Origin of the sequence: Pseudoalteromonas sp. NSLLW218 (assembly GCF_015864775.1) — a bacterium.
Lineage (GTDB): Bacteria > Pseudomonadota > Gammaproteobacteria > Enterobacterales > Alteromonadaceae > Pseudoalteromonas.
Genome location: NZ_JADYWO010000011.1, coordinates 1 through 57,671 on the forward strand (window position 1 = coordinate 1; position 57,671 = coordinate 57,671).

Genomic DNA, 57,671 nt, shown 5'->3' on the forward strand with positions numbered 1-57,671 from the left:
GAGCTGGATTCGAACCAGCGAAGGCTGAGCCGTCAGATTTACAGTCTGATCCCTTTGGCCGCTCGGGAACCCCTCCAATGCAACGGCGCTGATAATAGCAAATTACGTATTTAAGTAAAGAAAAAAGCTAAAGAAAATTGAAATAAAGCCGATAAATATCTATCAGTTACCACAATCGGCTAAAGACTATGCAAATAGATGATTTGTTAATCACAGAGAGTCAGTTAAACAGTAGACTCAATAATAGTGTGCATGAAAATCGCCGTGGCGAATTTGCACTATTATTAGCGATGCTGTCACATGACGCACTCGACTTTAGTCAATTTCATTTACCAAAAACTGAAATAGATAATTTAGTTATAGAAGAAGAGGCGTTAAGAAAGCAATTTGGCGCAGGTCCAAAGCAACTTTTAGCCCCTGATGAATATAATATGTTGGTTGGACAATTTAATGCTTCATTAATATCCCAAGAAGGAGAGCGCTGTGGTATGACAAGTATTAAGCTAAGACAATGCTTAAGCCCTGAACCACTTGCGATTAGAAATGATGATAAGCATATTCCACTTAATATAATAGATAACTGTGAGCTTGCTGTCAGAAGAAGAATTAAAAGCGAGCAAACACAACTAGCTAACCCCCCTATAGATGCGGCTGCTTTTTACGACAGCCTCAATAATGATTCATTACATCAACCACTTCACCTTATTGCTGTGTGATATATGATTGTAATAATCATCAGTTAATATATGCTTTATAACGGGTCTGCTTTATATATTTGCTAATAATTGATTTAATGAAAAAAAAGCATCCAAAAATTAAATGCAATTGCTATAATGGCATCAAATGGTATGACATGAAATGCCATTATCATTAAACCAAGGTAATTAGGAACGTAATGAAGAAAACATTCACGCTAAATCACGAGAAAATCAAATACCCTCGTATGGTTGATGCTGCAAAGCACGAAGTGAAAAAATATTTGAAAAGAGAGCGTAATAAAACGCTACCTGAAGATGCTGACTATTGGGCATTTGACTGTAAGTTTGGTAACACAGCTGAAGATGCGCAAGTTGTGCACGTAGCTGAATTAAGTAACCAAATTGGCGAAATTGAAAAGCAAGGTTTGACCTCTTTCTATGTAGAGATTTTAGCTCGACCTGCTCAACGTCAACAGTTAGATTTAGATGATGACGAATAACATTTAATTTAATTAAGTGTTCGAAGTTTTAAAATGAGCCCAAGTGGCTCATTTTTTGTTTTTATGTATTAAAGATTCACCATAAATCATTTTATTAGTAACTAATAAGTAGAGCTTTACTTTATTAACATTTGCATAACAAAATGTAGTGATATAGGGTGTGTTTAATAAAAAAAACAAAACAGTTGTACCATGCCGATAAATTACTCTGACCATCAATTAAAATTAAGCTTAAAGAACTCTAAGGTACTTGTCGTTGACGATCAGCTATTGAGCCTCATAGTATTGAAAAAAATATTATCAGAGCATTTTAGTGTAACAACAACGAGCTGTGGTGAGGATGCGATTGAAATTTGTAAACATAATCCGCCAGATATAATACTACTCGATATTAATATGGAAGGAATGAGTGGTATTGAAACATGTCTGAAATTAAAAAACATATCTGAAACACAAGATATTCCTGTTATTTTTGTTACCTCATCTGAAAATCAAGAAGAAGAGTGCTGGGAGGCCGGGGCTGTAGATTTTATAAAGAAACCAACTAACTCGGAAACTTTATATAGAAGGGTGCGCGCCCATATTACGATGAAACTGCAACATGACCTACTCAATCAAAAAGTATTTCTAGATGATTTAACAAAGGTATTCAATCGTCGTTATTTTGATGCGCATTTTTCTAAAATGGAACGAAGCGCTTTGCGAGAAAAAGTCGACTATGCGCTCTTACTCATCGATATAGATTACTTTAAGCAATACAACGATCTTTATGGTCATGTGCAAGGTGATACGGTTTTAAACCTTGTTGCACAAACTATTACTAATAGTTTGCAAAGACCAACCGACTTTGTTGCGCGTTACGGCGGCGAAGAGTTTGTAGTTGTCCTACCGCATACAAGCATTGATGGTGCAATTTGTGTTGCTGATAAAATTAAACAAAATGTGGTCGATTTAGGAATATTACACAGATATTCAGAATATGACTTTGTGACTATTAGTATTGGCGGTGCAACCCTACAACCATATGTAAATAACAAAAACACGTTGCAGATCGCAGATGAAAAAATGTATGAGTCTAAAATGCAAGGTCGTAATCAAGTGTGTTTTTAAGTTTAGCTAGCTAATAAATCACTCTGCCACTTAAAAACACCTTGTAGGTAATAAATATTAAATAAGATTATTTATTACACGCTATGACATTTTTTGTACTTTTTATTGCTACCACATGGGCAGTCATCATTTCTGCCCACTTTAATATCTTCAACTGGGTATATAGTGCCATCTAAATAACGCCACTTGGAATCTTCTTTAATAAACTGCGACTTTTCGTGAAGCTCACAAAATAAGTTTTGATAAAAATACTGGGCTTTAAATTCTACATTGCCAGTATTGTCATCATGGCTTGATCCAATTACATCAAGATTTATAAATCGACAGCTGTTAGCAAAATCATTGATTTCTTTAACCGGATTTTCAGCTTGTTTTTCTTTTGCGTAGGTTTGATAAACATATTCTGCATTTTTAATTACATAAGCGCTGAATCTTGAGCGCATAAGTTGTTCAGGAGAGTTAGCTTGCTTAACAGATAAGTGAAGTGGCTCGCAGCAATCGGCATAATTGTGCCCATTGCTGCAAAAACATAATGTGGTATTGAGTGAAGTCATAATAATAATAAAAAGTTTAAAACATTAGTTTAACAAGCTTATTGGGCGAGTGATATCTCTGTTGTTTGAGACTTTTTAGTAAAACAGTATAGTTTTGTATTCGTTTTACTTAAATCGAACGATAGATTCATAAGTAATTGGTTATTAACTATATCGGTCCAAGTAATTACCGCTGCAAAGTTTCCGTTATGCAATGCAGAATTTAATACATACTCTAGATTTACTAAGTGCTTTTGTCTAATAACAAGTAATTTACTTGTATCAATAGAGCATGAGTCAAGTAAAGCTTTGCTCGGTACATGATCTGGAGCAATTAATAATGTCCATGCATTAGAGCTATTGTATTGGTGTAATACTTTTAAAAGCTCAAAGGTCGCTGAAATCTCATCTTCAATTTGAATCAAATTCACGCAATCGCTTTGCTCATCTTGTTGGTAACTTTTAACTGTTCTTACGGTAATAGGCTGTAACATAATTTCACTCACTGGGTTTTTATACAGTATTCATATACAGTAGTTTATACAGTGCTTTCGTGCAAGCATTTTATGCTATTTATTTGTACAGTTATTCAGCTTTTGATCATTGTTTTTATTTTTTAATTTATAATTCTTTATTAATCAGCTTGTTATGGAGTTGTTTTTGAAAGGGGATTCTAAAAATAAATTTTTTAGTCGTGTCTTCATTACTGGCTTTTATACTGTATAAGACTATTACTACAACCATATACAGTACTTTAAAACACTGTATACAGTACTTTTTCCATAGTTAGCCTATGTGTTTTCACTCGTGCGAGGGATCATATGAGAAAACTGAAGTTGGTGGATTTGTTCGTACAAACTTGCTGCGTAACATTGAGCATCTTTAAATCGCTTAGTTTCGATATGTTTGCGTATATCTGTAACTGCTGCAGTGGCAGGTGCGTACCCTTGGCTACTTGCTAGGCTTAACCAAGCTACAGCATGAAATACACTTTGTGGTACGCCTTCACCTTTCACAAAAAATAAACCTAAATAAAACTGTGCTCTATGGTTTCCTGCCATTGCAGCAAGGCGCATCCATTTTGCAGCCAATGGAGCTTGATTATTTTTTAAATAATATAGGGCTTTATTTAACGTACTTTGCTCATCTTTTTTATTATCAACGGGCACAGAGGTATTTTCGGGTTGAGTAACAAAACCTAAAATATTATCTAGCTGTTGCTCTAAGTCTTGCTCACAAGGTGTTGTTTTAAGCATATTGGTTCATTTATTATTTTAACTACTTTAACAGTTTAGTATATAGCAAGGTAAAATGTCCTGTAAAAGATAATTTTTATGTTAAAATCTCGCCACTTTTTACTATCACAAGTTTATTATGTTCGAAGCCTTATTTAAACTGAGCGAAAATAATTCAACAGTTAAACGCGAATGCGTTGCTGGCCTAACTACCTTTATAACTATGGTATACATTGTATTTGTAAACCCGGCTATGCTCGCAGAGGCAGGGATGGATCAAGGGGCTGCATTTGTAGCGACATGTATAGCAGCTGCGATAGGCTGTTTCATAATGGGTTTATGGGCTAATTATCCATTAGCATTAGCGCCGGGTATGGGGCTAAATGCCTTTTTTACTTATGGTGTCGTATTAGGGATGGGCTATACCTGGCAAGCCGCGTTAGGGGCTGTATTTATGTCGGGTTGTATATTTTTGTTTTTAAGCTTATTTAAAGTCAGAGAGTGGATTATTAATGCCATACCTCTGGTGCTCAAGCGAGCAATCGCAACGGGAATAGGTGCTTTTTTAGCATTAATTGCCCTTAAAAATGCAGGCATTATTGTCTCAAGCCCGGCAACATTAGTGCAGTTGGGCGATATTACTTCTCCAGGACCGTTATTGGCTATATTAAGCTTTTTTGTAATTGCAGCACTTTTATACCGCGACTTTAAAAGTGGCGTGCTTATTAGTATTTTATTAGTGACTGGCATTGCTCTAAGTTTTGGGCTTGTTGAATATCACGGCGTTATGGCTATGCCACCATCAATAATGCCTACTTTTATGCAGCTAGATTTTGCAGCCGCTTTTGATATATCAATGATGAGTGTTATTTTTGCTTTCTTGTTTGTCGATCTTTTTGATACTTCGGGTACGTTAGTTGCTGTAACTCAAAAAGCAGGTTTAGCTGATGAAAAAGGTAACATGCCTCGTTTAGGGCGCGCACTAAGTGCTGACAGCTCAGCAACAATTGCAGGTGCGATGCTAGGCACCTCTACGACTACATCGTACATAGAATCGGTTGCTGGTGTATCTGTTGGCGGACGTACTGGCTTAACGGCTGTAGTTGTAGGTATTTGCTTTTTACTAATGATGTTTTTTGCACCGCTTGCACAAATGGTACCGGCATATGCAACGGCGGGCGCCATTTTATATGTTGCTGTGCTGATGCTGCAAAACTTAAAGTTTGTAAACTGGGATGATATGACCGATGCAATTCCTGTTACTGTGGTATTACTAATGACACCACTAACGTTTTCGATTGCGCATGGTATTGCACTTGGTTTTATATCTTATACAGCGGTTAAAGTATTGTGCGGTAAGCAAGATCAAGTCAGTATTAGTGTTTGGATATTAACAGCCTTGTTTGTTTTCAAGTTTGCATTTTTGTCTTAATAGTTAACAAAAAATACAAAAAAAGCCTGCATAAATTTTAATTTATGCAGGCTTTTTTAATGCTTATTTTTTAGTATATAAACGCTACCATTTCTTTTTAGGAGCAAACAGTATGTCTAAGTCGTCTTGCTCTTCTTCTGTTTTCTTTTTAAGTGCGCTTGCATTAGAGGCTCTTAGTTCAACACTAATCGCTTCTAAGTAACCTTCAACTTCTTGGCGTTTTGTTGTTACATATTCATCAGAGTAGGTAACTGCACTGAGTGTTGCCTGTGCTTTTTCAAAATACTGTCTTGCAGAACCAACCATACTTGCTGAGCGGGCAGACAAGCCTCGTTTTATTTGGCTTTCAATATTAATACGCAGTTGTAGTTTTTCGAGACGCTTATCTTCTAAAACAAAAACTTGGCTGTCAATACGACCTTTACTGTGTTCAGAACGTAAAATTGAGCGTAATTTTTTAATGCCTTGAATTAGGCCTACAAGCTGTTTGTCATTGCTGGGTAACGTTAATGCTTCACTGCTGTTATCTTGAACTGGATTAGATAAGTGCGTTTTCGCTTCACTTAAGCGGCCTTTAAGTGCTTTAGATGTTTGCGAGTTAGTAACCATTGTATTTAAAGCTTCGTAAATACGGCGTTGTAACGTACGAATTAAATTTTCAGAAAGGGGAATATTAGCACTATTCATTAGCGCTTCTTCTGTTTCTTCTATTATAGCTTTTTGTTTTGTAAGCTCTTTACGGCGTTCAGCCTCTTGTTTTTCTTTATGTTGCTGTACAGCACTTACCCAAAGTGCAATCACAATCAATGCAACTATAAGCACTATTATAATAGAAACGATCATGGCGTAATTCTCGGATGTATAACCTAATTTTTTAATCTTACATTAAATATACGTTAACAGGGTAGCTTTACGCTGATTAACTTAAAATATATACCAAAAATTTATAGGTTAAGCCCTTTACAAACTGTAGTAAGCCTAAGGACTTATAAACTGAAGCTGAATAATCATCGCTACCTCAAGCATATTTATTATGCTAGCCTTGAGTTCTAATCAGATAATTGCATACGTAAAGCCTATATGTGTCATTTTATGTAAATAACACTTGGTTTTAACTAGTATTGCCTTTATAAATAATATGAATAATAACGTTAAAATTTGCAGCCATGAAATTACAACAACTCAGATACATCGTAGAAGTACAAAATCATAAATTAAATGTTTCAGCGACGGCTGAGAGTTTATTTACCTCGCAGCCAGGAATTTCTAAACAAGTACGCATGTTAGAAGATGAGTTAGGTGTGCAAATTTTTGGTCGCAGCGGTAAGCATTTAACGCATGTAACGGGTGCTGGCGAAGATATTATTAATATTTCTCGCGAAATACTCTCTAAAGTAGAAGGTATTAAAGCTGTTGCTAATGAACATACGTTGCCTGACCAAGGTAAGTTAAACATTGCAACTACACATACCCAAGCTCGCTATGCTTTGCCTAATGTTATTCAAGGCTTTATGAAAAAATACCCTGCGGTATCGCTTCATATGCACCAAGGTACACCACAACAAATATCTGATGCTGCAGCACGTGGTGATGCCGATTTTGCTATTGCAACAGAAGCACTGCATTTGTATTCAGATTTAGTGATGTTGCCTTGTTATCATTGGAACCGCAGTATTGTTGTTGCTAAAGATCATCCGTTGGCTAAAAAAGCAAACAGTTTAACTGTGGCTGACATTGCTCAGTATCCACTTATTACCTATGTATTTGGTTTTACGGGGCGCTCAGAGTTAGATAAAGCGTTTAGCGCACACGGGCTTGAACCACACATTGTATTTACTGCAACCGATGCTGACGTTATAAAAACATATGTACGTTTAGGGCTAGGAGTAGGTGTTGTTGCGTCAATGGCGATAGATCAAGTGAGCGACACTGATTTAGTGTGTATTGATGCAAGCCACTTATTTGAGGCTAGCACGACCAAAATTGGTTTTAGAAAGGGCAGCTTTTTACGTACTTACATGTATGATTTTATCGAACGTTTTGCACCGCACTTAACTAAAGAGCGCGTAGAGAGAGCAAGTTTACTACGTAACCAAGATGACGTAGATAAATTATTTGCAGATATAGAGTTACCCGTTAAATAATGTCACTACATTGAACGAATAATAAAAAAGCCGTCTATTTTTAAATAGACGGCTTTTTACTTTTATAAAGAGCTGGTTAACATTCGATAATATTAACTGCTAATCCACCGCGAGCGGTTTCTTTATATTTAGTTTTCATGTCGTTGCCGGTTTCAAGCATGGTCTTAATCACTTTATCAAGTGATACCTTTTGCTCGCCACTGCCACGAATAGCTAAACGTGAGGCATTAATTGCTTTAATTGCGCCCATTGCATTACGTTCAATACACGGCACTTGCACCAAGCCACCAACAGGGTCGCACGTTAGGCCTAAATTATGCTCCATACCAATTTCTGCAGCGTTTTCTACTTGTACAACGTTACCACCAACAATTTCTGTTAATGCGCCTGCAGCCATAGAGCACGCAACGCCAACTTCACCTTGGCAACCTACTTCGGCACCCGATATAGAGGCATTCTTTTTATATAAAATACCAATAGCAGCAGCCGTTAATAAATAACGCGTGGCTATATCGCGGTCTACTTCTTTTACAAATGTGTGATAGTACATAAGCACAGCTGGTAAAATACCCGCAGCACCATTAGTTGGTGCGGTAACTACACGGCCACCAGCAGCATTTTCTTCGTTAACTGCAAGGGCAAATAAATCAACCCAATCCATTGCACGAAGAGGGTCGTTACTTACTTCTATATTTAGTTTTAAGTATAAGCTAGGTGCCCGGCGTTTTACTTTTAAGCCGCCAGGTAAAATACCTTCGGTGCGCATACCACGGTCAATACAAGCCATCATTACTTTCCAAATATGGAACAGTGTGTCTTTTACTTCATCTTCTGTGCGCAGTGTTTTTTCGTTTTTCATCATCAAGCTTGAAACACTAAATCCAGACTCTTTACACATCTCTAGCAGCTCTTTTGCGCTACCAAATGGAAAGGGGGCTGGGTTTTCTTCTCTTATATCGAGTGCCGCCTGTTTTTCGTTTTCAAACTCTTCGTCAGTAACAATAAAGCCACCGCCGATAGAGTAATATACTTTGCTGTAAACTTTTTCGCCGTTGTTTGAGGCAATAATTTCCATTGCATTAGAATGCTTAGGCAGCGTTTTGCGACGATGAAAAACAATAGCACCTTGTTTTGGAAACTTAGCTTTGTGTGTTTGGTTTAAATAAATAACCTGATCTTTTTCGATAGTTGCTAAAATATCGTCTACTAAATCGGCATCAATTGTTTCAGGGTCATAACCGGCTAAACCAAGAATTACGGCTTTACCCGAGCCATGGCCAACACCTGTTTGACCCAAAGAGCCATAAAGCTCTACTTTAATATCGGTAACATTTGCTAATAATTGTTGTTCTTGTAGGTCATTAACAAATAAGCGTGATGCGCGCATTGGGCCAACGGTGTGTGATGACGAAGGGCCAATACCAATGCTAAACATATCAAATGCACTGATCATAATGTGTGTCTCTACTTTGTTTTATCAGCACGAAGCTGCTCTTTGAACGGTCGAGCATGATAACGTGGAATTGTGATTGTGTAACTACTAATAACGAAGATTTAAACTGGTAAGGCGAGTTGTTTTGTAAAGTTTTTTATAATGCTTGCAGTCGCACCCCAAAGTAAACCATGTGGCGTTTTAAAACCTTGCAAAATAACCGTTTTCCCAGAACGTTGAAAAGGTAAGGGTTGCCAGTTAGCTTCGTTATTTAACTCAGTGACAGAGAGCAAAAAGCTCGCTTGTACTTCATTATAGTCATTTTCCCAGGTGGTGTCTTTTTTGAGTAAACCCACATAGGGGCTAATACTAAAACCCGTTAAGGTTGAATACTCAGGTAAGTGACCTAATACATTAACGTTGCTTTGGGCAATATTTAGCTCTTCTTTTAGTTCGCGAAGTGCTGTGGTGCGAAGGGTAATGTCGCTTACTTCAAACTTGCCTCCGGGCAAACAAATCTCCCCAGGGTGATGGTGTAAATAAGTAGGGCGTTTACACAGTAAAATATGTGCATGGTTATCTATATCAATAATTGGCAGCATAACAGCGCTAGCGCGCTTTTTACGTGTGTCTTTTAACTGATTTGGCGCAGCTGTAGGGCTTAACAGAAACCGCGCCATAATGTGTTCACTATTCAAAGCGACCTACTGTTTTAATAAAGGGAGGATTTTATTTACTTTATCGTAAGTTTCTTGATATTCCAATTCGACTTTAGAATCAGCGACTATTCCGCCACCCGCCCAGCAGTAAATTTGCGCTTTGTGGCACACCAAGGTGCGAATAGTGATACTCGTATCCATATTGCCACAGGCACTTAAATAACCAATTGAACCACAGTAAATACTGCGGCGATGCGGCTCTAATTCTTCAATTATTTCCATAGCTCTAATTTTGGGGGCACCGGTTATTGAGCCACCCGGAAAAGCCGCTTTTAGCTGATCGACCGCTGTTTTACCTTCATCAAGTTCTGAGGTTACCGTGCTTACTAAATGATGCACTGCCGGAAAGCTTTCAATAGCAAAAAGGGAAGGTACGTGAACGCTGCCAGGTTTTGCTACTTTGCCTAAGTCGTTACGTAGTAAATCAACAATCATGACATTTTCAGCGCGATCTTTAGCTGATGCTGCGAGTATTTGCGCTTGGCGTTGATCCTCTAGTGCATCTGCTTTTCGCGGTAGCGTGCCTTTAATAGGTTTGGTTTCTACAACGTTATTATTTACAGATATAAAGCGCTCAGGAGAAATTGATAAAATAGCCCCTTGAGGGTGATTTATAAAGCTTGAAAACGGTGCTTTATTTGCTTCACGCAGTTTAATATAAGCAGCCCAAGGGGAGCCTTCAAACTGAGCGTTAAAGCGCTGCGCTAAATTAATTTGGTAACAATCGCCACTTTTTAAATACTCCTCAATTTGAGAAAATTTTGCAGCGTACTCCGTTTCGCTCATATTTGATTGCCAGTCGCTGTTTAGGGCAAAGGACTGCGTATTAACTTGGGAGTTAACGTGTGTATTTAAATATTGCTGATAAAGCGCTAATCGATCGGTACTTGGCTGCGATACATAAAACCAGCTTTGTTGCTGCTTGTCGTAAATAAGGGCATCTAAGTAAAGGCCAATAGCCATTTGGGGAAGATTAATGTCTTCGATAGCACGAGTAGGGATGTTTTCAATTGTACGGCCTAGGTCGTAGCCAAAGTAGCCAAGCCAGCCGCCGTTAAAGGGTAAATCGTAACCGGCTTTTGTTTTATCAAGATGCGAAAGCTCATTATTCATAATTTCAAAGCAGTTATCACTACTTTCTATATTATTTAAAAAGCTTTTATTATTTTTTACTTCAAGGGTACTTTGCGGCTCAATGGCAATAATATCAAAACGGCTGTTTATATGATTACTATTTGCAGAATCTAATAGAATTGCATAAGGCAAGTGTGAAAAATGCGCAAAAACGTCAATGCAGTTTTGTGTTATGCCTAATTTAATACAATTTTTTTTATTGTTTAGCATTTACTGCCCCTTTAAGAACTGGCTCGAAACGGGCTGGGAGGGTATCATAAGTCAAATTTTTTGGCAGCACTAAGCTGCAAAAAACAGTGCAAACCACCGTCACCGGTTTGATTTAGATTACGCGAAAACGCGTAACGGTAACTTAAGGAACCACTATGAGTACAATTTGTCAGCAAGACTTTATTGATAGCATTGAAGATGCATTGCAATATATTTCGTTCTATCACCCACTTGATTTTGTTCAAGCACTTGAAAAAGCTTATAACAAAGAACAAAGTAAAGCGGCTAAAGACGCCATTGCACAAATTTTAATTAACTCACGCATGTCGGCTGAAGGCAAGCGTCCACTTTGCCAAGACACCGGTATTATTACCTGTTTTGTTAAAGTAGGTATGGATGTTAAGTGGGATAAAACAGATTTAACCGTTCAACAAATGGTTGATGAAGGTACTCGTCGTGCATATTTGAATCCAGATAACCCTTTACGTGCATCTATTGTTGCAGACCCTGCTGGCACGCGTAAAAACACTAAAGATAATACGCCTTCGGTTGTGCATATTGATTTAGTAGCGGGTGGAAAAGTAGAAGTAATGGTTGCGGCTAAAGGCGGCGGCTCTGAAAACAAAAGTAAAATGGTTATGTTAAACCCGTCAGATGACGTTGCTGAGTGGGTAGAAAAAACACTACCAACAATGGGTGCTGGTTGGTGTCCGCCAGGCATGCTGGGTATAGGTATTGGTGGTACGGCTGAAAAAGCAGCAGTAATGGCTAAAGAGTCGTTAATGGATCCGGTTGATATCCATGAACTAATGGAGCGCGGCGCAGAGACAACAGAAGAAAAACTGCGTTTAGAAATTTTTGACCGTGCTAATAAATTAGGCATTGGTGCACAAGGCTTAGGCGGTTTAACAACGGTTGTTGACGTTAAAATTAAAACAGCACCAACGCATGCGGCTTCAAAGCCTGTAGTAATGATCCCAAATTGTGCGGCAACTCGCCATGTACATTTTACGCTTGATGGCTCTGGCCCTGCGAATTTAAAAGCGCCTAAACTAGAAGATTGGCCACAAGTAACATTTGAAGTTGGCGAAGGCACACGTCGTGTTGACTTAAATACACTGACCAAAAAAGATGTTCAAGAATGGAAAATGGGTGAAACCGTTTTACTTTCGGGCACTATTTTAACAGGCCGTGATGCAGCGCATAAACGTTTGCAAGATATGATCAATTCAGGTGAAGGTTTACCAAAAGGCGTAGACTTTGATAATAAATTTATTTATTACGTTGGTCCTGTTGATGCGGTACGTGATGAAGCAGTAGGTCCTGCAGGCCCTACAACAGCTACTCGCATGGATAAATTCACCGATATGATGCTAGAAAAAACAGGCATTGTAGGCATGATTGGTAAAGCTGAACGTGGCCCTGCAACAGTTGAATCGATTAAAGAGCATAAATCTGTTTATTTAATGGCAGTAGGCGGCGCAGCTTACTTAGTATCTAAAGCGATCAAAAAAGCACGCGTAGTTGCTTTTGAAGATTTAGGTATGGAAGCTATTTATGAATTTGAAGTAGAAGATATGCCAGTGACCGTTGCAGTAGACAGTGAAGGCGCCAATGCGCATACACAAGGCCCTGCAATCTGGAAAGCTAAAATTGAAGAGCTTGATAGCAAGCTAAAATAACGTACGTTATGTTTTTAAAAAGCGAGCCTAGTGCTCGCTTTTTTGTTTTTTTAAATAGAGTTATTAGTAAGTTTACAGCTCTGACCAGTTAACGAAAAAGCTCACCTTTTACTGAAAACCTATAGGCAGCAGTACGTGGCGGCCAAGTCGCACCTGTATATTAAACTTTACACGCAATAGTGGTATTACGTTCACGTAAACGTAAATTGGTGTGGTTCTTATGTTTATAGTTTTTAAAACTTACAAATAACGATTTTGTGAATTTTTTATCTATACAATAGTTTTAATTTGGTTATTTAATTTAAGCTCGATGTTTTCATTGGTTTTATCTTCTGCGAGTATAGCGAACTCGAATATGAAGTGATAAAGTCTCGGCAATTTCCAGCGCGCATACCCTCTCATGGGTTAACTATTTCGGAGTATTTTAAGTGGCTGTGTTTAATCGAGTTGAATTTGATAACCATGAACAAGTGGTTTTTTGTTCTGATGAAGAGTCGGGTTTAAAAGCAATTATTGCTGTACATAATACTAACCTAGGTCCTGCAGTTGGCGGATGTAGAATGTGGGATTATGCGAACGACGAAGATGCCGTTTATGACGTGCTACGTTTATCAAAGGGCATGACTTATAAAAATGCAGTTGCGCGCTTACCATTTGGTGGCGGTAAATCTGTCATTATTGGTAATGCAAAAGAAATTAAATCTGAGCAGTTATTTCGTGCATTTGGTCGCCAATTAGAGCGATTAAATGGCAGTTATTACTCAGCAGAAGATGTAAACATCACATGTGCTGATGTAGCTATTATGAATAAAGAAACTAATTATGTACTGGGTCTTGAAGGTAAAAGTGGTAACCCATCGCCATTCACTGCATACGGTACTTTTTTAGGAATTAAAGCCGCGTTACAACATCAACGTGGCCATCAAGATTTTGCAGGCGTTAAAGTAGCCGTTCAAGGTTTAGGTGCTGTTGCTTATGGTTTATGTAAACATTTACATGATGCAGGCGCTGAACTGTTTGTAACTGATATTAACCAAGCTGCAATTGACCGTGTGGTTAATGATTTTGGTGCAACTGCAGTTGGTATTGATGAAATTTACGACTTAGATGTTGATGTTTATGCACCCTGTGCATTAGGTGCAACGGTTAACGATTTAACAATACCGCGTTTAAAAGCGACTATTATTGCAGGCTGTGCCAATAATCAGCTGGCAGAGTCTCGCCATGGTGAAGTTATTCGTGAAAAAGGCATTTTATATGCACCTGATTACGTAATTAACGCCGGTGGTATTATTAATGTTTATTACGAAACAGCGCCAGAAGGTTACAGTGCAGCAGCGTCTAATAAACATGTTGAAGGTATTTTTAATACGTTAACTGAAATTTTTTCCCGTAGCGAAAAAGAGCAAAAATCAACGCATTTAATTGCTGATGAATTAGCGCAAGAGATCATTAAAAACGGTCTGTAATCTAAGTCTGAATTTATATAAAGGTGTGCAATTGCACACCTTTTGTTTATCTGTAAGTTAATGCAATTATTATTGAACAGCGGTACACTTTATTTTTAATTTTGTGCGGCAAATTATGACTCCCTCAACTTCTCTCATTCAGCCTATCGATTTAGATAATTGGCCTAGAAAGCAACACTTTGAATTATTTAAAAACTTTTCTCAGCCTTATTTTAACGTGTGTGTGCGTTTAGATGCTCAAGCACTGTACGACTATTGTAAAACCAATCAATATTCTTTTTTTCAAGCGTATGTATATTGCACCTTAAAAGCGTGCCATGAGTACGACTCAATAATGCTACGTATTATAGACAGTAAGCCATGGCTACTTAACAGTGTTCGCGCAAGCGTGGTGGAGCTTGCTGAAAACGATACATTTGTTTTTAGTTATTTTAATAGCACGGGCGAGTTTAAAGAGTTTGCAGAACATGCAAGTGATGTAAGCACAAAAGCGAAATTACAGCCGTTATTTTCTGATGCGTTTGCCCAAACGGAAGGGCAGGCAGACTTAATTCATATTTCTGTTTTGCCGTGGCTGAATTTTAGTGCGTTTTCGCATGCATTTAGTGAAGGTGAGAGTTTAGGTATTCCTAAATTTGTATTTGGTCAGTTTGATAAACACACCGGCACAATGCCTTTAGCTATTGATGTACACCATTCATTAATGGATGGTTTGCACGTAGCAAAGTTTATAAACACATTGCAGAATACATTTGACACCTTTTGCAAAGTTTAATCATAAAAGTCACCATTTTAACGGTAGTGCAAAGCAGTAAGTAATTTATAAGTAGTTTATAGGTCATACAATTCGAATTACTTTATATTTAAATACAAACCTCATATGCTTGAAATACACGTGTGCCGGACATATTTATATACCATACCTTAGCTCAGGAAATCCCCATGATAAATGGACTGTTAATTGTTGTTTTAATTCTTTTTGTGGTGATTTTCTGGCGCTGGCCATCAATTCAAAATAGATTATGGCGCAGTAAATATAAAGACTTTGCTTTAAATTCGCAGCAAAAAGATATTTTACTGCGTTGCATGCCTATCTATAAAAAAATGACCGACGCTGACAGAGATAAATTAGAGCGACATATTACGTGGTTTTTAAACGAAAAACGCTTTGTCGGTTGTGATGGCTTAAGGTTAACGTCTGCAATGAAGCTAATTGTTGCCGCCGATGCGTGTGTATTAGTGCTTAATAAACCGTGGCCGTTATATAGAAATGTAAAAGAAATTTTATTATACCCAAGTGCTTATTACGCTCCGCAATCAACTCGCGATAGTGCAGGACTTGTGAGTTACCATAATACGGTAAGGTTAGGTGAGTCTTGGCCAGGCGGCACGCTTGTACTTAGTTGGCATGACGTGCTTGAGGGGAATCGTTTACCAAGTGATGGACATAACCTGGTATTTCATGAGTTTGCGCATCAACTCGATCAAGAAACAGGTAAAACCACAGGCACACCCATTTTAAAAAGCTCAGCAGATTACAAAGAGTGGGGCCGAGTATTTAGCCGCGCTTTCACCCAGTTAAAAAGTCATGTTGCTTATAGCATGCCGCATGTTATTCACAGCTATGGTGCGACTAACGAAGCTGAGTTTTTTGCTGTACTCACCGAAACCTTTCTCGAAAAGCCTGCAGAGCTTCGCCGATACGATCCTGAAATTTATAGCATGTTGGTGAATTACTATCAATTTGACCCTATTGTTTGGCATTAAACCTACATAAACCGCGCTTTATCATATAACGCTGGCAAGTTGCGTTTGTTTTTGTTGCAATCATGTGAAATAGTTTTTACTGCAACAATAACAAGCGAGAAACGCATGAAAAAAATGCTTCATACAGTATTGGCGCTGTCGGTGTCATTAGCGATAGGGCAGGTAAATGCCGCTGAAAAAGACGAACAAAAATGGCAAGTAGATTCACCTAAAGGACAATTTGTTGACGCTGCAATTAGCGTTGAGCAGGGCACATGGATGAATATAGATATTAGCCCAGATGGTAAAACCGTGGTGTTTGACTTACTTGGCGATATTTATACTATGCCAATGAGTGGCGGTGAAGCTACAAAGCTCACCTCTGATATTGCATGGCAAATGCAACCACGCTTTAGTCCTAACGGCAAAAGTATTGCGTTTACTTCCGATCAAGGGGGTGGCGATAACATTTGGATAATGGACTTAAATGGCGAGAACCAACACGCTGTTACTGACGAAACCTTTAGATTACTAAATAGCCCTGCATGGAGTCCTGATGGCGACTACTTAGTTGCACGTAAACACTTTACAGCTAGCCGCTCATTGGGTGCGGGTGAAGTGTGGTTGTACCATAAAGCCGGTGGCAAGGGCGTGCAGCTTACAAAACGCGAGAACGATCAAAAAGATTTAGGTGAGCCAATGTTTTCACCGGATGGTCGTTATGTATACTTTTCGCATGATGCAACACCGGGTAAAACCTTTCATTATTCAAAGGATTCTGTAGCGGGCATTTATAAAATTAAGCGCTACGACCGTGAAACAGGTGAAATTGAAACCATAATCGATACGATGGGCGGCGCAATTAGGCCTACACCCTCACCAGATGGTAAAAAGCTTGCTTATATAAAGCGTGATGATTTTCAAACAAGCCTCTATTTATATGACTTAACTAGCGGTGAGCACACTAAACTTTACGATAAGCTTGAGCGAGATATGCAAGAAACATGGGCTATTCATGGTGTATACCCAACTATTGCATGGACACCCGATAACGAAGAGTTAGTATTTTGGGCTGGTGGTACAATTCACAAGCTAGATGTTGCAGAAAAATCCGTTAAAACCATTCCTTTTAAAGTGCAAACAAGTAAAAAAATTCAAAAAGCAGTGCGCTTTACACAAAACTTAGATACTGATGAGTTTGACGTAAAAATGCTGCGTAATGTGCAAGTAAGCCCAGATGGCGAAACGGCAATTTTTGAAGCGCTAGGACACATTTATAAACGCGATTTAGAGTCAGGTAAAATTAAGCGTTTAACAAAACAAACTGATCATTACGAATTATTTCCGCAGTATTCCCGCGATGGAAAAAAAATAGTTTACACCACATGGGATGATAACAAACAAGGGTCTGTAAGAGTGGTTTCTGCGCGCAGTGGTCGCGGCGATACAATTACTAAAGAGCCAGGTAAGTATGTAGAGCCTACGTTTAGTCCAGATGGGAAAACGGTTGTTTATCGTAAAGCCACGGGGGGGAGTATTTTAAACCCTAAGTGGTCACTTAATCCGGGGGTTTATAGTGTAAGCGCAAAAGGCGGTAAAAGTGAGCTTATTTCAAAAAGTGGTTATCAACCACAATTTGGAGATGCAAACGATCGCGTTTTTATAATGAGTCCTTGGCCAAAACCAACGCTAAGTGTGGTTGAACTTGAAAGTAAAAAAGTTCGCAAACTATATGAGTCAGAGCATGCTACAGAATTTAGAGTATCGCCAGATGGCAAATACCTAGCTTTTGCTGAGCGATTTAAAGTATTTGTAACGCCGTTTGTACAAAGTGGTAAAACAATTAATATTGGGCCTAAAGACAGCCAATTTCCAATAGAGCAGTTATCGGTACGTGCTGGTGAAAACATTAGTTGGAGCGCTAAGAGCAACACGCTTTATTGGACATTAGGGCCTGAACTTTATCATGCAAGCCTTGATGGGATGTTTGCTATTAACAAAGCCGAAGATGCCGACCTTAAAGTAAAAAGTGGCGATAATATTGGTTTCAGTAAAAAAATGGCTGAGCCTAAAGGTATGATTGCGCTTACTGGTGCAAAAATTATTACTATGGACGGCGAAAAGGTTATTGAAAATGGTGTCATTATTACTGATGGCAAGCATATTAAAGCAATTGGTACAGCCAGTGATATAAGCATCCCTAAAGGTGCTGAGGTTATTGATGTAACAGGCAAAACAATTATGCCTGGTATTGTTGATGCTCATGCACATGGCTCGCAAGCAAGTAACGAAATTATACCTGAGCAAAACTGGAAAAACTTTGCAGGTTTAGCGCTAGGTGTAACTACAATTCACGACCCATCAAACGATACCTCTGAAATATTTACAGCAAGCGAAATGCAAAAGGCAGGCATGATTGTTGGCCCGCGTATTTTCTCAACGGGTACTATTTTATATGGCGCAAATATGCCAGGTTATACGTCGCATATTGACTCGTTAGACGATGCTAAATTTCATTTAGAGCGCCTTAAAAAAGTAGGTGCATTTAGTGTTAAGTCGTACAACCAACCTCGTCGTGAGCAGCGCCAACAAGTTATTGAGGCAGGCCGGATGCTTGAAATGATGGTCGTCCCTGAAGGTGGCTCATTATTACAACATAACTTAAGTATGATTGTAGATGGACACACAGGTATTGAGCATTCAATCCCTGTAGAGAACATATACGACGATATAAAGCAGTTATGGTCGCAAAGTGATGTTGGTTATACACCAACGCTTGTAGTGGCTTATGGTGGTATTTGGGGTGAAAATTACTGGTACGATAAAACTGATGTGTGGAATCATCCGCGTTTAAGTAAGTTTGTGCCTAAAAACCAATTATTACCACGCTCTATGCGCCGCATTAAAGCGCCCGATCATCACTATAATCACTTTAATAACGCACGCGTTGCAGCTGAGCTGCAAGACCTAGGTGTTTTAGTTAACTTAGGTGCTCACGGTCAGCGTGAAGGCTTAGGTGCACACTGGGAGATGTGGATGTTTGCACAAGGCGGAATGACGCCGCTTGAGGCAATACGTGCTTCAACACTCGATCCGGCTAAGTATTTAGGGCTTGATAAAAACGTAGGCTCGCTTGAAGTGGGCAAACTGGCTGATTTAATGGTTATAGATGGCGATCCGCTTAAAAATATTCGAGATTCGGATAAAGTAGATTACACCATGATTAATGGTCGATTATTCAATGCAGAAACGATGAATGAAGTGGGTAAAAAAGAACGCCAACCACTTTACTTCGAAAAGTTATAATTTATTTAGATCTTTTGAAAGCGGCTACATAGCCGCTTTTTTTAGTCTTACTCAACTTATAAGCTTTATTTTTTAGTAAATAACACCCATAAAAAAACCGCTTAACGCGGTTTCTTTTAAAAATCATAAATGTTGATTAAACAACACCGCGCGGTAAGCGACAGTCATGATCTTTACGAGCTAAAATTACAATCCAAAGTTCTTCCGCTGTGTAACCTTCTTCGTTTTCGGTAACAACAGTGAATGGCGCTTTTTTCTGTGCTTTAACCGGCGCAGCTGCTTTTGGTTTTTTCGTTTTAGTTGTTTTACCAGAGTTTAATTTTTTAGTAAGCTCTGCTACGTCAGCTAGGCGTAAATTTTTACCGCCATCAATGCTGTACCAACCAGGTTTAGTTGTGATTTCAGGTTTTTTACCATTGGCAGTTTCGTACGCTGCTTCAAAGGCAGATAACACTTCTGTTTTGTCTAGTTTGCTCATCAGAGACCCTATACGTTGTGAACACAGATAAAGAAGAGGTATTTATACCTATTTTAAAACAGTTTTTCAATTTTTTGCGATTTTCCTTCCATTTTAGGGCTATAAACGCCAAAATTTGCACAAAATTCAGTGCTAAGTAAGGTAAGTTATATGCAACGTAGAGAATTTAACCAACTCCTAAATGACATTTTGAAACCTCATTTAATAAAAGATTTTTGCCCAAATGGCTTACAGGTCGAAGGTAAAAACGAAATTAAAAAAATTGTGACGGGTGTAACCGCAAGTCAAGCTTTAATAGAAGCTGCCATTGAGCAACAAGCAGATGCTATTTTGGTTCATCATGGTTTTTTTTGGAAAGGGGAATCTCAACCAATAACGGGTATGAAAAAGCATCGCATAGGCGCGCTACTAGCAAACGATATTAATTTATTCGGCTATCACTTACCACTCGATATTCATCCAGCAGTTGGCAATAACGCGCAACTTGCAAAGTTATTGGATATTGAAATTGAAACAGGGCTAGAGCCAACTTCAAATAGCGTAGCAATGAAAGGGCGTTTAAAAACACCATTAAGTGGTGAAGATTTTGCAGATAAAATTGCAAAAGTGCTTAATCGAACCCCGCTCACAAGCTTAGTACGCTCAGCTAAAATAGAAACCATTGCACTGTGTACTGGTGGTGGGCAAGGATATATTGACTTAGCAGCAGAGCAAGGCATTGATGCATATTTAACGGGTGAGGCATCGGAGCAAACAATTCATAGTTCTCGTGAGCAAAACATTGATTTTTTTGCTGCAGGGCATCATGCAACAGAGCGCTATGGTGTAAAAGCTCTGGGTGAGTTACTTGCTCAAGAGCATGGTTTTGATGTGACATTTATAGATATAGATAACCCAGTTTAACTAGGCTACCTATTAGTTAACCTGAACTCTACTTGAGGTAGATTTATTATCCAGAGTTCAGGTTAGTTAGACGAAATGAGCTACAGTGCCTCTGGTTCTACCCAGCGGCGCAGACTTATCCAAGTGTTTCCTACTACTTCGTGACTGTATTGCGTAACCACAAGTAAGGCATGAGCATTGGGAATAAACTGTTTGCTCCATGGAAGTGCAGCAAAATTATGATAATCAGTGGCGGCGGTTATTACTTCAATACCTTGAGCATTGAATAAGTTTTTGGCGCGGGGCATGTGCAGCACAGATGTTACTAGCGCGACTTTAAAATCAACTAATTTAGGTGCTAATAATTTAGCTTCTTCTGCGGTATCCATCGCTTTAGGGTTTTGGAGTATACGACTTTTATTAATTCCTAAACTAATTGCTGTTTGATACATAAGCCCGCTATTAGTGGTATTTTTATAACCCCCGCCTGAAACTATAAGCTCTGCATTAGGGTAGTGCTTTGCTAGTTTTACACCTTCTAATAAGCGCGTTAACGCACAATTACCTAATTGATTATTAGCACTGAGTGCAGGATTTGGGTTTATATCGCAACCTAGTACAACTATTTTGTCTATTTTTGGATGCTTTAAAGCATTAAATGCAAGCGACGTAGGTTCATTATTGTGGATAATTAAATTGGCGATAAAGGGTGTGCTCAATGCAAGTAATACAATTAAGCTTGAAGCAGATAAGAAGAGAGCTGATTTGCGGCCTTTAAATGCGAGTAGGAGCATCAGGCACGCAAATAAACCAAATAGAGGCAGTGGCATAAGTAAACCACCAATAATTTTTTTAATAACAAACATAAGAGTTAAACGCTGTAGAGTTAATTACAGCGATATTACTCATTATATTGATGATTATCGACCGTTATTTAACTTACACGTATTTAAAAAGTGACGATAAACAGGGTTGTCTTTCATGTCTTTTTTCATTGCTAAATACATAGGACGAGTAAGGCCAAGAGCACCCAAAGGAATTGACTTTATCAAGCCTTGGCTTTCATAAGGTGTAACTAGCCAATCAGGTAAAGCGGCAACGCCCATGCCGGCACTCACTAACTGAAAAATAAGTAACCCTTGATCAACCGTTTTTAACGTACCGTCAAAACGTGCATTTTGAATGAAATGCTTAAATATATCTTGGCGTTCACGTGGGATTGGGTATGAAATAATAGTTTCGTTTTTTAAATCAAGCGCTGTTACATACGCTTTTTTAGCAAGTTCATGATCCGGTGCCACAATAAGCTTTAATTTAAAATCAAATAAGTGCGCGTATTCTAGTGTGTCGGGTTCACGTATGTCAGATGTTAAAACTAAATCGAGCTCATCGCTTAGTAAGTCAGGAATCGCGTCGTAACTAAAGCCACGCTCGTAATCAATTTTTATATCAGGCCAAAAGTTATTAAATTCTTTAATAGTAGGTAATAACCAATGAAAGCATGCATGGCATTCCACACTTAAACGCAGTTGAGAAATAGGCTGATTTAAGCTTTCTTTCAAACGGCATTTAGTCGCTTCCATTTTTGGCAATATTTCGTGAGCTAACTCAAGTAATAGCATTCCCTGAGGAGTAAAACGGACTGGTTGAGTTTTACGCTCAAATAATTGGCAATCTAATTTGTTCTCTAAATCTTTGATTTGATGAGATAAAGCAGACTGTGTCAAAAATAACTCTCGTGCCGTATTAACCAAAGATCCTGTTTCTTTAAGGGTTGCTATGGTTTTTAAATGTTTAATACCAATCATCTTTAAAAATTCTCATGGGGAAAGTGAGTTCAGCTCAGATTAACCACATACTACGCCTATACAAAAAACGTTTCAACGTCTAGATGGCTAAAAGTTTGCGATTTATTGTGGTTTATTACAGTTTATTGCTATGAATCGCGAAAATATTAGAATTAGTAACGATAAAAGTCATTTAAAAACTGGTTTGATGAGATTCAGATGAGTTTGCCTCATGTTGTATTTTAAGTATATCGATTACAGTGTGCTTTACATGAGCGTAAATTTTGACCATGTTGATAACTGTATGAGGCGGGGCTTGTTGAATGTTTACTTTAGATTGTGGTTTAAAAAATAGAGTCGTTTTACTGTTTTGCTTTAGTTTAGCTCAATGGATGAGTATATACGTAATACCTAAGCCAGCGACCAACTCGCTGGCTCTTTTTATAAGGGTTTATTAATTAGTAATATGGCTTCTTTGGCAGTAACTGGTTTCGACTTTAAAAAGCCTTGGCCGTAATCGCATGCGGTCGATTGTAAAATCGCTAATTGTTCAGATGTTTCTATTCCCTCAGCAACAACTCCAAGCTTTAATGATTGAGCAAGTGATAAAATTGCTTCAACAAGTGGGTTGGTGGAATCTTGTAGGTGGTCAATAAAACTTTTATCTATTTTTAAAATATGAATAGGCAGCTGGTGCAAGTAGCCAAGTGCTGAATAACCCGTTCCAAAATCGTCAAGGCACAATTTTACTTTTAAAGGTGAAAGACCTTCTATTATTTGAGTGGCGAGTTCTAGATTTTCTATTAAGCCTGATTCGGTAATTTCTAAACATAAAGAACCCAGAGGTAATTGGTACTTATTATAAATAGAATGTATTTGCGCTACAAAATCGAGGCTTGCAAAATGTCGTGACGACACATTAACCGTTACTTTCAAAAAGCGATGACCTTGCTGGTGCCAATTGGAAATCTGCTGAGCGGCTAAATCAAGTAAATGTAAATCAAGATTTATAATTTGCCCTGTAGTTTCAGCTATCGGTATAAAGTCATTAGGGGGTACAAATCCTTTTTTAGGGTGATGCCAGCGCACAAGTGCTTCAAAACCAATAACCTCACTTGTGGTAATTGTAAAAATTGGCTGAAAATAGAGTTCAAATTCATTGTGTTCTATACCGTGTTGCAAGTCATTTTCGATATCCGCATGGGTTTTAAGTTTTTTACGCATCGTGTTATTAAAAAACTTAACTTGTCCACGCCCAGTGGATTTTGCTTCATACATAGCAGCATCAGCTTGTTGCAATAATATATAAGCTTTATCGTTTATGTTGTCGGTATAGGCAATACCAATACTAGTAGAGGCTTGAAGTAAGTGGCTATCTACATTTATAGGTTTCGATAATGCGCTTTTAATTCTGTTTAAAGCTTCATTAACTTGGTTTTTATGTGTGATATTTTCCATGAAAATAGCAAATTCATCACCACCTAAACGAGCAAACGTATCAGTGCCTCTTACTGTACTTTTAATTAAGTCGCATATTTTTATAAGAAAATGGTCTCCGACTTCATGCCCCAGCGAATCATTAATACTTTTAAAACGGTCAAAATCTAGATACAACAGGGCATGGCTAGTACTCTTTTTAGCGCGCGTTAAACGTAAAATAGCATGTTTTATTCGCTCAATGAGTAATGAGCGGTTAGCAAGGCCAGTAAGTTCGTCATGTAATGCTTTATGTTCGAGCTCTTGTCGGGCTAATTGCCTATCTAATGCCATACTGATTTGGCGACTGACATAGGTGAGAAGAGCACTGTCGTGCTCGTTATAGTGCAGCGTTTTATCATAGCTTTGTACAACAATAACACCGCTTATTCGATCACTTGTTTTAAATGGAACACCTAACCATGACTCAGATTGTCTTCCCACCATTTTAAAGTCACCGTTATTAATATGACTTTGAAAGGCGTCTTTGTTGAGTAATAAGGTTTGTTCTGTTTGCAGTAGGTAATATGAAGCAGTGTCTTTTAGCTGCTCTTTAGATATTTTTTGATGTGTTTTGGTGTTAATGCCTTCTTCGACTATGTAAACAAGGTCAAGTATATCTACTTTTTTATCATATAAAGCGATAAAAAAATTATCAGCACGAAGTAGGTTGTTGATAATTGAATGCAGGGCTTCAAAGAAGGTATCTAAGTCGTTAGCTTTGTAGGTCAGGTTAGCTATTTGCAATAAGCTATTTTCTAATTTTTGTGCGTTGTTGAGCTGCTCAACGGTTTTTTGTAAGTTATTTACCGTATTTACCTGGTTGATTTTAGCGCTGAGTAAGTGGGCAACTGTTGTAAGTATTTCGAGGTGTGCGTTGGTAAAGTAGGCTTTAATAGGATGCTCACAATCAATAACACCTAAAACTTGTTCTTTGTATATAAGAGGCACGCATAGTTCTGATTGGGCAGGGCGCTCATCAGCAATGTAACGATGGTCTTTTGTTACATCATCAATAATTACGGCTTTGCCAGTAGTTGCAACAGCCCCAGTAATACCTTCACTAAAGCGTATTACTTTACGTTCGGCTTGATATTTGTCACGGGCGTGAGCAATACCCATAGATGCAACTTGATTTAATGTGTAAGCATTGTTGTCGGCAAGGTAAATCACACAATCAACAAACCCTAAACGGTTAACAACGTGCGTTGTAACATACTCAAATAGCTCGTCTAGTGTATCGAGTTGCAATAAGCTGGATGAAAATTGATTAATAATACTCAGTTGATCAGTTTTTATCTCAAGTGCTTTTGTAGCATCATTTTTGTAAGACATAGGCAATTTATATTATTCTTTTTATTTTTAAATACAGGGCTAAGTTAACCTAATCTCGGATTTTGTACAAAATAAAGCGATGAGTGGTTTTAATTAGCTGTAAACTTTTACAACGAATGACTTTAATTAATTGTAAATAATAACAAAGGCTAATGCCAATTGAATTAGAGTACTAAGCTTTAACTAACAGCTCAGTAATGTAATCGACATATGCATTATTTTTAATAAAATCTTTACTCGAAAACCTCATATGCCTATGATCGGATAAATTCAGCCGTGGAACAAAGTAATGACAAGTAACAATACAAATTCTGTAACAACCCTTACTATCACTCGCCCAGATGACTGGCATGTACATTTACGTGATGGCGACCAGTTAAAAGATACTGTACGAGACATTAGCAGATACATGGGCCGCGCTATTATTATGCCAAACCTTGTTCCGCCGGCAACGTGTACTGATACAGCTCTTTCTTATCGAGAGCGCATTATGGCAGCAGGTCCAAAAGGTGTCTTTGAGCCTTTAATGGTGCTCTACCTTACTGATAAAACGACACCAGAAGAAATAAAAAAAGCCAAAGCAACGGGAAAAATAGTAGCTGCAAAGCTCTATCCTGCTGGCGCTACAACTAATTCTGACTCGGGTGTTACATCAGTAAAAAATATTTACCCGGTTTTAAAAGCAATGCAAGAAGTAGGTATGTTGCTGTTAGTACACGGAGAAGTTACCGATTCATCAATTGATATTTTTGACCGTGAAAAAGTATTCTTGGATACGATTTTAGGGGATGTTGTGAGTGACTTTCCAGAACTTAAAATTGTACTAGAGCATATTACAACTAAAGATGCAGTAGAGTTTGTCGTTAATGCACCTAGCAATGTAGCAGCAACAATTACAGCTCATCACTTACTTTATAATCGTAATCATATGTTAGCCGGTGGAATTCGCCCACATTATTATTGTTTGCCAATTCTCAAGCGTAATATTCACCAGCAAGCATTAATGGCCGCAGCTATAAGTGGAAATAAAAAATTCTTCTTAGGAACTGATTCTGCACCACATTATAAAGATAAAAAAGAAGCTGCGTGTGGTTGTGCTGGAGCATATACGGCTCATGCCGCTATTGAGTTGTACGCGGAAGCATTTGAAGATGCGGGAGCTCTGGATAAGCTTGAAGGGTTTGCAAGCCACTTTGGCCCTGACTTTTATGATTTACCACGTAATACCGATACAATTACATTGCAAAGAAAACCATGGCAAGTACCAGCAAGCTTCACTTTAGGCGACTCTGAAGTTGTGCCTATAAAAGCTGAGGATACTATTGATTGGTCTGTTGAATAGCTAATATTATATATTTAAACCAAAAGCCGCCTAATTTTTTAGGCGGCTTTTTTGTTTGTGTTTTTGATATTATTGAGACGTTATTTGACTGTATGGCGGTTGTAGGGAGTTTTTATACGGGCTTATAACAATATATATTACAATAATACTTTATAGTTTTTGCTTGTAAATTAGTCAGTTAAAGGCGATTCAAAACAAATTTATATTTTTAATAAATAATTCCCAATTAATAGAGCGAAAAAAAATATAATGTGTTAATCTTACCTTGCTTTGAGTTTTTATGTATTGAATTTACGGATATTGTGCTGCGTTTAAGGTTACCGGTTAGGTTATTACTTGTTCCTGTACTGTACCTCCATATTTTTGAGCATTGACTCAGGGAGGATATTGCCATAATAATATGGCTGAATTTTAATTATTGACTTACAGGAAAATTTAGTATGTCGGTTACTGGTAAAGTAAAGTTTTTCAACGAAGCTAAAGGCTTTGGTTTCATTGAACAAGAAAATGGTCCTGACGTGTTTGTACATTTCAGCGCAATCACTGGTTCTGGTTTTCGCACTCTTAGCGAAGGTCAAGCAGTGACATTCAGCATCAAACAAGGTCAAAAAGGCCCTGAAGCTGAGAACGTAGAAGCAGCATAATTTATTATGTGAACTCTAGTTCATCTTGGTGAAGCAGTTCTCTGTTTCACCATAATTCCCCCCCTCCTTAATCTACTTTATTTTACACTTTACAAATTCCTGCATTTAAAATATCTAGTTCATCTTTATTTCAATATACATCAAAAAACTTTAGCTATTCGAATAACCCAACAAGTTAAATCACTTTCTAGCGCTGTTAAAGCATTTCCTATAATTATGCAAAATAATCTTAAACTGATACCAATACAACCCCGAGATATTTCTTAATTAATTTGACGAATTAAGCTTGGCATTAACCAGATAAAAAATTCTGATATACGACTGCATGGATGTAGGAGGTGGTGCAGTATCCTAAATAGACAAGGGAGCTAATTGTTATCAATAAGATTTTATTACCCCAAAATAGATAGCGTAATTAAGAAAATTGGTATTCCTCGTGATTAGCTTAGATATTGGCTAACTTTAAGCTTTAAATAATATGAAATATTTTTGGAACGACGAGTGGGGTTCGTCTAATTATCAACAGTTATTGATTTACTAAATAAACCTGTCGTTAAGGTTATTATTACTATTTACGGGAAATACATTTTAATAGGAATTTTAAAAAGTACGAACGTGAAGTAGGTGCTTTTAATATTAGCGGTTACGCGGTGTTGTTTTTTTGTGCGATAAATGGTTTGTTTTTTCAGATGAAGTGTTGTTGGGGAGATAAAATGTACTGAAATCGTTTAAAAAATAACTTTTACGATATCTATCTATATTTTTTTTTGTTTTTTTTCAGTGCGAATTCAGCTTTAGCTAAATGTTGCAATAATGTTGTTTTATGTCAGTACAATGCGAATAAATACACCCCTTAAAAGGCTTTAATCGAAATATTAAGAAAAAGGTTAGTTGCAATAATGTTAACATTTGCGTGCTAGTACTTTTGTTTAAGCATTAACTTAGCTATTTATTTGCAGAGATTAGTAAACATCAAGTTGACAGCGCTAATTGCATTTAGCATTATTGGAAGGTTGATATCTATTAAAAGATATCAGGGTTGTTCTCTTCGGAGGATAATTAAATTATAAAAGTAACATTACTTAATTGGTTGGGAACTATGTCTGTTAAAATCAGAAAGAGTCTTGTAGCAACTGCGTTGGTTGGCGCTTTTGCATTTGCAAGCAGCAATGTGATTGCAGATCCTTTGAATGACGTGCAAAAAGCAGGTCAACAAATTCAAAAGGCTGCGGTTAAGTCTCAAACTAAAATTGACAATGTATATGGTCAAACTCAGGAGCTAATCGCTGAGTACCGTAGCGTTGTTGATGAGACTGAACTAATGAAAGTGTATAACGATCACGTGTCGCGCTTGGTTGATAGCCAAAACGCGTCTATTGAATCGTTTGATCGTCAAATCGCTACGATTGATAACACGAAACAAAACGTTGTGCCTTTGATGTATCGCATGATCGATACGCTTGAGCAATTCATCAAAGCGGACGTTCCATTTAATCTAGAAACGCGTTTAGCACGTGTTGAAAGACTACGTGAAATCATGGTTTCTGCGTCTGTAACGACGTCTGAAAAATTCCGTCAAGTACTTGAATCGTACACTATTGAAACAGCGTACAGCTCACTTGTATCTGCTTCACAAGGTACTCTAGAAGTTGATGGCAAGAGCATTAACGTTGATATCGGTCAGTTAGGTCGTATCACTTACGTTGCTCAGTCTTTTGACTTGAAACATGCTTGGGTGTGGGATAACAATACTAAACAGTGGAAAGAATTAGGTGAAGAATACCTAAAACCTGTTAAAGAAGTTATTCGTATGGCGCGTAAGCAAGCGACATTAGAACTTGTTAAACTACCTATCTTTGGCGCGGAGTAATCAATAATGAAGAAACTATTTAAAGGTTTTGCTGTTGCAGCAGTACTAACTGTTTCTGCAGGTACCGCGCTTAATGCACATGCAAATACTGGAGCTCTAGATAAAATTCTTGAGCAAGTAAAGCAAGAGCGTATCTCTGAAGGTAAAATTAATAAGCAACGTGAGCAAGAGTTCTTATCAGAACGTGCTGACAAGCAATCTTTACTTAACAAAGCTAAAAGCGAACTTGCTTCTGAGAAGTCTCGTGGTGAAAGCTTAGCTAAGCAATATGCACAAAATGAAAATACATTAGCTGAAAAAGAAGCAGCTCTACAAAGTGCTCAAGGTACTTTGGGTGAGATGTTTGGTGTTGTACGTCGTGCAGCTCAAGACGCTATTGGTTCTATCGAAGCATCACTAGTTAGTGCTGAGAAACCTGGCCGTGCAGAAATCTTACGTTCATTAGCTGCTGCTAAAGAACTTCCAACTGTTCGTGAACTTGAAGAACTTTGGATTTCACTTCAAACAGAAATGACTGAATCAGCTAAAGTTTCGACTTTTGAAACTGAAGTTGCTGGTCTTGATGGTAACCCGTCAATGAAGAAAGTAACACGTATCGGTAACTTTAACTTAGTTACAGATGATGGTTACTTAATCTACTCACCAGAAACTAAGTCTATTCAGCCTCTAGGTAAACAACCAGATGGTTATATTTTAGACGGTATCGCTGAGCTTGAAAATACATCATCAGATAACTACGCTGGTGTTTATATCGATCCGACTCGTGGTGCTATCTTACGTATCAACACTCAAAAAGCGACACTTATGGAATACTTCCATCAAGGTGGCGTAGTTGGTTATATCATTACAGCTTTACTAGCTTTAGGTATGCTAATTACTCTAATTCGTTTTGTTGACCTTACACTTACTACTAGTAAGATTAAGAGCCAGCTTAAAAATGTTGCTACACCGAATACAAATAACCCACTGGGCCGTATTCTTAAAGTTTACCATGACAACAAGAACCAAGATGTTGAAAACCTTGAGCTTAAACTTGATGAAGCGATTCTTCGTGAAACGCCACGCATCGAAGCTGGTATCAATATAATTAAGATTCTTGCTGCAATCGCACCATTACTTGGTCTACTAGGTACAGTAATCGGTATGATCCTAACGTTCCAAACAATCACATTGTTCGGTACGGGTGATCCGAAGATCATGGCAGGTAACATCTCTCTAGCACTTGTAACTACAGCGCTAGGTCTAATTGCTGCATTACCACTAATTCTACTTCACGCTCTTGTAGCTGGTCGTAGTAAGTCGGTATTACACATCCTTGATGAGCAAAGCGCGGGTATCGTTGCTACTCACGCGGAGAAGGAGAAAGCCTAATGCTAGTCCTGATGGAGATATGGGAATCTATCAGGGATTTTGTTGGCACAGGCGGCCAGGTTTTATACGTGGTCGCGATAGCACTCTTTCTGATGTGGGTTTTAATGATTGAGCGCTATTGGTTCCTACTTGCAGAATTTCCTCGCACAGCGAAAGAAATTGTAGCAAAGTGGGATGCCCGCCAAGACACTACGTCTTGGTACGCACACAGAATCCGTGAAGCATGGATTTCTGAAGCGTCTGAAAAATTAGATCAGCGTATGTTGTTGATTAAGACATTAGTAGCTGTTTGTCCTTTAATAGGCTTACTTGGTACTGTTACTGGTATGATCTCGGTTTTTGAAACCATGGCCAACCAGGGCACAGGTAACGCACGTTTAATGGCATCAGGTATTTCAATGGCAACAATCCCAACAATGGCTGGAATGGTTGCGGCATTATCTGGAGTATTTTTTAGCTCACGTCTTGAGACAAAAGCTAAAATGGTGAAAGCCAAACTTATTGATAGTATGCCTCATCACTAGAGAGAGAATTAAATATGGCACGTAAACAACGTTTTCGTGAAGAAGAAGAAGCTGCGGTTGATATGACGCCAATGCTTGACATCGTATTTATCATGCTTATTTTCTTTATCGTAACTACATCGTTCGTTAAAGAGGCTGGTATCGAGGTCAATAAACCAAAAGCTGCCCAAGCTACTAAGCAAAAAAATGCTAACATTTTTATTGCTATTCGTGGTAACGGCGAAATCTGGGTTGATAAACAACAAATTGATGTTGAACGTATTTCAGCAAAAATCGAAAGTTTATTAGCAGAGCAACCTACCGAAGTTGTAATTATACAAGCTGATAAAGAAGCTAAACACGGTACGGTAGTTAAAGTTATGGACCAGATTAAAGCGACGGGTGACAACCTTAGAATTTCAATAGCTGGAGATCAGTAATGATTCGTTTTCTGTTTTCACTGATTGCAGGTGGGGCAGTTACTTTCGGCTTGTTCTACTTCATGGCCTTCCTCATCTCTGGTGGGGCTGACCGTAATACGGAACAAAAAGAGCAGATCATAGTCGAAATAATGACGAATCCGCCTGAATCTAAGGTGCAGGAGAGGAAGCGTGTACCGCCTCCTCCTCCACCACCGCCAAAGCAGCCGCCTAAACCGCAGCCGCCACAGCCGGAAAATAATAATCCAAACCCTGGTGCTATGTCATTTAACATGGGTAGCATTGATGTTGGTAGTTCAGCTGGTGGACTAAGTGGTCCTGGTGCATTTGGACGAGATGGTGATGCGACACCGATCGTTCGTATAGAGCCAAAATATCCAACGCAAGCAGCGCGAGATGGCAAAGAAGGTTGGGTTCAACTTTCATTCACTATCGATGAGTTAGGTGGAGTAACTGACGTTGAAGTAATTGACGCAGATCCGAAGCGTATCTTTGACCGTGAAGCTAAACGTGCACTGCGTAAGTGGAAGTACCGTCCTAAGATCATTGACGGAAAACCACAGAAACAACCAGGTTTACAAGTTCAATTAGACTTTAAACTTAACCAAGGCAACTAAGGAGGCGAGTAATGAGAAATTTTTCTAAAGTAACTGCTCTTGCAATTCTTATGTCTGTGACTGGTGCTACTTTAAGTGCATCTGTTTTAGCAGCGCCAGATTACGCAAAGATTGAAGAGCGTAAGAAAGCAAAAACTAAAATCATGGGCGAGCGTACTGGTAAAAAAGTAATTAAAGCGTTTGACTTGTACAACGAAGAAAAAGTTGATGAAGCAATTGTTTTGCTTAGAGAGATTGACCCTTCTAATGACTTTGACAAGGCGACCGTAAATCGTTACTTAGGTAGCATGTACGCTCAAAAAGAAAAGTATGACGAAGCGATTAAATATTCTAAACAAGCCGTTGCGCCTGATGTTTTAAACTTTGCTGATCAAGAACAAACTCTAAAGCTGCTAGGTGATTTATATGCCGGTACAGAAAAGTATCAAGAAGCTAAGAAAGCTTATGTTACTTGGATGGACTTTACCGGTGAAGAAGATCCTACGGTTTACACACGTATTGCCCAAGCTAACTATCAGCTAGGACAATTCCGTGATGTTTTTGAACCAGCAGATAAGGCAATAAAGCTTCAAAAAGAGCCTAATAAAGGCCCTTTCCAATTAAAACTGGGTGCATACTTTGAACTTAAAGATTATGCAAACATGGTTACAATTGGCGAAGAGATTGTTCGTGTATGGCCTGATGATAAAAAAGCTTGGGTTAGCTTAGGTAAGTATTACCTACAAACCGAGGATTATTCTAAAGGTTTAGCAACTATGGAAGTTGCATACAAGAATGGTTACTTTGAAAATGAAGTTGAATATAAAGTCTTATCTAACTTTTACTCTCTAAATGAGATCCCTTTTAAAGCAGCTGTAACGCTAGAAAAGGCCATTAAGAGTGAAAAGGTAAAACGTACTAAGCAGAATGTTAGCGCGATTGCGAGTAACTATCATCGCTCTAAGGATCTAGAAAAAGCTGCTAAGTATTACGAAGAAGCTGCTAAATTTGATGACGACGCCGAGCTTTTCCGCAAAGCTGGTTCGTTACTTTTACAATCTGAAAAATTCAGTGCTGCTATTGTTCGTTTGAACAAAGCATTAGAGCTTGGCTCTGATAAAAAGGGTACTATTTATTCAGATTTAGCTGAGGCGTATTACTACCAAGGTAAGTATAAGCAAGCATATGCTGCAATTACTAAAGCTATGGATGACCCTCGCACGCGTAAGTTTGCAAAAGGTTGGTCTACATATATTAAAGATAAAGCCGCTCGCAACGGTGTTAAAATTTAATTTTATTTAGCTAAAGCAACTTATAAAAAGCCCCTCTGGGGCTTTTTTTATTGGAACTACTATGTATAAAAAGCTCTCTTTTTCATTATTACTGTGCCTATTTTTAGCTGCATGTTCAAAGCAGCCTCAATCTTATAAGTCATTTGAAGATGCGCAAGTCGCTTTAAAAACTTTAAACATGGCACTTGTACAACCAGGCGCTAAAAAAACCGATAGAATTACTAAAGAGCAATTGGTGTTCTCTGATGCATATTTAGCTAAACGTCATACTATTTATCAGAACTTAATGGGTATGGACCTTAATCTCAATCAAATCGCACAAGTAAACTATTTGGTTATTGCAGAGCGTTTTCCTGAGCGCTATTTTAATTGGCCGGCTCAAGTCGATGTATTAAAAAACATGCTTGCTTTCGAGGACTCAAAAAGTACACCTGATAATGTTATTACTTGGCTTAAGTTAACCCAAGATACGCTAGACAGTGCAAAACAAAGCAATTTAAAGCTGAATAAAATTGAGCTCACATTATTACAAAGCTATGTATTGAGTGCTATAGGAAGTAATGATGCTCAACCAGCACTTAAGAGTCATATAAGAGCTTTTAGCGATTATTTAGCTAGTTATAAGCCCAGAGGCAGTGTTGGTTTAAGAGGGCTTCCAAATGGAACACAGTGGTATCAGAGCAAGCTTAATTACTTTAGTGGCGAAGTACACTCACCGCTAGAATGGGTTACTCTTCTTAATGAAAAAATAAAAGTATCAGAGCATGTAGTATTCGATAGCAAATTGTCTACCTCTCATCAAACATCATTTGTAGTAAAGTATCTCTCGGATGAAAAGTTAATAGAGGGACTTGATTGGCAGTCTGCTTATCTAGACTTACCGGCAATGGCGAGCAATATGAACATGTCCGATAAAGATAACACTCTTATGCTTGCAATGATGGAATCAGATATTGGCATTCATTACCATGCGTGGACTTTACCACAAGCAAAGGTGAACCTTATGAAACGCTTAGAAATAAGCCAAGAAGAGGCCCAATATTTAGTTGAAGATATATTACTTTATCCTGGACAATCATTTAGCTTTATACAGCAACTGATGTAATAACTTTTAAGTGCGCTCATGATGCGCACTTTGTACATCGTTGAATTGCAGGGTCTTGTTCAAGCAATTTGGCTGATATCTTTTCTTCACAGTCACAGCAGTAACCGTATTGGCCAATTTCTATTTGGCTTACTGCTGCTTCTAGTTTAGTCATGCGATTGATTAAAAGCGCATATTCAGGCCCTAGTTTCTGTGCTGCACAGTCTAACCATTCATTGTTTGCTGTACTGTTTAAAATTTTTATTAAATGCTGGTGTGCCGGATAGGCTGATTGAGAAAGCATAGTTAATATATGCAATTTAACTTGTGCTATTTCATCGTTTAGAATCTTTTGATGATGCATTATCAGTACAACCTTATTAAATTGTCTTTTCGTTATACTGATATTATCTAGATGCTTTAATCTAGCCGTTATGATTTGAATCAAGTTGCGGTGCTTTGGCGTATTTATTTAATACGCTTGCCACATCTTCTTTACTTTTTAAACGCCTGATTTCATCAAATAAATCGATCGCTTGCGGGTATTGGCGTTTAAGGTAACCTAGCCATTGCTTTGTACGAGAAGCAAAGTACTTTACATCTTTTGCAGGGTCTTGATGAATAGCAGAGTGGATTAAGTGATAAATGATATGCTCCCATTGAAGGCCATCATATTGTTCGTTATTTACATGAGCTTTAATTTTTTTTGCTAGATCAGGGTGCGAAAGGGCGCCACGACCAAGCATTAAATCAGTGCATCCACTACGTTTTTGGCAAAGCATAGCGTCTTCAACTTGCCAAATTTCACCATTAGCAACAACGGCAATGTTTTTATCTTTTATTATTGGCGGAATTTTTTCCCAATATGCTGGCGGGTTATAGCCATCACGTTTGGTCCTAGCATGTATAGCTATACTATTTGCGCCCGCACTTACCACAGCATCAACTATTTCTTGGCTATTACTGTCATCATCAAATCCTAAGCGAATTTTTGCACTTACTTCATGTTTATCATCTACAGCGTCTCGGACTGCTTTGATAATAGTGTACATATGATCAGGATCTTTAAGTAGTACAGCGCCTCCTCGACTACGATTTACAGTTTTTGCTGGGCAGCCAAAGTTAAGGTCGACCCCATGAGATCCTAAAGCAATTGCTCTTACTGCATTTTCGGCTAACGGATTTGCTTCTTGGCCGAGCAACTGAACACGCACAGGAGTACCTGCTCGCGTAAATCCATTATTATGTAGTTCAGGGCAAAATCGATGAAAAACTTTGTCAGGTAAGCATGTTTCAACCACTCTTACAAACTCGGTAACGCACAAATCGAACCCACCAATATCAGTGAGTAATTGGCGCATTTTAAAATCAACGACACCTTCCATAGGCGCTAAAACAAGTTTCATAAGGTGATTAATTTTGATAAAAAACTGGACGCATAGTTTACCTGTAAATCACACATTGATAAATCTGTAATTACCAACCATATTTAATGTAGAAACCGCAAAAGTAAATATTATGAAAATAAATGAAAGTTTTTATTCTTGTACAGGTCTACTTAAGCATACAAGCAATTTAAAATACATTTTTATTGCTGAGATTTACAATACTTGATTAAAGAGAGTCACAAAATGAATACAGTTAAAAAAAATACAATCGCGTTAACTTTAGGTGCAGTAGTTGTTGGCTCTGCAAGCTTTGTATCTGCAGATGTACAGGCTAATCCATTTGAGTTTCAACAATTAGTGACAGGTTACCAACTTGACGCTAAAGAAGGCAAGTGCGGCGAAGGTAAATGTGGCGGCGATGCAAAAGATGCAAAAGCTAAAACAGAAGGCAAGTGCGGCGAAGGTAAATGTGGCGGCGACGCAAAAGATGCAAAAACCAAAACAGAAGGCAAGTGCGGCGAAGGTAAATGTGGTGGCGATGCAAAAGATGCAAAAGCTAAAACAGAAGGCAAGTGCGGCGAAGGTAAATGTGGTGGCGACGCAAAAGATGCTAAAGGCATGAAAGCTAAAGCTGAAGGCAAGTGCGGCGAAGGTAAATGTGGCGGCGACGCAAAAGATACTAAAGGCGCTAAAGCTAAAGCGGAAGGCAAGTGCGGTGAAGGTAAATGTGGCGGCCGTTAATTTCTTATTCTAAATAAGTTATGCTAAAAGGGCCTTAAGGCCCTTTTTTGATAAGTTAGAGGTAGTTATGACACAAGTTCAGAGTACAGATTTCGGGATGGTGGGCCTTGGCCTACGACGAGAAATGCTTGGTGAGCTCCTTGAGCACGTGCCTAATCAAGTAGATTTTTTAGAAGTTGCGCCGGAAAATTGGTTAAAACTAGGGGGGCGTTTTAAAAAACAATTTAAAACATTAACAGATGCAAATAATTTTGTGTGTCATGGATTATCACTGTCTATCGGTTCACCCGAACCATTGGATGTTGAATTTGTTAAATCTTTAAAAGTTTTTTTTGAAGAGCACAATATAAAAACTTTTAGTGAGCACTTAAGTTACTGCTCTGGCACCGGGCATATGTATGACTTAATGCCAATTCCGTTCACGTCAGATGCTATTGCGCACGTTGTTCCACGTATTAAACAAGTACAGGACATACTTGAGCAACAAATTGCGATAGAAAATGTTTCTTATTATACCGCTCCTGGGCAGCAGTTATCTGAGCTGGAATTTACAAATATCATTTTAGAGCAAGCAGACTGCAAGCTTTTACTTGATGTGAATAACATTTATGTGAATTCGATTAATCATGGCTATAACGCACAAGCGTTTTTAACTGGGTTACCCTCTAATCGTATTGCCTATGGGCACGTTGCAGGCCATTATAATGAGGCTGATGACTTAATAGTGGATACACATGGTGCTGATGTCATTGATCCTGTGTGGGAGCTATTGGATAAAGCATATGAAGTACATGGCGTATTTCCAACCTTGCTTGAGCGCGATTTTAATATTCCTACTATGGATGTGTTAACCAAAGAATTAGATATAATTCATGAGCTACAAGCTAAACACATTACTTCAACTTTTTCAAAACAACGAGCTTAATATAAGCCTTTATAAATATTAAAAGAGTGCCTGGTTATGAGCTTTATTGAAATACAAAACGAATTTATGGCGCATATTCGCGAGCCTAAAAAAAATAATAAGCCCAGCGGTATCGAAGACAGACGTATGGCCATTTATCGCGACCTATTTTTTAATAACATTGAAGGTTTTATATCATCAGGTTTTCCGGTATTAAAAACCTTATACACCGACACGCAATGGCAGGTACTTATACGTCAGTTTTTTAGCGAATATGATTGTCATTCGCCGTACTTTTTAGATATAGCAGGGGAGTTTGTTAATTACTTATCTAGTGATTATAAAATGAAAGAGTACGATCCTGTATTTATGCTAGAGCTTGCCCATTACGAATGGGTAGAGCTAGATGTATCGATTGCACATGAAGATGAGCAAGCGCAAAAATTACAAGCAACAGCACTCACTAGTTCTGCTTTGTATTTATCGAAAGCGGCAAGAAATTTAAGTTATCAATTTCCAGTTCAAAATATTAGCAATCACTTTATACCTAAAGAGCCATCAGCCCAGGCTAATTGTTTTGTTGTATATAGAGATGAAGATGATGACGTTCAATTTTTGGCTACCAATGCGATGACTGCTTTATTGCTGTCAATTATCGAGGCAAGTGATGGAGCGACATTTGATGAAGTTTGCCAACAGGTATTAGCTCACGCGCCGCAATTTAATGCAGAGCAAATTGCTCAAGGTGCATTGGTTACCCTTAATGCTATGGTTGAACGCGGTGTCATTGTGACAAAAAATCAAGATTAAGGTCTTTATTGATGATTTTACATCGTCTATCATGACACCCTTATTTGCCGTGCTTAATAAAAGGTTGTACCAATGTCAGATGATAAAGACTTTAAAGATCCGTTCAACGCTACTTACTTTCTTGCTTTCTTAGCTGTATTTGCAGGGATTGGCTGTTTAAATGCAATATTAGGCTGGATCACTAGCTTAACTTAAAATGCATAGCGTTTATTAAGGCTGTTGCTTACTTCAGCCTTGAGTCTCTTTATTTTTAATTACACTCCCTACACTTAATACTTCTTTTATAGTAACGCCAAACTCGCAATTAAAGGTTAGTTAAGGTTATAATCACCTGCTTTGTAATATAAACAATTGAGCAGTTAAAATTATGACTCAAGTAACACCAGCAATTATCAAAAACAGCATAACTACAATTGCGGATTATCCAAAAGCGGGCATCATGTTTCGCGATGTAACCACTTTAATGGCAAATCCAGAAGCCTTTAAAGCAACTATTGACGCGTTTATCGCTGAATATAAAGATCAGGGTTTTACTAAAATAATTGGCACAGAATCACGTGGCTTTATTTTTGGTGCGCCATTGTCTTACGCGTTAGGCATTCCGTTTATTCCAGTACGTAAACCAGGTAAGTTACCACGCGAAGTAATTCGTCAAGATTACTTACTTGAATACGGTGAAGACACGCTAGAACTGCACGTTGATGCAATTGTACCTGGCGATAAAGTATTACTAGTTGATGACTTGTTAGCAACTGGTGGCACAATTGAAGCCACTGCTAAATTAGTTCATAAACTAGGTGGCGAAGCCACAGATGCTGCATTTGTTGTATCATTACCTGAACTTGGTGGCGAGCAGCGCATCAAAAAAATGGGTATTAAAATCCTAAAATTGGTTGAATTCGAAGGCGAGTAATCGATGAGTTATCAGGTTCTAGCGAGAAAATGGCGTCCTCAAACCTTTCATGAATTGGTTGGGCAGTCTCATGTTAAGCAAGCGCTTGTAAATGCGCTTACACAAAATAGACTGCATCACGCTTATTTATTCACTGGAACCCGCGGTGTAGGTAAAACGACCATTGCACGTATTTTTGCTAAAAGCTTAAATTGCGACGAAGGTATATCTGCAAATCCGTGTGGTCAATGTAGCAGCTGTTTAGATATAGAAGCAGGGCGCTACATTGATTTACTCGAAATAGATGCGGCTTCTCGAACCAAAGTAGAGGACACCCGCGAAATACTCGATAACGTTCAATATGCGCCAACGCGTGGACGTTATAAAGTATATCTAATCGATGAAGTTCACATGCTCTCAAAGCACAGTTTCAATGCACTTTTAAAAACGCTTGAAGAACCACCAGAGCATGTGAAATTTTTATTAGCGACGACCGATCCTCAAAAGTTACCCGTTACTATTTTATCTCGCTGTTTGCAATTTAACTTAAATGCGTTATCGCAAAGTGAAATTAAAACACAGCTTGAACACGTACTTACTCAAGAGCAGCTTAGCTTTGATACCGATGCACTTAGTATTATTTCAAAAGCCGCTGATGGCAGTATGCGTGATGCACTTAGCTTAACCGACCAAGCTATTGCGCAAACAAATGGTGATATTAATAATCAAGCAGTACAAACTATGCTTGGCTTAATGGATACCCATTACAGCCAAAGCTTGCTTGCAGCATTACTTGCTCAAGATGGTGCTGCATTAATGGATGAAATTGCACAAGTGGCAAGTCGTAATCCTAATTATGTGGCATTGCTTGATGATTTAATTGCACTTACGCATTTGACTCAACTAACCCAGTTAGTGCCAGAAGCGGCAGGGCTTGATGAAAAAAATGTAGATTATATTGCTCATGTTGCACAGCATACGAGCCCACAGCAAATTCAAGTTTATTATCAGTTGCTGTTAAATGGTAAAAAAGATTTACAATGGGCACCAGAGCCTCGCTTAGGTTTTGAAATGATCATGCTAAGACTATTAGCATTTAAGCCTACAGACGCTCAACAAAGTGTACCTATAGTTAATGAAGAGCCGGCTCAAAATAAGCAAGGCCGAGCAAGTGCACTGCGAGATATATTAAATAAAAATAAAACACCGCAAAATAGCTTATCAAGTGCTAGCCGTGAGCAGGTAAGCAATGCCTTACCGGTTGATAATACCGAACAATCAAAACCAGTTGAATCAGCGCCAACGATTGCCACTGAAATATCTAATGATGAAGTCGCACAAAGTAAAAATGAACCAGCGAATGATGCAGTAGAGCAACCGGCTCAACAAACAGAAAACACTCCTGAACAACAAGTCTCAGTTAATGAGCAACCACAAGCTAATGTTGTTTCGGATGATCAAGCCCAGCGTCAAAGTGAAGATGAAGCTTATATGCAACACAGCGATGCTGAACAAACGTTAGCCTCGCAGTTTGACGATATAATGAGTAGCGCTGTAGATCAGGGCTTTAACCCTGCTACTAATACAAATTCAGATCCTTCATTAGAGCTTGCAGCTAATCAAAATGTAAGTACACCAATTGCCGAGCAAGAAGCGCAAGCTCAATCGGCCATTGCCCGTATTTTACGTGACAGAAACATATCGGGTGCAGGTAGGTTATCAAGTAAGAATACAAATACATCTGCGAGTAATGTAGCAGTACAGCCAAGCCAAGCGCCTGCTAAAAAGCCTGAACAGCATCCAAGAATGCCTAAAGCCCAAAGTGTTCATCAAGGTAGTGCAGATACAAGTGCAAGTGAGCTTAATGGCCCTTCAAGCACTACGCCTGGCGATACCCCTCCTTGGGCAACTGATAGCGCAGGTGAGAGTGAAAAAAAGCATGAGCTCCCAGTAACAGGGGGCCAAACCCAGGTACATAGTCAATCCAGCACAAAGCCAGCTAGTAAGATTGATTTTAAAGCAAAACACCAAACAATTACCGAAAATTTAGCGCCAGAATTACTTGAGCAAATAAACCCTCAAAAAGCGCCCGAAATAGTGCCAGAGGAAGTAAGTATTCCTGCGCCTGATGATTTTCAAAGCCCAATTAGTGAAATTAGATTTGCACATCAACAAGATGAATGGGCTTATTTAATTAAACGTATGGGGCTGGGTGGTCGTATGCGCCAATTTGCACTGCATTCAATATTTACCAAGCAAGGCAACAGTTTACATATAGATGTTGATGAATCACAAAAGCATTTAGATACACCGATGCTTCGCCAAAGATTAGATGCCGCACTGTCGAGTATTTATGAGCATAACGTGTCGTTAAGTATTAATTTTGCTAAGGGAGTTATTGACTCTCCTTATCTTATTCAGCAAAAAATTGATGCAGGTCGCCATCAACAAGCAATCGATGTGATCACATCTGACGAAAACATAGTACAATTTCAGCAAGTATTTAGCGCCGAAATCGACGAAAACAGTATTCAGGCATTGTAATTACTTACAATCGCCCTTATGTTCATGTTAATTAATGTATTAAAAGAAAGAGAGAAAGTTATGTTTAAAGGTGGAATGGGCAACATGATGAAGCAAGCGCAGCAAATGCAAGATCGCATGCAAAAAGCCCAAGACGAAATTGCAACATTAGAAGTTGTTGGCGAAGCCGGTGCCGGTTTAGTTAAAGTAATTATGCTTGGTAACCACAACGTACGTCGTGTTCAGCTTGATGAAAGCCTAATGGAAGACGACAAAGACATGATTGAAGACTTACTTGCAGCAGCATGTAACGATGCTGTACGCCGTGTTGCAGAAGAAACACAAGAGCGCATGGGTAAAGTAACTGGCGGTATGCAATTACCACCAGGTATGAAAATGCCGTTTTAAGTAAATAATGCAACTTTCAGATAGTTTAAATCAGCTTATAGAAGCACTGCGCTGCCAACCGGGCATTGGTCCAAAGTCAGCGCAACGTATTGCTTTTCACTTGCTTGAGCGCGACCGTAAAGGGGGCACTCAGCTTGGTAATGCACTCACTAAAGCAATGACAGCCATAGGGCATTGTCAGTCTTGTCGTACTTTTTGCGAACAAGCTCAGTGCGATATTTGTTTAAGTACAAAGCGTCAAGACAGCGGCATATTATGTGTTGTTGAATCGCCTACTGATGTGCTTGCCATTGAGCAAACGGGTCAGTACTTAGGGCTATACTTTGTTTTAATGGGTCATTTATCGCCAATTGACGGTATCGGCCCTAAAGAAATTGGCTTAGACGTTTTAGAGCAAAAACTTGCTCAAGGCGGTATTAATGAGGTTATTTTAGCGACTAACCCTACCGTTGAAGGCGATACTACTGCTCATTATATTGCTCAGCTTTGTCATAAATATAAAGTAGGTGCTTCGCGTATTGCTCACGGTATTCCTGTGGGGGGCGAGCTTGATTTAGTAGATGGTAGAACGCTTATGCATGCTTTTAGCGGCAGGCGTTTAGTTACACAAGACTAATTCTAAGCCACTATTTGAAAACAAACTGTAAAAGCCTACATGATTAAATTATGTAGGCTTTTTTGTTTTTAAGGTAAGCTTAGAGGTGGCCTGTTATGTTTTATTCTTGTAGGCTATCTATCTAATTAGTAAGGAACACAATGAAAGATAATCAACCCTACCAAGGTACATTGCTGGGTAGTCAGCGTTTTTTACCGCTTTTTATTACGCAGTTTTTCTCAGCGATAAACGATAACGTGTATAAGCAATCAGTGCTTATTCTATTGATATTTCAGGCTGCAACGCTTTCTGATGGCGCACTTTATTCAAATATTGCTGCTGGGTTATTTATCCTACCTTTCTTTTTATTTTCAGGGATGGCGGGGCAGCTAGCTGAAAAAACAGAAAAATCCAAACTCATCAGAATCGTAAAGCTATGTGAAATCCCTATTATGGTTGTAGGGGCTGCCTCTATTTTAACGCAGTACGTTTGGCTGATGTTAGCCACCGTATTTTTAATGGGCGTACAAAGTACGTTTTTTGGTCCATTAAAATACTCTATTTTACCGCAGCACGTAGCCCCTAACGAATTAACAAAAGCGAATGGCTTGGTTGAATCAGGCACGTTTGTGGCGATACTAATTGGTACAATTTTTGGCACCTATTATATTACTCAATCAGTAGGGCCTACGCTTATAAGTATTGCCGTATTAGTACTGGCCGTTATGGGGTATGTTAGCAGTCGCTTTATACCCATTAGTGAGGCAAACGAGCCTAACTTAAAATTTACCTATAATATATTTTCATCCACAAAAAACGTATTTTCAGCACTTAATTCGCAAACAGAATCGGTTGGTAAATCAGTACTTGGGATCAGTTGGTTTTGGTTAATAGGTGCAATCGTCCTAACTTCCCTACCGAATTATGTAAAGCACACGATGGGTGGGGATGAACTGGTAGTAACTAGTGCACTTGTTGTGTTTTCACTAAGTATTGCTATTGGTTCGTTATTGTGTGAAAAGCTCTCTCGCTCTCGAATAGAATTAGGAATTGTGCCTTTTGGCGCTATTTTAATTACCTTGTTTTTATACTTACTGAGCCAAGAGAGCGCTATTAGCTCTTATTTACCTCAAAACCTTGAATTATTGACGCTTGAGCAGTTATTAGAAACAGGCGACATGTTGTGGCATTTTGTATGGATGGCAGGCATTGGCATTGGCTCTGGTTTTTACACTGTACCGCTGTATGCGCTTATTCAACAGCGCACTGAAGAGTCGAGTCGCTCACGTGTTATAGCGGCTAACAATGTATTAAATGCGTTGTTTATGGTGGGCAGTGCTGTTTTAAGTATTGTAACGCTGTCTGTTTTTCAGTGGAGTATTTCAGAGTTGCTACTGTTACTTGCTGGGCTAAACTTGCTTATCTCTGTTTATATTTATACCAAAGTACCAGAGTTCTTTTTACGATTTATTATATATATTTTAGCTATTTGTATGTACAGAGTGCGCACAAAAGGTGAAAGTAATATTCCAGATGAAGGCGCTGCCGTTATAGTGTGTAATCACGTGAGCTTTGTCGATTGGATGTTTATTTTAGCAGCATCACCAAGGCCTATCCGATTTATGGTATTTGCCCCTATTTATTATTCGCCAGCCCTACATTGGTTATTTAAAATGGCCAAAGCTATTCCCATTAACAGTGAAAAAACCAATCCGGAAGCGTTTAAAAAAGCGTTTGACGAAGTGGCTGCTGCGCTTAATAAAGGCGAACTTGTTGGTATTTTCCCTGAAGGAAAACTAACCAGTGACGGCTCTATCGATATTTTTCGCCGTGGAATCGAGCGCATTATTGAGCGCTCACCTGTGCCCGTTATTCCTGTGCATTTAGGGGGCCTGTGGGGAAGTATGTTTAGCCGAAAAGCTAAGTGGCAACTACCACGATTAAAATGGTCTTTGGTGTCGGTTGCAGTAGGTACCCCGATTGCCGCTGACAAAGTAGTAGCAGACGATTTACGTGAGCAAGTATTGGCTTTAAAAGCGCTTCATTCGAAAGATATTGACTAATTTAATGATTAACTTAATAGATAACTCAACATCGCAAACACCTTCAGAACACACATGCTAGTTGATGACTTTGTAGCGCCTAAATGCGCTGGGTTTATTGAAATATTATATCAAGATGACGATATTTTACTGATCAATAAACCCAGTGGGTTATTAAGTTTGTCGGGTAAAAACCCGCTTAACTGGGACTCAGTACATTACCGTTTAGTGCATGGTCAAAAAGGGTTAACAGCCGCTTTTGCTGAGGCTAAGTTACCGCATCGGTTAGATTTGGGTACATCGGGCATTATGATTGTCGGATTAAACGCCAAAGCATCCAAGCATCTTAATATACAGTTTCAGGCGCGTACTATTCAAAAGCGTTATGTAGCCATGCTCGAAGGGGTCTTGGCTGTTGATAAGGGGTCAATTACTGCGCCAATAGCAAAGGATAAGCTGCTTTTTCCGCGAGTTAAAATTTGCCAAGCGACGGGCAAAGTAGCGGTGAGTGAATATAGTGTGCTTGAGCGGCTTAAACAACCGTGCAGAACCTTAGTGCAATTTACGCCCGTTACCGGACGTACCCATCAACTACGAATACACAGCCAGTTTATAGGGCACCCAATTTTAGGCTGTGATTTATATAAAAGTGCACAAAGTGAACACATGGCAGGGCGCTTACAATTACATGCCAGCGATTTATATTTTGAACACCCAACAACAAGCGAAAAGATTCATATTAATTGTCCGCACCCATTTTAGATAAACGAGATATTCTATTTTTTCGTTTCACCTTTTTTTGATTTTTCCCTTGAAGTTCTAACACCTCACCCCATATTAACTGCATAACGCAGACACTTTGCAAATTGGAGATATATAAATGACTGCAGCACAAAAAGAAACATTAGGCTTTCAAACAGAAGTAAAACAATTATTAAACTTAATGATTCATTCTCTTTATTCTAATAAAGAAATATTTTTACGCGAACTTGTGTCAAACGCATCAGATGCGGCAGACAAGTTACGCTTTTTAGCGCTATCTCAAGGCGACCTTTACCAAGGTGATGCCGATTTACGTGTTCGTATTAGCGCAGATAAAGAAGCAAATACAATTACCATTTCTGATAATGGTATTGGTATGACACGCGATGAAGTAATTAGCTCGCTAGGTACCATTGCAAAGTCGGGTACTGCTGAGTTTTTCAAAAACTTAACGGGTGATCAAAGTAAAGATTCACAGTTAATTGGTCAATTTGGTGTTGGTTTTTACTCAGCATTTATTGTTGCCGATTTAGTAACTGTTCGTACACGTAAAGCGGGTGAAACAACAGCTTACGAGTGGGAATCTCAAGGTGAAGGCGAATACACGCTTCAAGAAATTGAAAAAGAAGGCCGTGGTACCGACATTATTTTACATCTTCGTGATGAAGAAAAAGAATTTGCTGACGATTACCGCCTGCGCGGCATTGTTACTAAATACTCAGACCATATTTCAACACCTGTACAAATGTTTAAAGCAGAAGTACCAGAGTCTGAAGGCGAAGACGGCGAAAAAATTCCAGCAGTACCAGGTGAATGGGAAAGCATTAACCGTGCAACTGCATTGTGGACGCGTGATAAGTCAGAGCTTTCTGATGAAGAATACAAAGAGTTTTACAAGCACGTAAGCCACGACTGGGAAGATCCACTTAGCTGGGCACATAATAAGGTTGAAGGTAAAACTGAATATACGAGCCTTTTATACATCCCTAAAAAAGCACCTTTCGATTTATGGAACCGTGAACGCCAAAGTGGCTTAAAACTTTACGTACAACGTGTATTTGTAATGGATGATGCTGAGCAGTTCATGCCAAGCTACCTTCGTTTTGTGAAAGGTTTACTAGATTCAAACGATTTACCACTAAACGTATCTCGTGAAATTCTACAAGACAACAAAGTAACGCAAGCTATTCGTAAAGGGTGTACATCGCGCATTATTAAAATGCTTGAGCGTATGGCTAAAAACAAAGCTGACGATTACCAAGTATTCTGGAATGAGTTTGGCCAAGTAATGAAAGAAGGCCCAGCTGAAGATGCGGCAAATAAAGAAGCTGTGTGTAAACTATTACGTTTTTCTTCGACTCATACTGATTCAGAAACGCAAGATGTGTCGCTTGAGCAATATGTTGAGCGCATGAACGAAGGTCAGGATAAAATTTACTATGTAGTAGCTGATACATTTACTTCTGCGAAAAACTCACCGCATTTAGAGATTTTCCGCAAAAAAGGCATTGAAGTATTACTACTAAGTGACCGTGTTGATGAGTGGATGATGAGCCACTTAACTGAATTTGCTGATAAGCAACTACAGTCAATCACACGTGGTGACCTAGATTTAGGTAAGCTGGACGACGAAGAGACTAAAAAAGCACAAGAAGAGTCTGAAAAAGAAATGGCTGGGCTTGTTGAACGTATTAAAACAGCACTAGGTGAAGACGTTAAAGAAGTACGCTTTACGCACCGCTTAACAGATTCTCCAGCGTGTGTTGTAAGCGACGACAACGATATGAGCTCACAAATGCAAAAGCTAATGGAGTCTGTAGGTCAAGCAGCCCCAGAAGCAAAACCTGTGTTTGAGCTAAACCCAGAGCACCAACTTGTTAAGCATTTAAATGACGAACAAGATGAAGATAAGTTTTCACAGTGGTCACATGTTTTATTAGACCAAGCATTACTTGCAGAACGCGGTACACTTAAAGATCCAACAGGATTCGTTACTCGCTTAAACAAGCTAATGCTTGAGCTAAGTAAGTAGTTAACTACTTATTTAGTTAATAAAAGTATAAATTATATACTTTAAATAAAAGGGAACGTGTGTTCCCTTTTTTAATGCGCTGTAAATACACCTGCGACTCATCAATTAGTATAAGTTGCTTGAGTATCTGCGGCGCTTGTGGAAGAATTCAGGCTTTAAAATAAATATCCATACTAGGGGACAATAATATGCGCATTATTCTTTTGGGCGCGCCGGGTGCAGGTAAAGGTACTCAAGCTCAGTTTTTAATGGACAAATACGGTATTCCACAAATTTCTACTGGCGATATGTTACGTGCGGCAATTAAAGAAGGCACACCACTAGGCCTAGAAGCAAAAAAAGTAATGGATGCTGGTCAACTAATTTCTGATGATATTATTATTGGTTTAGTAAAAGAGCGTATTACTAAAGCGGATTGTGAGAAAGGCTTTTTACTTGATGGCTTCCCACGCACTATTCCTCAAGCTGATGCAATGAAAGAAAATGGCGTAGTGGTTGATCACGTTATTGAATTTGACGTGGCTGACGAAGTGATTGTTGAACGCATGGGCGGACGTCGCGTTCACCCTGGTTCTGGTCGTGTCTACCACGTTGTTTACAATCCACCAAAAGTGGAAGGTAAAGACAACGAAACTGGGGAAGACTTAATTGTTCGCGCAGACGACACTGAAGAAACAGTACGTAAACGTTTAGGTATTTACCACGAACAAACTATGCCATTAGTTGATTACTACCAAGCAGAAGCTGCTGCTGGTAACACTCAGTACCACAAACTAGATGGTACACAAGCTGTTGAAGCTGTAAGTTCACAACTTGGTGAGCTTTTAGGTTAATTATAAAAGCACATTAAAAAACCGCCAATTGGCGGTTTTTTGTTTTAAGTCTATTTAGCCTGCTTAATTAGTGCTAATTAATCGGCTTTACAGCGTTTTAAGTTTCTCAATTACGCTGTTATATTCTGGTTCAGTTGAAAGACTACTAACTAATTGTTTATAAATGATGTTGTGACTTTCATCTAAAATAAATACAGTTCGGGTTAGTAAACCCATATCTTTAATAATTAATCCGTATTTTTGGCCAAAATCGCGCCAAACAGAATCAGATAACGTAGTGATTTTATCGATATTTTCAGCTTTGCAAAAACGCTTTTGAGCAAATGGTAAATCAGCACTAATTGTCAACATAGCAACCGCAGGAAATTGCGAGGCTACTTTTTCATTAAAGTGTTTAGTTTGCAGGCTACAAATGCCTGTATCAAGACTGGGTACTACACTTATCAATACAGCTTGGCCTTTGTAGTCCTCAAGCGTTACAGGGATGAAGTTGTCATCAACTACTTTGAAATTTGGCGCGCTATCTCCAACAGAGATCCCTTTGCCTAATAAAGTTACTGGTTTGCCCTGTGCAGATACTTTTCCTATGTCTAGCATGTTTTCTGGGTAATCGGCTGCAATAGCCACAGAGCAAAATGCACTCAAAACAAAGGCAAGTGAACGTAACATAAGGTATTTCCTTTTAAATTAACGCAATGGGCGTCAGTGTATTATACTGCGCTATAGTAACCAAGTGATTATACAGCTCTAATTAAACTGGGATTAGTTCTGTAATATAAAAATTGTAACTGTGCTAAACTTTGATTAACATGAAGTTACAAAATATATCTTCAATAATAAAAATAAAAACCACTATAAAGTAATTTTAATGCTCATGACTGGTTTAGAAACAGAGAGATAATATGTCAACATCGGTACTAATATGTGATGACTCAAAATTAGCTAGGCGTCAACTAGCTCGCTCATTACCTGAAGATTGGGATATTAAAGTTGAATTTGCACTCGACGGTGTTGATTGTATAAAGCAAATAAAGTTAATTGAACCAGAGATACTTTTTCTCGATTTAAACATGCCTGAAATGGATGGCTATGAAGTTTTAATCGCTATGAAAGAACAGGGGCTAAACATACTCACTGTTGTCGTCTCTGGTGATATACAGCCAAGTGCACATCAAAGAGTGCTTGAACTTGGTGCTATCGATTTTATTCAAAAGCCATGTTCCCCCGAAAAGCTAGCCAGCATAATTGAACACCATGGCATCAAAGATAAAGCTATGCGTGAGCGTCTCTCTCATTCGCTAGGAGAGCAAGTCGACCCTGATGTTCGAGATATATACCAAGAGCTAACTAACGTTGCTATGGGTCAGGCTGGGGATTTACTTGCACGCCTTCTTAATGTGTTTGTCGAGCTACCAATTCCTAATGTGAATATTTTGGAAGTTAATGAACTCGATATGGCGCTGCAGTCTATAGACAATAATGCAGCTACATCGGGTGTGTGCCAGGGCTTTATTGGCGGTGGTATTTCGGGCGAGGCGCTATTACTTTTAAATGATTCAAGCTTTAAAGAAATAGCTTCTTTGATGAATTATGACGGTGAGTTAAACGATAAAATTGAACTTGAGCTGCTTATGGATATTAGTAATATTTTGATAGGCGCTATTTTAACGGGGCTTTCTAAGCAGCTCGATATGTCATTTAGCCAAGGGCACCCGATTGTACTTGGCCAACACCGAGATGTGTCTGAACTGGTTAAATCAAATAAGTCACGCTGGCAGCGTACGCTTGCTATAGAGATTAGTTACGGTATTGAAAACCATGATATAAATTGCGATCTCATGCTGTTATTTACTGAAGATTCACTTAAAACTTTGAAGTACAAAGTTGCTTACCTATTAGAAGATTAAGTTATGGCTGCTGATTTAGAGATGACTGAAATCCATTGGTTAATGGATATGTTCAATACCGTTGATGTAGGCCTTGTAGTGCTTAATAGAGACTATAAAGTGTGTGTATGGAATGGCTTTATGGAAAACCATTCAGGGCTTTTACCAAGCGCGGTAAAAGATAAAGACCTATTTGATTTATTTCCAGCAATAGACGAAAAATGGTTTAGAAGTAAGTCAGAGTCGGTTTTTGTATTAAAAAATCGTTCTTTTACGATTTGGGAGCAGCAGCCATACATTTTTCGTTTTAAAAATTATCGACCTATTACTGGTAAAGCTGATTACATGTATCAAAATGCGACATTTATTCCTCTTACCAATACGATGGGCGAAGTTAGTCATATTTGTATAATTTTGTACGATGTAACAGATGTAGCGGTTAATAAAAAAGAACTAGAAGAGTTAAACAAAAAACTAGAACAAGTAAGTCAAACAGATAGTTTAACGCAGCTTGCAAACCGTGGACATTGGGAAGGTACATTGCGCCAAGAGTTTTTGAGAGTTAAGCGAAGTGGTGGCTGTAGTACATTATTAATGTTTGATATTGATCACTTTAAAAAAATAAATGATGAATACGGACATAGCTGCGGTGATGAAGCGCTCCGTCATTTATCTAACTTACTACGTACGACGCTGCGCGAAACTGATGTTGCAGGGCGTTATGGCGGTGAAGAGTTTGCAGTGACATTACTTGATACAGATAAAGAAGGCGCTTTTGTATTTGCTGAGCGTTTAAGGGTACTGATTGAAACTAACCCTGTTAAGTATAAACACTTTGAAATAACAATGACGGTAAGTATAGGGCTAGCTGGTAACAGTAATGATTTTAAAAATCATGAGCGCTGGATAGAGGCTGCAGATAAAGCATTGTACCAATCTAAAAATACAGGGCGAAATAAAGTAATAGCCTACGAAGATATAAAAAATGACGCTTAAGCGTCATTTTTTATATCCAGAATTTAGAGTTAAATAATAGGGTGTTTGTATAGTCAGCTAAGCCAACCAGCACAACAAATTTTTCTTATCCCCTATTGTTACTCAGTTGTGTGTCGAGAGTCATCGGTTGGACACTGACCAATTATAGAGACCTCACCACAATTTGACTCTTGTTCAAGTTTTACTTTAAAGCCCCATAATCTGTAAAGATGCTTAAGTACTTCTTTGTGCGAGTTTGCTAAAGGAATGTTGTTATGAGGTACGTAGCGCAGGGTTAGTGAACGATCACCTCTAATATCAACGTCATATACTTGAATGTTGGGCTCATGATTACTCAAGTTGTACTGCGCTGAGAGGGCTTCTCTTACAGCTTTATAGCCGTTGTCGTTATGTATTGCGCCAATTTCTAAATGGGGATTATTAGTATGGTCAATAATAGTAAATAATTTAAAATCACGAATTAACTTAGGTGATAAAAACTGGCTAATAAAACTCTCATCTTTAAAGTTTTCCATTGCAAAATGCAGTGTATCTAGCCAATTACTGCCTGCATATTCAGGGAACCAGCGTTTATCTTCTTGTGTTGGGTGCTCACACATTCTGCGAATATCAACCATCATATTAAAGCCTAAAGCGTATGGGTTAATGCCTGAATAATACTTACTGTTATAAGGTGGCTGATAAACTACGTTGGTGTGGCTTTGTAAAAATTCTAACATAAACGAGTCGGTGAGCTTTCCCTCATCATATAAGTGATTAAGGATGGTGTAATGCCAAAAAGTTGCCCAACCTTCGTTCATTACTTGAGTTTGTTTTTGTGGGTAAAAGTATTGCGAAATTTTACGAACAATACGTATCACTTCACGTTGCCAAGAGTCCAGTAATGGAGCGTTTTTTTCAATAAAATACAAAATATTTTCTTGGGGTTCAGAAGGAAAATGGCGGACTTTCTTTTTGGTTTCTTGCTGTTGCTCAGGAATAGTCCGCCATAATTCATTTACTTGCGATTGAAGGTAGTCTTCACGCTCTTGTTGGCGTTTTTGTTCTTCAAATAACGATATTTGTTGTGGACGTTTGTAGCGATCGACTCCGTAATTCATTAATGCATGACATGAGTCGAGCAGGGCTTCTACTTGTGTAATACCGTGCTTTTCTTCACAGCGGCTTATGTAGTTTTTAGCAAATACCAAGTAATCAATAATTGAGCCAGCATCGGTCCAGGTTTTAAATAAGTAATTACCTTTAAAAAATGAGTTATGTCCGTAACATGCATGCGCCATTACAAGTGCTTGCATAGGTAGGGTATTTTCTTCCATTAAGTACGCAATACAAGGGTCTGAATTTATCACTATTTCGTAAGCGAGACCCATTTGTCCGCGCTTATAATTTTGCTCTGTTTGAATGAACTTTTTACCGTACGACCAATGACTGTAGCCAATAGGCATACCAACGCTTGAATAAGCATCCATCATTTGCTCTGCGGTTATCACTTCAATTTGATTAGGGTATGTGTCTAACCTGTAGTGAGCTGCAACACGAGCAATTTCACCTTGGTATTCATTTAATAAATCAAAGGTCCAATCTGGGCCATCACTCAATCGTTTATCATTCATAATGCTACCTCGCTTTATGCTATGCAGAGTTTTGCTGTTGACGACCTTTTTTAAATAGCTCCCTAAAAATTGGGTAAATATCTTCAACGCTTTGAATATGCTGTATGGCGAAATTACTATGGCTGTGTGTTATAGATTCATATTCGCGCCATAGGCTTTGATGAGCACGAGTGGTTATTTCAATATACGCAAAATAGCGTACTGCGCTTAAGAGCTTATTACGTAAAATCTCACCACACTGCGGGGTGTCGTCCGCCCAGTTATCGCCATCAGAGGCTTGTGCGGCGTATACATTCCACTCGTTTGCGTGATAACGCTCTTTTATTATTTCGTTCATTAATTTAAGTGCGCTTGAAACAATAGTGCCGCCCGTTTCTTGAGAATAAAAAAACTCTTGTTCGTCTACTTCTTTTGCCTGTGTGTGGTGGCGAATATAAACAACTTCTATGTCTTTATAGCTGCGTGTTAAAAATTGATAAAGCAAAATATAAAAGCGCTTTGCCATGTCTTTTGTTGGCTGATCCATTGAGCCTGACACATCCATAATACAAAACATCACCGCTTTGCTGGTGGGATGAGGGCGCTTTTCGTAGTTACGAAAACGTAAATCGTAGTTATCAATAAACGGGACCGATTTAATTTGTACTTTTAATGCTGCAATTTCTTTTTGCAATAAAGCAATTGCCGCTTTGTCGCTATGTGGCTCATCAAGCAACGCATCAAGTTGATTTTCAAGCTCAACTAGTCGGCGTTTTTTACCTGCACTCATTGCCACACGTCGTGCAAGCGAACCTTGAAGTGAGCGGACAATATCAATATTACTTGGCATGCCGTCGCTACAAAAACCAGCGCGGTGGGTTTTCATTTGCACTAACTTATCAAGTTGGTTTTCTTGTAAGTTAGGGAGCTCTAAATCTTCAAACAATAAATCAAGGTATTCATCTTTTGATATTGAAAATACAAACTCATCTTGTCCTTCGCCCGAATCGCTGGCGTCACCTTCACCGGCACCGCCGCCTTGCCCGCCTTTAGGGCGCTCAATTTTATCACCTGTAGAAAACTGATCGTTACCAGGGTGAATTTGTTCTCTATTCCCGCCTTGCCCTTGATGAAATGTAGGTTCGCTGATATCGCGTTGTGGAATAGAAATACTCTCACCAGAGCTTGAATCGGTAACGCTGCGTTTGTTAATCGCATCTGAAACTGCTTCTTTAATTTGCTTTTTATAGCGCCTAATAAAGCGCTGGCGATTAAGCGTACTTTTATTTTTTCCGTTTAAACGCCTATCTATAAAATGCGCCATATTGACCTCCTATATACTACGACTATGAAGGTTATTGCGATTTTCTAACCCGTAAATACCACTCAGAAAGCAAGCGAACTTGTTTTTGTGTATAGCCTTTTTCGACCATACGGTTCACAAAGTCTTCGTGCTTTTGCTGATCCTCTGCAGACGTTTTAGTATTAAACGAAATAACGGGGAGTAAATCTTCGGTATTAGAGAACATTTTTTTCTCAATTACCGTGCGTAATTTTTCGTAGCTTGTCCATAGCGGGTTTTTACCGTTGTTATGCGCACGGGCACGCAGTACAAAATTCACTATTTCATTACGAAAATCTTTAGGATTAGAAATTCCTGCTGATTTTTCTATTTTTTCAAGTTCGGCATTAAGTGCCTCGCGGTCAAATAGTTGTCCCGTATCGGGGTCGCGATATTCTTGGTCTTGTATCCAAAAGTCTGCATAAATTACATAACGGTCAAAAATATTTTGTCCGTATTCTGAGTAGGATTCTAAATAGGCGGTTTGCAGTTCTTTACCTATAAACTCAACGTATTGCGGTATTAAATAGCCTTTTAAAAAGCTTAAATAACGCTCTTCTATTTCACTTGAAAATTGCTCGCGCTCTATCTGTTGCTCAAGCACATAAAATAAGTGCACCGGATTTGCAGCAACCTCAGTGGTATCAAAGTTAAACACGCGGGATAAAATTTTAAACGCAAAACGAGTAGATAATCCCGTCATACCTTCATCAACTCCTGCGTAATCACGATACTCTTGATACGATTTTGCCTTGGGGTCGGTGTCTTTTAGGGTCTCGCCATCGTATACCCGCATTTTTGAATAAATACTTGAATTTTCTGGCTCTTTTAAACGTGATAATGTTGTAAATTGCGCCAATGTTTTAAGTGTACCTGGTGCGCATGGCGCGTTGTACAGCTCGCTGTGCTCAAGTAATTTGTCATAAATTTTAATTTCTTCAGTTACACGTAAGCAATAAGGGACTTTTACAATATAAACACGGTCTAAAAATGCTTCGTTGTTTTTATTGTTTTTAAAGGTTTGCCACTCAGACTCATTAGAGTGAGCGAGGATCATGCCATTAAAGGGCAGAGCACTAATTCCTTCTGTGCCGTTGTAGTTACCTTCTTGGGTTGCAGTAAGTAAAGGATGCAGCACTTTAATCGGTGCTTTAAACATTTCTACAAATTCCATCAGCCCTTGGTTAGCTAAACATAAAGAGCCCGAATAGGCGTATGCATCAGGATCATTTTGAGCAAAGTGCTCAAGCTGGCGAATATCGACCTTACCCACTAGCGCCGAAATATCCTGGTTGTTTTCATCTCCAGGTTCTGTTTTGGCAATGCCTATTTGGTTTAAAATAGAAGGGTAGCGTTTAACCACTCTAAACTGGCTTATATCACCATTGAACTCTTTTAAGCGTTTGCCAGCCCAAGGCGACATAATGGTTTTTAAGTAGCGCGGTTTAATACCGTATTCTTGCTTTAGTACGTCTGCATCTTCGATAGGATCAAACAAGGAGAGGGGGTGGTCGTTTACAGGAGACCCTTTAATTGAATAAATAGGCACTTGTTGCATTAAATATTTTAGTTTTTCTGCAATGGATGATTTACCACCTCCAACAGGTCCAAGTAAATAAAGCACTTGTTTGCATTCTTCTAGCCCCTGAGCCGCATGTTTTAAATAAGAGACTATTTGCTCGATGGCGTCTTCCATACCATAAAAATCAGCAAAGGCAGGGTAGCGCGCAACTACTCTATTTGAAAATAATCGACTTAGTCGTGCATCCGTTGCGGTATCTACCATGTGTGGTTCGCCAATTGCCATGAGTAGGCGTTCTGGTGCGCTGGCGTAGGCAGACTTATCGGTTTTACAAATCTCAAGAAATTCAGCGATACTGTATTCTTCTTCCTGTGCCGCTTCGTATCGTGCTTGGTAATGCTCAAAAATCGTCATAATAACCTCCGAAACCCGCTGTAAAAAGGTGCTTACCTTTTAAAGTCTAGTCACGAATGTGTATTTTTGTGCAATAAAATTAAAAATTTAAGTGAAAAAAGATCATGTTACTAAAAGTGTTTTATTAAATGGTGAGGCGCTTAGGTGTGATAAACAAGAAACAAAAAAAGACGCCTAAGCGTCTTTTTTACATTAGCGTTTAAAGGCTAATTAAGCGAAGTTAGCGTTCGCGAATTCCCAGTTAACAAGCGACCAAAAACCTTTAAGGTAATCTGGACGAACGTTACGGTAATCAATGTAGTAAGCGTGTTCCCATAAATCCACTGTAAGGATTGGAGTAACGCCATCATCAGTTAATGGTGTAGCAGCGTTAGATGTATTAACGATGTCTAGTGAACCATCAGCAAGCTTAACTAACCACGTCCAGCTTGAACCAAAGTTATTTACTGCTTTGTCATTTAATGCATCTTTAAACGCATCAAAAGAACCCCATTTAGCGTTGATTGCATCAGCAACTGCGCCAGTAGGCTCGCCGCCGCCGTTTGGAGATAAGCTGTTCCAGTAAAAAGTATGGTTCCAGATTTGTGCTGCGTTGTTAAATACGCCGCCTTCTGATGAACATACGATCTCTTCTAGAGATTTGTTTTCAAACTCAGTACCAGGGATTAAACCATTAAGCTTAACCACGTATGTGTTGTGGTGTTTGCCATGGTGAAACTCTAGCGTTTCTTTTGAAATATGTGGCTCAAGTGCGTCGATTGCATATGGTAGTGACGGTAGTTCAAATGCCATTTTTTTATCTCCATCTTCTTTGGTTGATAGTCCATTTGGTAATACGTAATGCCTGTTGAAACAGAGCAGTTACCTATACCAAGCGGTAATATAGTGTTACTATAATTGTTGAGTATTTTACTCAAGTTTAAGCAAACAGCAATGCTATTGCGAAAGACTATTTCAATTGCGGCTTTATTTGCCCATTTTAAGTTATATATTTGTGGTCACGATGAGTTATTTTCAAGACCTAAATATATTTAGCTATCGTTACTTTGAGGTTGTAGATGGAAACCATTGATAAAATTAAACAGCAAATTTCAGAAAATCCAATAATCCTTTTCATGAAAGGGTCACCAAAATTACCAAATTGTGGTTTTTCTTCACAAGCATCGCAAGCGTTAATGTCATGTGGTGAACCATTTGCATACGTTGATATTTTACTTAATCCAGACATTCGTGCTGAGCTTCCAGCATATGCAAATTGGCCAACATTCCCACAACTTTGGGTAGATGGCGAATTAGTTGGTGGTTGTGACATTATTATCGAAATGTTTCAACGCGGTGAATTACAGCCGTTAATTACTGAAACTGCTGCTAAATATAAAGAAGCTGACGCAGAGTAATTTATTACTCAACCTGAACTCAGGTTATTAAGCTCTTTAAACACAAAGCCACTTCTTAAGTGGCTTTGTTGTTTTTAATTTGTGTTAATTTACGAATAGGGAAGGCTCACTTGTACGTTTAAGCCGCCCTCTATTTTGTTAT

54 protein-coding genes (1 of these 54 running past the window's edge) are annotated in these 57,671 nt (G+C 38.7%); 35 read left to right on the forward strand and 19 right to left on the reverse strand.

Going from position 1 to position 57,671, the window contains the following annotated elements; translation table 11 throughout:
* The first annotated feature begins 188 nt into the window (after positions 1-188).
* From I6E80_RS16150 to I6E80_RS16160, 3 genes are all read left to right on the forward strand, one after another.
* Positions 189-716 (forward strand): VC2046/SO_2500 family protein, encoded by a 528-nt coding sequence (locus I6E80_RS16150; protein WP_076924088.1) that lies wholly within the window; start codon positions 189-191, stop codon positions 714-716.
* Positions 717-895: 179 nt separating this feature from the next.
* The gene (locus I6E80_RS16155) at positions 896-1,198 is read left to right on the forward strand and encodes a DUF6172 family protein (protein ID WP_002961433.1); all 303 of its coding nucleotides are present in this window, start codon (positions 896-898) and stop codon (positions 1,196-1,198) included.
* Between the two features lie 192 nt (positions 1,199-1,390).
* The gene (locus I6E80_RS16160; protein ID WP_197185966.1) at positions 1,391-2,308 is read left to right on the forward strand and encodes a diguanylate cyclase; all 918 of its coding nucleotides are present in this window, start codon (positions 1,391-1,393) and stop codon (positions 2,306-2,308) included.
* 74 nt (positions 2,309-2,382) lie between these two features.
* Here the strand turns inward: I6E80_RS16160 and I6E80_RS16165 are convergent, their stop codons facing one another.
* The 3 genes from I6E80_RS16165 to I6E80_RS16175 all read right to left on the reverse strand — a co-directional run bounded on the left by I6E80_RS16165 (position 2,383) and on the right by I6E80_RS16175 (position 4,097).
* Positions 2,383-2,862, reverse strand: a complete 480-nt coding sequence (locus tag I6E80_RS16165; protein ID WP_197185967.1) for a YchJ family protein — start codon at positions 2,860-2,862, stop codon at positions 2,383-2,385.
* Between the two features lie 38 nt (positions 2,863-2,900).
* Positions 2,901-3,335 (reverse strand): SulA-like leucine-rich domain-containing protein, encoded by a 435-nt coding sequence (locus I6E80_RS16170; protein WP_197185968.1) that lies wholly within the window; start codon positions 3,333-3,335, stop codon positions 2,901-2,903.
* Positions 3,336-3,632: 297 nt separating this feature from the next.
* Positions 3,633-4,097: a tetratricopeptide repeat protein gene (locus tag I6E80_RS16175; protein ID WP_007583707.1), complete on the reverse strand. Its 465-nt coding sequence runs from the start codon at positions 4,095-4,097 to the stop codon at positions 3,633-3,635.
* Positions 4,098-4,215: 118 nt separating this feature from the next.
* Here I6E80_RS16175 and I6E80_RS16180 point away from each other — a divergent pair, with 118 nt between their 5' ends.
* Entirely contained in the window at positions 4,216-5,508 is a 1,293-nt protein-coding gene (locus I6E80_RS16180) for an NCS2 family permease (RefSeq protein WP_007583709.1), read from the forward strand.
* Between the two features lie 84 nt (positions 5,509-5,592).
* Here I6E80_RS16180 and I6E80_RS16185 read toward each other — a convergent pair whose 3' ends face one another.
* Positions 5,593-6,351: a hypothetical protein gene (locus tag I6E80_RS16185; protein ID WP_076924091.1), complete on the reverse strand. Its 759-nt coding sequence runs from the start codon at positions 6,349-6,351 to the stop codon at positions 5,593-5,595.
* Positions 6,352-6,674: 323 nt separating this feature from the next.
* Here I6E80_RS16185 and cysB point away from each other — a divergent pair, with 323 nt between their 5' ends.
* The gene (gene cysB, locus I6E80_RS16190; protein ID WP_002961670.1) at positions 6,675-7,652 is read left to right on the forward strand and encodes an HTH-type transcriptional regulator CysB; all 978 of its coding nucleotides are present in this window, start codon (positions 6,675-6,677) and stop codon (positions 7,650-7,652) included.
* A gap of 76 nt (positions 7,653-7,728) precedes the next feature.
* Here the strand turns inward: cysB and I6E80_RS16195 are convergent, their stop codons facing one another.
* The 3 genes from I6E80_RS16195 to pabB form a co-directional block, all read right to left on the reverse strand.
* Positions 7,729-9,105 carry an L-serine ammonia-lyase gene (locus I6E80_RS16195; RefSeq protein WP_170070650.1) on the reverse strand — a complete coding sequence of 459 codons (1,377 nt, stop codon included), beginning with the start codon at positions 9,103-9,105 and terminating at the stop codon, positions 7,729-7,731.
* A gap of 101 nt (positions 9,106-9,206) precedes the next feature.
* Positions 9,207-9,782: a CoA pyrophosphatase gene (locus I6E80_RS16200; RefSeq protein ID WP_170070651.1), complete on the reverse strand. Its 576-nt coding sequence runs from the start codon at positions 9,780-9,782 to the stop codon at positions 9,207-9,209.
* 6 nt (positions 9,783-9,788) lie between these two features.
* Positions 9,789-11,147 (reverse strand): aminodeoxychorismate synthase component I, encoded by a 1,359-nt coding sequence (gene pabB / locus I6E80_RS16205; protein ID WP_197185969.1) that lies wholly within the window; start codon positions 11,145-11,147, stop codon positions 9,789-9,791.
* 155 nt (positions 11,148-11,302) lie between these two features.
* On the opposite strand from pabB, the gene I6E80_RS16210 reads away from it, so the two are divergent.
* The 5 genes from I6E80_RS16210 to I6E80_RS16230 all read left to right on the forward strand — a co-directional run bounded on the left by I6E80_RS16210 (position 11,303) and on the right by I6E80_RS16230 (position 19,350).
* On the forward strand, positions 11,303-12,829 hold the full coding sequence (locus I6E80_RS16210) for a fumarate hydratase (protein WP_007583843.1): 1,527 nt from the start codon (positions 11,303-11,305) through the stop codon (positions 12,827-12,829).
* A gap of 428 nt (positions 12,830-13,257) precedes the next feature.
* Positions 13,258-14,298, forward strand: a complete 1,041-nt coding sequence (locus I6E80_RS16215) for an amino acid dehydrogenase (RefSeq protein WP_197185970.1) — start codon at positions 13,258-13,260, stop codon at positions 14,296-14,298.
* 136 nt (positions 14,299-14,434) lie between these two features.
* Positions 14,435-15,073 (forward strand): chloramphenicol acetyltransferase, encoded by a 639-nt coding sequence (locus tag I6E80_RS16220; RefSeq protein WP_197186029.1) that lies wholly within the window; start codon positions 14,435-14,437, stop codon positions 15,071-15,073.
* Between the two features lie 167 nt (positions 15,074-15,240).
* Positions 15,241-16,065 (forward strand): M90 family metallopeptidase, encoded by an 825-nt coding sequence (locus I6E80_RS16225; protein ID WP_076924099.1) that lies wholly within the window; start codon positions 15,241-15,243, stop codon positions 16,063-16,065.
* Positions 16,066-16,170: 105 nt separating this feature from the next.
* Entirely contained in the window at positions 16,171-19,350 is a 3,180-nt protein-coding gene (locus I6E80_RS16230; protein ID WP_197185971.1) for an amidohydrolase family protein, read from the forward strand.
* Positions 19,351-19,486: 136 nt separating this feature from the next.
* On the opposite strand, the gene I6E80_RS16235 is transcribed toward I6E80_RS16230, so the two are convergent.
* Positions 19,487-19,828 carry a hypothetical protein gene (locus I6E80_RS16235; protein WP_002961684.1) on the reverse strand — a complete coding sequence of 114 codons (342 nt, stop codon included), beginning with the start codon at positions 19,826-19,828 and terminating at the stop codon, positions 19,487-19,489.
* A 150-nt stretch (positions 19,829-19,978) separates the two neighbouring features.
* Between I6E80_RS16235 and I6E80_RS16240 the strand changes: the two genes are divergently transcribed.
* A complete protein-coding gene (locus I6E80_RS16240) occupies positions 19,979-20,731 on the forward strand; it encodes a Nif3-like dinuclear metal center hexameric protein (RefSeq protein WP_170070656.1) in 753 nt (250 codons plus the stop codon).
* A gap of 80 nt (positions 20,732-20,811) precedes the next feature.
* On the opposite strand, the gene I6E80_RS16245 is transcribed toward I6E80_RS16240, so the two are convergent.
* The 3 genes from I6E80_RS16245 to I6E80_RS16255 form a co-directional block, all read right to left on the reverse strand.
* Positions 20,812-21,576: a YdcF family protein gene (locus tag I6E80_RS16245; RefSeq protein WP_076924105.1), complete on the reverse strand. Its 765-nt coding sequence runs from the start codon at positions 21,574-21,576 to the stop codon at positions 20,812-20,814.
* Between the two features lie 54 nt (positions 21,577-21,630).
* Positions 21,631-22,518: a LysR family transcriptional regulator gene (locus I6E80_RS16250; protein ID WP_002961689.1), complete on the reverse strand. Its 888-nt coding sequence runs from the start codon at positions 22,516-22,518 to the stop codon at positions 21,631-21,633.
* 420 nt (positions 22,519-22,938) lie between these two features.
* Complete coding sequence (locus tag I6E80_RS16255; RefSeq protein WP_197185972.1) at positions 22,939-25,308, reverse strand: EAL domain-containing protein; 2,370 nt, start codon at positions 25,306-25,308, stop codon at positions 22,939-22,941.
* Between the two features lie 289 nt (positions 25,309-25,597).
* Between I6E80_RS16255 and pyrC the strand changes: the two genes are divergently transcribed.
* The 9 genes from pyrC (at position 25,598) to I6E80_RS16300 (ending at position 34,471) form a co-directional block, all read left to right on the forward strand.
* Positions 25,598-26,650, forward strand: coding sequence for a dihydroorotase (pyrC, locus tag I6E80_RS16260; RefSeq protein WP_076924107.1), 1,053 nt, complete (start codon positions 25,598-25,600; stop codon positions 26,648-26,650).
* A 440-nt stretch (positions 26,651-27,090) separates the two neighbouring features.
* Entirely contained in the window at positions 27,091-27,294 is a 204-nt protein-coding gene (locus I6E80_RS16265; protein ID WP_002961702.1) for a cold-shock protein, read from the forward strand.
* Positions 27,295-28,393: 1,099 nt separating this feature from the next.
* The gene (locus I6E80_RS16270; protein WP_076924108.1) at positions 28,394-29,164 is read left to right on the forward strand and encodes a DUF3450 domain-containing protein; all 771 of its coding nucleotides are present in this window, start codon (positions 28,394-28,396) and stop codon (positions 29,162-29,164) included.
* A 6-nt stretch (positions 29,165-29,170) separates the two neighbouring features.
* A complete protein-coding gene (locus tag I6E80_RS16275; protein ID WP_076924109.1) occupies positions 29,171-30,535 on the forward strand; it encodes a MotA/TolQ/ExbB proton channel family protein in 1,365 nt (454 codons plus the stop codon).
* On the forward strand, positions 30,535-31,059 hold the full coding sequence (locus I6E80_RS16280; RefSeq protein WP_002961709.1) for a MotA/TolQ/ExbB proton channel family protein: 525 nt from the start codon (positions 30,535-30,537) through the stop codon (positions 31,057-31,059). The genes I6E80_RS16275 and I6E80_RS16280 overlap by 1 nt, the downstream gene beginning before the upstream one ends.
* A 14-nt stretch (positions 31,060-31,073) precedes the next feature.
* The gene (locus I6E80_RS16285; RefSeq protein ID WP_076924110.1) at positions 31,074-31,478 is read left to right on the forward strand and encodes a biopolymer transporter ExbD; all 405 of its coding nucleotides are present in this window, start codon (positions 31,074-31,076) and stop codon (positions 31,476-31,478) included.
* Entirely contained in the window at positions 31,478-32,095 is a 618-nt protein-coding gene (locus tag I6E80_RS16290; RefSeq protein WP_007583869.1) for an energy transducer TonB, read from the forward strand. Before I6E80_RS16285 ends, I6E80_RS16290 begins: the two co-directional genes overlap by 1 nt.
* Before the next feature lie 11 nt (positions 32,096-32,106).
* Positions 32,107-33,366 (forward strand): hypothetical protein, encoded by a 1,260-nt coding sequence (locus I6E80_RS16295; RefSeq protein ID WP_076924112.1) that lies wholly within the window; start codon positions 32,107-32,109, stop codon positions 33,364-33,366.
* A gap of 61 nt (positions 33,367-33,427) precedes the next feature.
* Complete coding sequence (locus I6E80_RS16300) at positions 33,428-34,471, forward strand: hypothetical protein (protein WP_197185973.1); 1,044 nt, start codon at positions 33,428-33,430, stop codon at positions 34,469-34,471.
* Between the two features lie 16 nt (positions 34,472-34,487).
* On the opposite strand, the gene I6E80_RS16305 is transcribed toward I6E80_RS16300, so the two are convergent.
* Positions 34,488-34,814 carry a TraR/DksA C4-type zinc finger protein gene (locus I6E80_RS16305; protein WP_076924115.1) on the reverse strand — a complete coding sequence of 109 codons (327 nt, stop codon included), beginning with the start codon at positions 34,812-34,814 and terminating at the stop codon, positions 34,488-34,490.
* Between the two features lie 61 nt (positions 34,815-34,875).
* On the reverse strand, positions 34,876-35,856 hold the full coding sequence (locus I6E80_RS16310) for a tRNA-dihydrouridine synthase (RefSeq protein WP_076924117.1): 981 nt from the start codon (positions 35,854-35,856) through the stop codon (positions 34,876-34,878).
* A 225-nt stretch (positions 35,857-36,081) separates the two neighbouring features.
* Here I6E80_RS16310 and I6E80_RS16315 point away from each other — a divergent pair, with 225 nt between their 5' ends.
* The 12 genes from I6E80_RS16315 (at position 36,082) to adk (ending at position 48,380) form a co-directional block, all read left to right on the forward strand.
* A complete protein-coding gene (locus tag I6E80_RS16315; RefSeq protein WP_197185974.1) occupies positions 36,082-36,579 on the forward strand; it encodes a hypothetical protein in 498 nt (165 codons plus the stop codon).
* 67 nt (positions 36,580-36,646) lie between these two features.
* Positions 36,647-37,504 carry a DUF692 domain-containing protein gene (locus I6E80_RS16320; protein ID WP_197185975.1) on the forward strand — a complete coding sequence of 286 codons (858 nt, stop codon included), beginning with the start codon at positions 36,647-36,649 and terminating at the stop codon, positions 37,502-37,504.
* Between the two features lie 36 nt (positions 37,505-37,540).
* Positions 37,541-38,293, forward strand: coding sequence for a DUF2063 domain-containing protein (locus I6E80_RS16325; protein WP_197185976.1), 753 nt, complete (start codon positions 37,541-37,543; stop codon positions 38,291-38,293).
* Positions 38,294-38,365: 72 nt separating this feature from the next.
* Entirely contained in the window at positions 38,366-38,488 is a 123-nt protein-coding gene (locus I6E80_RS20585) for a hypothetical protein (RefSeq protein WP_002962301.1), read from the forward strand.
* Positions 38,489-38,660: 172 nt separating this feature from the next.
* Complete coding sequence (gene apt, locus I6E80_RS16330; protein WP_007375861.1) at positions 38,661-39,206, forward strand: adenine phosphoribosyltransferase; 546 nt, start codon at positions 38,661-38,663, stop codon at positions 39,204-39,206.
* A 3-nt stretch (positions 39,207-39,209) separates the two neighbouring features.
* The gene (dnaX, locus tag I6E80_RS16335) at positions 39,210-41,729 is read left to right on the forward strand and encodes a DNA polymerase III subunit gamma/tau (protein WP_197185977.1); all 2,520 of its coding nucleotides are present in this window, start codon (positions 39,210-39,212) and stop codon (positions 41,727-41,729) included.
* A gap of 60 nt (positions 41,730-41,789) precedes the next feature.
* The gene (locus I6E80_RS16340) at positions 41,790-42,116 is read left to right on the forward strand and encodes a YbaB/EbfC family nucleoid-associated protein (RefSeq protein ID WP_197185978.1); all 327 of its coding nucleotides are present in this window, start codon (positions 41,790-41,792) and stop codon (positions 42,114-42,116) included.
* A gap of 7 nt (positions 42,117-42,123) precedes the next feature.
* A complete protein-coding gene (gene recR, locus I6E80_RS16345) occupies positions 42,124-42,732 on the forward strand; it encodes a recombination mediator RecR (protein WP_008165968.1) in 609 nt (202 codons plus the stop codon).
* A 140-nt stretch (positions 42,733-42,872) separates the two neighbouring features.
* Positions 42,873-44,774, forward strand: coding sequence for an MFS transporter (locus I6E80_RS16350; RefSeq protein ID WP_197185979.1), 1,902 nt, complete (start codon positions 42,873-42,875; stop codon positions 44,772-44,774).
* Positions 44,775-44,828: 54 nt separating this feature from the next.
* Positions 44,829-45,515 carry an RluA family pseudouridine synthase gene (locus I6E80_RS16355; protein ID WP_197185980.1) on the forward strand — a complete coding sequence of 229 codons (687 nt, stop codon included), beginning with the start codon at positions 44,829-44,831 and terminating at the stop codon, positions 45,513-45,515.
* A gap of 118 nt (positions 45,516-45,633) precedes the next feature.
* Positions 45,634-47,547 (forward strand): molecular chaperone HtpG, encoded by a 1,914-nt coding sequence (gene htpG / locus I6E80_RS16360; protein WP_076924124.1) that lies wholly within the window; start codon positions 45,634-45,636, stop codon positions 47,545-47,547.
* Between the two features lie 188 nt (positions 47,548-47,735).
* Positions 47,736-48,380, forward strand: coding sequence for an adenylate kinase (gene adk / locus I6E80_RS16365; RefSeq protein ID WP_076924125.1), 645 nt, complete (start codon positions 47,736-47,738; stop codon positions 48,378-48,380).
* 87 nt (positions 48,381-48,467) lie between these two features.
* Here adk and tpx read toward each other — a convergent pair whose 3' ends face one another.
* The gene (gene tpx, locus I6E80_RS16370) at positions 48,468-49,049 is read right to left on the reverse strand and encodes a thiol peroxidase (RefSeq protein ID WP_197185981.1); all 582 of its coding nucleotides are present in this window, start codon (positions 49,047-49,049) and stop codon (positions 48,468-48,470) included.
* A 233-nt stretch (positions 49,050-49,282) separates the two neighbouring features.
* On the opposite strand from tpx, the gene I6E80_RS16375 reads away from it, so the two are divergent.
* Positions 49,283-50,287 (forward strand): response regulator, encoded by a 1,005-nt coding sequence (locus tag I6E80_RS16375; protein ID WP_007584074.1) that lies wholly within the window; start codon positions 49,283-49,285, stop codon positions 50,285-50,287.
* A 3-nt stretch (positions 50,288-50,290) separates the two neighbouring features.
* Positions 50,291-51,262, forward strand: coding sequence for a diguanylate cyclase (locus tag I6E80_RS16380; protein WP_076924127.1), 972 nt, complete (start codon positions 50,291-50,293; stop codon positions 51,260-51,262).
* A gap of 98 nt (positions 51,263-51,360) precedes the next feature.
* On the opposite strand, the gene I6E80_RS16385 is transcribed toward I6E80_RS16380, so the two are convergent.
* The 4 genes from I6E80_RS16385 to I6E80_RS16400 form a co-directional block, all read right to left on the reverse strand.
* A complete protein-coding gene (locus I6E80_RS16385; RefSeq protein ID WP_197185982.1) occupies positions 51,361-52,875 on the reverse strand; it encodes a SpoVR family protein in 1,515 nt (504 codons plus the stop codon).
* Between the two features lie 19 nt (positions 52,876-52,894).
* Positions 52,895-54,178 (reverse strand): YeaH/YhbH family protein, encoded by a 1,284-nt coding sequence (locus I6E80_RS16390; protein WP_197185983.1) that lies wholly within the window; start codon positions 54,176-54,178, stop codon positions 52,895-52,897.
* A 31-nt stretch (positions 54,179-54,209) separates the two neighbouring features.
* Positions 54,210-56,132: a PrkA family serine protein kinase gene (locus I6E80_RS16395; protein WP_197185984.1), complete on the reverse strand. Its 1,923-nt coding sequence runs from the start codon at positions 56,130-56,132 to the stop codon at positions 54,210-54,212.
* 210 nt (positions 56,133-56,342) lie between these two features.
* Positions 56,343-56,924: a superoxide dismutase gene (locus I6E80_RS16400; protein ID WP_002960323.1), complete on the reverse strand. Its 582-nt coding sequence runs from the start codon at positions 56,922-56,924 to the stop codon at positions 56,343-56,345.
* Positions 56,925-57,190: 266 nt separating this feature from the next.
* Between I6E80_RS16400 and I6E80_RS16405 the strand changes: the two genes are divergently transcribed.
* Positions 57,191-57,529 carry a Grx4 family monothiol glutaredoxin gene (locus tag I6E80_RS16405; protein WP_004335359.1) on the forward strand — a complete coding sequence of 113 codons (339 nt, stop codon included), beginning with the start codon at positions 57,191-57,193 and terminating at the stop codon, positions 57,527-57,529.
* A gap of 89 nt (positions 57,530-57,618) precedes the next feature.
* Here the strand turns inward: I6E80_RS16405 and I6E80_RS16410 are convergent, their stop codons facing one another.
* Positions 57,619-57,671, reverse strand: partial view of a PAS domain-containing sensor histidine kinase gene (locus I6E80_RS16410; RefSeq protein WP_197185985.1) — the 3' end only. It continues 1,261 nt past the right edge of the window; only the last 53 of its 1,314 coding nucleotides appear in the window; its start codon lies beyond the right edge, outside the window — the gene reads right to left on this strand; the stop codon is at positions 57,619-57,621.

Coding starts and splice junctions, on each gene's coding strand:
- I6E80_RS16150 (WP_076924088.1), top strand. CDS start 189: ATGCAAATAGATGATTTGTTAATCACAGAGAGTCAGTTAAACAGTAGA.
- I6E80_RS16155 (WP_002961433.1), top strand. CDS start 896: ATGAAGAAAACATTCACGCTAAATCACGAGAAAATCAAATACCCTCGT.
- I6E80_RS16160 (WP_197185966.1), top strand. CDS start 1,391: ATGCCGATAAATTACTCTGACCATCAATTAAAATTAAGCTTAAAGAAC.
- I6E80_RS16165 (WP_197185967.1), bottom strand. CDS start 2,862: ATGACTTCACTCAATACCACATTATGTTTTTGCAGCAATGGGCACAAT.
- I6E80_RS16170 (WP_197185968.1), bottom strand. CDS start 3,335: ATGTTACAGCCTATTACCGTAAGAACAGTTAAAAGTTACCAACAAGAT.
- I6E80_RS16175 (WP_007583707.1), bottom strand. CDS start 4,097: ATGCTTAAAACAACACCTTGTGAGCAAGACTTAGAGCAACAGCTAGAT.
- I6E80_RS16180 (WP_007583709.1), top strand. CDS start 4,216: ATGTTCGAAGCCTTATTTAAACTGAGCGAAAATAATTCAACAGTTAAA.
- I6E80_RS16185 (WP_076924091.1), bottom strand. CDS start 6,351: ATGATCGTTTCTATTATAATAGTGCTTATAGTTGCATTGATTGTGATT.
- cysB (WP_002961670.1), top strand. CDS start 6,675: ATGAAATTACAACAACTCAGATACATCGTAGAAGTACAAAATCATAAA.
- I6E80_RS16195 (WP_170070650.1), bottom strand. CDS start 9,105: ATGATCAGTGCATTTGATATGTTTAGCATTGGTATTGGCCCTTCGTCA.
- pabB (WP_197185969.1), bottom strand. CDS start 11,147: ATGCTAAACAATAAAAAAAATTGTATTAAATTAGGCATAACACAAAAC.
- I6E80_RS16210 (WP_007583843.1), top strand. CDS start 11,303: ATGAGTACAATTTGTCAGCAAGACTTTATTGATAGCATTGAAGATGCA.
- I6E80_RS16225 (WP_076924099.1), top strand. CDS start 15,241: ATGATAAATGGACTGTTAATTGTTGTTTTAATTCTTTTTGTGGTGATT.
- I6E80_RS16230 (WP_197185971.1), top strand. CDS start 16,171: ATGAAAAAAATGCTTCATACAGTATTGGCGCTGTCGGTGTCATTAGCG.
- I6E80_RS16235 (WP_002961684.1), bottom strand. CDS start 19,828: ATGAGCAAACTAGACAAAACAGAAGTGTTATCTGCCTTTGAAGCAGCG.
- I6E80_RS16240 (WP_170070656.1), top strand. CDS start 19,979: ATGCAACGTAGAGAATTTAACCAACTCCTAAATGACATTTTGAAACCT.
- I6E80_RS16245 (WP_076924105.1), bottom strand. CDS start 21,576: ATGTTTGTTATTAAAAAAATTATTGGTGGTTTACTTATGCCACTGCCT.
- I6E80_RS16250 (WP_002961689.1), bottom strand. CDS start 22,518: ATGATTGGTATTAAACATTTAAAAACCATAGCAACCCTTAAAGAAACA.
- I6E80_RS16255 (WP_197185972.1), bottom strand. CDS start 25,308: ATGTCTTACAAAAATGATGCTACAAAAGCACTTGAGATAAAAACTGAT.
- pyrC (WP_076924107.1), top strand. CDS start 25,598: ATGACAAGTAACAATACAAATTCTGTAACAACCCTTACTATCACTCGC.
- I6E80_RS16265 (WP_002961702.1), top strand. CDS start 27,091: ATGTCGGTTACTGGTAAAGTAAAGTTTTTCAACGAAGCTAAAGGCTTT.
- I6E80_RS16270 (WP_076924108.1), top strand. CDS start 28,394: ATGTCTGTTAAAATCAGAAAGAGTCTTGTAGCAACTGCGTTGGTTGGC.
- I6E80_RS16275 (WP_076924109.1), top strand. CDS start 29,171: ATGAAGAAACTATTTAAAGGTTTTGCTGTTGCAGCAGTACTAACTGTT.
- I6E80_RS16280 (WP_002961709.1), top strand. CDS start 30,535: ATGCTAGTCCTGATGGAGATATGGGAATCTATCAGGGATTTTGTTGGC.
- I6E80_RS16285 (WP_076924110.1), top strand. CDS start 31,074: ATGGCACGTAAACAACGTTTTCGTGAAGAAGAAGAAGCTGCGGTTGAT.
- I6E80_RS16290 (WP_007583869.1), top strand. CDS start 31,478: ATGATTCGTTTTCTGTTTTCACTGATTGCAGGTGGGGCAGTTACTTTC.
- I6E80_RS16295 (WP_076924112.1), top strand. CDS start 32,107: ATGAGAAATTTTTCTAAAGTAACTGCTCTTGCAATTCTTATGTCTGTG.
- I6E80_RS16300 (WP_197185973.1), top strand. CDS start 33,428: ATGTATAAAAAGCTCTCTTTTTCATTATTACTGTGCCTATTTTTAGCT.
- I6E80_RS16305 (WP_076924115.1), bottom strand. CDS start 34,814: ATGCATCATCAAAAGATTCTAAACGATGAAATAGCACAAGTTAAATTG.
- I6E80_RS16310 (WP_076924117.1), bottom strand. CDS start 35,856: ATGAAACTTGTTTTAGCGCCTATGGAAGGTGTCGTTGATTTTAAAATG.
- I6E80_RS16315 (WP_197185974.1), top strand. CDS start 36,082: ATGAATACAGTTAAAAAAAATACAATCGCGTTAACTTTAGGTGCAGTA.
- I6E80_RS16320 (WP_197185975.1), top strand. CDS start 36,647: ATGACACAAGTTCAGAGTACAGATTTCGGGATGGTGGGCCTTGGCCTA.
- I6E80_RS16325 (WP_197185976.1), top strand. CDS start 37,541: ATGAGCTTTATTGAAATACAAAACGAATTTATGGCGCATATTCGCGAG.
- I6E80_RS20585 (WP_002962301.1), top strand. CDS start 38,366: ATGTCAGATGATAAAGACTTTAAAGATCCGTTCAACGCTACTTACTTT.
- apt (WP_007375861.1), top strand. CDS start 38,661: ATGACTCAAGTAACACCAGCAATTATCAAAAACAGCATAACTACAATT.
- dnaX (WP_197185977.1), top strand. CDS start 39,210: ATGAGTTATCAGGTTCTAGCGAGAAAATGGCGTCCTCAAACCTTTCAT.
- I6E80_RS16340 (WP_197185978.1), top strand. CDS start 41,790: ATGTTTAAAGGTGGAATGGGCAACATGATGAAGCAAGCGCAGCAAATG.
- recR (WP_008165968.1), top strand. CDS start 42,124: ATGCAACTTTCAGATAGTTTAAATCAGCTTATAGAAGCACTGCGCTGC.
- I6E80_RS16350 (WP_197185979.1), top strand. CDS start 42,873: ATGAAAGATAATCAACCCTACCAAGGTACATTGCTGGGTAGTCAGCGT.
- I6E80_RS16355 (WP_197185980.1), top strand. CDS start 44,829: ATGCTAGTTGATGACTTTGTAGCGCCTAAATGCGCTGGGTTTATTGAA.
- htpG (WP_076924124.1), top strand. CDS start 45,634: ATGACTGCAGCACAAAAAGAAACATTAGGCTTTCAAACAGAAGTAAAA.
- adk (WP_076924125.1), top strand. CDS start 47,736: ATGCGCATTATTCTTTTGGGCGCGCCGGGTGCAGGTAAAGGTACTCAA.
- tpx (WP_197185981.1), bottom strand. CDS start 49,049: ATGTTACGTTCACTTGCCTTTGTTTTGAGTGCATTTTGCTCTGTGGCT.
- I6E80_RS16375 (WP_007584074.1), top strand. CDS start 49,283: ATGTCAACATCGGTACTAATATGTGATGACTCAAAATTAGCTAGGCGT.
- I6E80_RS16380 (WP_076924127.1), top strand. CDS start 50,291: ATGGCTGCTGATTTAGAGATGACTGAAATCCATTGGTTAATGGATATG.
- I6E80_RS16385 (WP_197185982.1), bottom strand. CDS start 52,875: ATGAATGATAAACGATTGAGTGATGGCCCAGATTGGACCTTTGATTTA.
- I6E80_RS16390 (WP_197185983.1), bottom strand. CDS start 54,178: ATGGCGCATTTTATAGATAGGCGTTTAAACGGAAAAAATAAAAGTACG.
- I6E80_RS16395 (WP_197185984.1), bottom strand. CDS start 56,132: ATGACGATTTTTGAGCATTACCAAGCACGATACGAAGCGGCACAGGAA.
- I6E80_RS16400 (WP_002960323.1), bottom strand. CDS start 56,924: ATGGCATTTGAACTACCGTCACTACCATATGCAATCGACGCACTTGAG.
- I6E80_RS16405 (WP_004335359.1), top strand. CDS start 57,191: ATGGAAACCATTGATAAAATTAAACAGCAAATTTCAGAAAATCCAATA.